General features: G+C 67.3%; 54 protein-coding genes and 5 pseudogenes (1 of these 59 only partly in view). 32 read left to right on the top strand and 27 right to left on the bottom strand.

Translation table 11 applies throughout. The features are described from left to right. Positions 1-1,299 (top strand): transposase (locus tag AB0C96_RS35485; RefSeq protein WP_362923366.1); only part of this gene is annotated, 1,299 nt, incomplete at its 5' end. Between the two features lie 76 nt (positions 1,300-1,375). Here the strand turns inward: AB0C96_RS35485 and AB0C96_RS35490 are convergent. Further along, entirely contained in the window at positions 1,376-2,041 is a 666-nt protein-coding gene (locus AB0C96_RS35490) for a nitroreductase (protein WP_362923367.1), read from the bottom strand. A 95-nt stretch (positions 2,042-2,136) separates the two neighbouring features. Here AB0C96_RS35490 and AB0C96_RS35495 point away from each other — a divergent pair, with 95 nt between their 5' ends. Continuing rightward, a complete protein-coding gene (locus AB0C96_RS35495) occupies positions 2,137-3,039 on the top strand; it encodes a sigma-70 family RNA polymerase sigma factor (RefSeq protein WP_362923369.1) in 903 nt (300 codons plus the stop codon). A 30-nt stretch (positions 3,040-3,069) separates the two neighbouring features. On the opposite strand, the gene AB0C96_RS35500 is transcribed toward AB0C96_RS35495, so the two are convergent. Beyond that, positions 3,070-3,861: a hypothetical protein gene (locus AB0C96_RS35500; RefSeq protein WP_362923371.1), complete on the bottom strand. Its 792-nt coding sequence runs from the start codon at positions 3,859-3,861 to the stop codon at positions 3,070-3,072. On the opposite strand from AB0C96_RS35500, the pseudogene AB0C96_RS35505 reads away from it, so the two are divergent. The 7 genes and pseudogenes from AB0C96_RS35505 to AB0C96_RS35535 form a co-directional block, all read left to right on the top strand. Beyond that, positions 3,827-6,736 (top strand): annotated as a pseudogene (locus tag AB0C96_RS35505) (Tn3 family transposase); the annotation flags it as partial. The gene AB0C96_RS35500 and the pseudogene AB0C96_RS35505 sit on opposite strands and share 35 nt — an antisense overlap. Positions 6,737-7,001: 265 nt before the next feature. After that, a complete protein-coding gene (locus AB0C96_RS35510; RefSeq protein WP_362923373.1) occupies positions 7,002-7,814 on the top strand; it encodes a phytanoyl-CoA dioxygenase family protein in 813 nt (270 codons plus the stop codon). 56 nt (positions 7,815-7,870) lie between these two features. Further along, entirely contained in the window at positions 7,871-8,737 is an 867-nt protein-coding gene (locus AB0C96_RS35515; RefSeq protein WP_362923375.1) for an AraC family transcriptional regulator, read from the top strand. A 202-nt stretch (positions 8,738-8,939) separates the two neighbouring features. Then, complete coding sequence (locus AB0C96_RS35520; RefSeq protein ID WP_362923377.1) at positions 8,940-9,866, top strand: recombinase family protein; 927 nt, start codon at positions 8,940-8,942, stop codon at positions 9,864-9,866. 297 nt (positions 9,867-10,163) lie between these two features. Next, positions 10,164-10,670 carry a hypothetical protein gene (locus AB0C96_RS35525; RefSeq protein ID WP_362923378.1) on the top strand — a complete coding sequence of 169 codons (507 nt, stop codon included), beginning with the start codon at positions 10,164-10,166 and terminating at the stop codon, positions 10,668-10,670. Between the two features lie 84 nt (positions 10,671-10,754). Beyond that, complete coding sequence (locus tag AB0C96_RS35530) at positions 10,755-10,877, top strand: hypothetical protein (protein ID WP_362923380.1); 123 nt, start codon at positions 10,755-10,757, stop codon at positions 10,875-10,877. Between the two features lie 309 nt (positions 10,878-11,186). After that, positions 11,187-11,324: pseudogene (locus AB0C96_RS35535) on the top strand (helix-turn-helix domain-containing protein); the annotation flags it as partial. 37 nt (positions 11,325-11,361) lie between these two features. Here the strand turns inward: AB0C96_RS35535 and AB0C96_RS35540 are convergent. The 3 genes and pseudogenes from AB0C96_RS35540 to AB0C96_RS35550 form a co-directional block, all read right to left on the bottom strand. Then, positions 11,362-11,586: a hypothetical protein gene (locus AB0C96_RS35540; RefSeq protein WP_362923465.1), complete on the bottom strand. Its 225-nt coding sequence runs from the start codon at positions 11,584-11,586 to the stop codon at positions 11,362-11,364. Positions 11,587-11,774: 188 nt separating this feature from the next. Further along, positions 11,775-11,843: pseudogene (locus AB0C96_RS35545) on the bottom strand (IS630 family transposase); the annotation flags it as partial. Then, positions 11,840-12,368 (bottom strand): annotated as a pseudogene (locus AB0C96_RS35550) (winged helix-turn-helix domain-containing protein). The pseudogenes AB0C96_RS35550 and AB0C96_RS35545, both read right to left, overlap by 4 nt. A 613-nt stretch (positions 12,369-12,981) precedes the next feature. On the opposite strand from AB0C96_RS35550, the gene AB0C96_RS35555 reads away from it, so the two are divergent. Continuing rightward, entirely contained in the window at positions 12,982-13,737 is a 756-nt protein-coding gene (locus AB0C96_RS35555) for a hypothetical protein (RefSeq protein ID WP_362923382.1), read from the top strand. Between the two features lie 116 nt (positions 13,738-13,853). Here the strand turns inward: AB0C96_RS35555 and AB0C96_RS35560 are convergent, their stop codons facing one another. The 3 genes from AB0C96_RS35560 to AB0C96_RS35570 form a co-directional block, all read right to left on the bottom strand. Beyond that, positions 13,854-14,180 (bottom strand): transcriptional regulator, encoded by a 327-nt coding sequence (locus AB0C96_RS35560; protein WP_362923384.1) that lies wholly within the window; start codon positions 14,178-14,180, stop codon positions 13,854-13,856. Next, the gene (locus AB0C96_RS35565) at positions 14,177-14,665 is read right to left on the bottom strand and encodes a hypothetical protein (RefSeq protein ID WP_362923386.1); all 489 of its coding nucleotides are present in this window, start codon (positions 14,663-14,665) and stop codon (positions 14,177-14,179) included. Before AB0C96_RS35565 ends, AB0C96_RS35560 begins: the two co-directional genes overlap by 4 nt. A gap of 291 nt (positions 14,666-14,956) precedes the next feature. Then, a complete protein-coding gene (locus AB0C96_RS35570) occupies positions 14,957-16,309 on the bottom strand; it encodes an AAA family ATPase (RefSeq protein ID WP_362923387.1) in 1,353 nt (450 codons plus the stop codon). Positions 16,310-16,533: 224 nt separating this feature from the next. Between AB0C96_RS35570 and AB0C96_RS35575 the strand changes: the two genes are divergently transcribed. Both AB0C96_RS35575 and AB0C96_RS35580 read left to right on the top strand, forming a co-directional pair. After that, positions 16,534-16,752 carry a hypothetical protein gene (locus AB0C96_RS35575; RefSeq protein ID WP_362923389.1) on the top strand — a complete coding sequence of 73 codons (219 nt, stop codon included), beginning with the start codon at positions 16,534-16,536 and terminating at the stop codon, positions 16,750-16,752. A 1,020-nt stretch (positions 16,753-17,772) separates the two neighbouring features. Then, positions 17,773-18,222, top strand: coding sequence for a hypothetical protein (locus tag AB0C96_RS35580; RefSeq protein ID WP_362923391.1), 450 nt, complete (start codon positions 17,773-17,775; stop codon positions 18,220-18,222). 656 nt (positions 18,223-18,878) lie between these two features. Here AB0C96_RS35580 and AB0C96_RS35585 read toward each other — a convergent pair. Both AB0C96_RS35585 and AB0C96_RS35590 read right to left on the bottom strand, forming a co-directional pair. Next, positions 18,879-19,430, bottom strand: coding sequence for a hypothetical protein (locus AB0C96_RS35585; protein ID WP_362923393.1), 552 nt, complete (start codon positions 19,428-19,430; stop codon positions 18,879-18,881). A gap of 50 nt (positions 19,431-19,480) precedes the next feature. Further along, positions 19,481-19,993, bottom strand: a complete 513-nt coding sequence (locus AB0C96_RS35590; protein WP_362923395.1) for a hypothetical protein — start codon at positions 19,991-19,993, stop codon at positions 19,481-19,483. 171 nt (positions 19,994-20,164) lie between these two features. Between AB0C96_RS35590 and AB0C96_RS35595 the strand changes: the two genes are divergently transcribed. From AB0C96_RS35595 to AB0C96_RS35605, 3 genes are all read left to right on the top strand, one after another. Further along, positions 20,165-20,521, top strand: a complete 357-nt coding sequence (locus tag AB0C96_RS35595; RefSeq protein WP_362923397.1) for a hypothetical protein — start codon at positions 20,165-20,167, stop codon at positions 20,519-20,521. 128 nt (positions 20,522-20,649) lie between these two features. Continuing rightward, positions 20,650-21,240 carry a hypothetical protein gene (locus AB0C96_RS35600; protein ID WP_362923399.1) on the top strand — a complete coding sequence of 197 codons (591 nt, stop codon included), beginning with the start codon at positions 20,650-20,652 and terminating at the stop codon, positions 21,238-21,240. Between the two features lie 307 nt (positions 21,241-21,547). Continuing rightward, the gene (locus AB0C96_RS35605; protein WP_362923401.1) at positions 21,548-21,847 is read left to right on the top strand and encodes a hypothetical protein; all 300 of its coding nucleotides are present in this window, start codon (positions 21,548-21,550) and stop codon (positions 21,845-21,847) included. 187 nt (positions 21,848-22,034) lie between these two features. On the opposite strand, the gene AB0C96_RS35610 is transcribed toward AB0C96_RS35605, so the two are convergent. Next, positions 22,035-22,616, bottom strand: a complete 582-nt coding sequence (locus AB0C96_RS35610) for a hypothetical protein (RefSeq protein WP_362923403.1) — start codon at positions 22,614-22,616, stop codon at positions 22,035-22,037. A 458-nt stretch (positions 22,617-23,074) separates the two neighbouring features. Continuing rightward, the gene (locus AB0C96_RS35615) at positions 23,075-23,257 is read right to left on the bottom strand and encodes a hypothetical protein (RefSeq protein WP_362923405.1); all 183 of its coding nucleotides are present in this window, start codon (positions 23,255-23,257) and stop codon (positions 23,075-23,077) included. 735 nt (positions 23,258-23,992) lie between these two features. Between AB0C96_RS35615 and AB0C96_RS35620 the strand changes: the two genes are divergently transcribed. The 3 genes from AB0C96_RS35620 (at position 23,993) to AB0C96_RS35630 (ending at position 26,348) form a co-directional block, all read left to right on the top strand. Then, positions 23,993-24,649 carry a hypothetical protein gene (locus AB0C96_RS35620; RefSeq protein WP_362923407.1) on the top strand — a complete coding sequence of 219 codons (657 nt, stop codon included), beginning with the start codon at positions 23,993-23,995 and terminating at the stop codon, positions 24,647-24,649. A gap of 98 nt (positions 24,650-24,747) precedes the next feature. Continuing rightward, a complete protein-coding gene (locus tag AB0C96_RS35625) occupies positions 24,748-25,344 on the top strand; it encodes an SdpA family antimicrobial peptide system protein (protein ID WP_362923409.1) in 597 nt (198 codons plus the stop codon). Beyond that, positions 25,341-26,348: a sporulation-delaying protein SdpB family protein gene (locus AB0C96_RS35630; protein ID WP_362923410.1), complete on the top strand. Its 1,008-nt coding sequence runs from the start codon at positions 25,341-25,343 to the stop codon at positions 26,346-26,348. Before AB0C96_RS35625 ends, AB0C96_RS35630 begins: the two co-directional genes overlap by 4 nt. Positions 26,349-26,436: 88 nt before the next feature. Here AB0C96_RS35630 and AB0C96_RS35635 read toward each other — a convergent pair whose 3' ends face one another. The 3 genes from AB0C96_RS35635 to AB0C96_RS35645 are packed head-to-tail and all read right to left on the bottom strand — an operon-like array spanning position 26,437 to position 27,741. After that, positions 26,437-26,790: a GntR family transcriptional regulator gene (locus tag AB0C96_RS35635; protein WP_362923412.1), complete on the bottom strand. Its 354-nt coding sequence runs from the start codon at positions 26,788-26,790 to the stop codon at positions 26,437-26,439. 4 nt (positions 26,791-26,794) lie between these two features. Beyond that, positions 26,795-27,241 (bottom strand): hypothetical protein, encoded by a 447-nt coding sequence (locus AB0C96_RS35640; RefSeq protein WP_362923414.1) that lies wholly within the window; start codon positions 27,239-27,241, stop codon positions 26,795-26,797. Further along, a complete protein-coding gene (locus AB0C96_RS35645) occupies positions 27,238-27,741 on the bottom strand; it encodes a hypothetical protein (RefSeq protein ID WP_362923415.1) in 504 nt (167 codons plus the stop codon). The genes AB0C96_RS35640 and AB0C96_RS35645 overlap by 4 nt, the downstream gene beginning before the upstream one ends. 279 nt (positions 27,742-28,020) lie before the next feature. Between AB0C96_RS35645 and AB0C96_RS35650 the strand changes: the two genes are divergently transcribed. The 7 genes and pseudogenes from AB0C96_RS35650 to AB0C96_RS35680 all read left to right on the top strand — a co-directional run bounded on the left by AB0C96_RS35650 (position 28,021) and on the right by AB0C96_RS35680 (position 33,443). Beyond that, a complete protein-coding gene (locus tag AB0C96_RS35650) occupies positions 28,021-28,167 on the top strand; it encodes a hypothetical protein (protein ID WP_362923417.1) in 147 nt (48 codons plus the stop codon). Between the two features lie 461 nt (positions 28,168-28,628). Then, the gene (locus AB0C96_RS35655) at positions 28,629-29,771 is read left to right on the top strand and encodes a Fic family protein (RefSeq protein ID WP_362923419.1); all 1,143 of its coding nucleotides are present in this window, start codon (positions 28,629-28,631) and stop codon (positions 29,769-29,771) included. A 70-nt stretch (positions 29,772-29,841) separates the two neighbouring features. Continuing rightward, positions 29,842-30,336: a zeta toxin family protein gene (locus AB0C96_RS35660; RefSeq protein ID WP_362923421.1), complete on the top strand. Its 495-nt coding sequence runs from the start codon at positions 29,842-29,844 to the stop codon at positions 30,334-30,336. Between the two features lie 133 nt (positions 30,337-30,469). Beyond that, the gene (locus AB0C96_RS35665) at positions 30,470-31,009 is read left to right on the top strand and encodes a winged helix-turn-helix domain-containing protein (RefSeq protein WP_362923423.1); all 540 of its coding nucleotides are present in this window, start codon (positions 30,470-30,472) and stop codon (positions 31,007-31,009) included. Then, the gene (locus AB0C96_RS35670) at positions 31,006-32,292 is read left to right on the top strand and encodes an MFS transporter (RefSeq protein ID WP_362923425.1); all 1,287 of its coding nucleotides are present in this window, start codon (positions 31,006-31,008) and stop codon (positions 32,290-32,292) included. Before AB0C96_RS35665 ends, AB0C96_RS35670 begins: the two co-directional genes overlap by 4 nt. A 70-nt stretch (positions 32,293-32,362) precedes the next feature. Next, positions 32,363-32,947 carry a winged helix-turn-helix domain-containing protein gene (locus tag AB0C96_RS35675; RefSeq protein WP_362923427.1) on the top strand — a complete coding sequence of 195 codons (585 nt, stop codon included), beginning with the start codon at positions 32,363-32,365 and terminating at the stop codon, positions 32,945-32,947. 38 nt (positions 32,948-32,985) lie between these two features. Then, positions 32,986-33,443, top strand: a pseudogene (locus AB0C96_RS35680) (transposase). A gap of 286 nt (positions 33,444-33,729) precedes the next feature. Here the strand turns inward: AB0C96_RS35680 and AB0C96_RS35685 are convergent. The 3 genes from AB0C96_RS35685 to AB0C96_RS35695 all read right to left on the bottom strand — a co-directional run bounded on the left by AB0C96_RS35685 (position 33,730) and on the right by AB0C96_RS35695 (position 39,072). Continuing rightward, positions 33,730-34,287, bottom strand: a complete 558-nt coding sequence (locus AB0C96_RS35685; protein ID WP_362923429.1) for an XRE family transcriptional regulator — start codon at positions 34,285-34,287, stop codon at positions 33,730-33,732. A gap of 9 nt (positions 34,288-34,296) precedes the next feature. Continuing rightward, positions 34,297-36,390 carry a helix-turn-helix domain-containing protein gene (locus tag AB0C96_RS35690; protein ID WP_362923431.1) on the bottom strand — a complete coding sequence of 698 codons (2,094 nt, stop codon included), beginning with the start codon at positions 36,388-36,390 and terminating at the stop codon, positions 34,297-34,299. 810 nt (positions 36,391-37,200) lie between these two features. Beyond that, positions 37,201-39,072 (bottom strand): hypothetical protein, encoded by a 1,872-nt coding sequence (locus AB0C96_RS35695; RefSeq protein ID WP_362923433.1) that lies wholly within the window; start codon positions 39,070-39,072, stop codon positions 37,201-37,203. Between the two features lie 218 nt (positions 39,073-39,290). Here AB0C96_RS35695 and AB0C96_RS35700 point away from each other — a divergent pair, with 218 nt between their 5' ends. After that, the gene (locus AB0C96_RS35700; protein WP_362923435.1) at positions 39,291-39,962 is read left to right on the top strand and encodes a hypothetical protein; all 672 of its coding nucleotides are present in this window, start codon (positions 39,291-39,293) and stop codon (positions 39,960-39,962) included. Positions 39,963-39,966: 4 nt separating this feature from the next. Here AB0C96_RS35700 and AB0C96_RS35705 read toward each other — a convergent pair whose 3' ends face one another. The 5 genes from AB0C96_RS35705 to AB0C96_RS35725 all read right to left on the bottom strand — a co-directional run bounded on the left by AB0C96_RS35705 (position 39,967) and on the right by AB0C96_RS35725 (position 47,109). Continuing rightward, a complete protein-coding gene (locus AB0C96_RS35705; RefSeq protein WP_362923437.1) occupies positions 39,967-41,247 on the bottom strand; it encodes a hypothetical protein in 1,281 nt (426 codons plus the stop codon). A 1,216-nt stretch (positions 41,248-42,463) separates the two neighbouring features. After that, positions 42,464-43,234: a hypothetical protein gene (locus AB0C96_RS35710; protein ID WP_362923439.1), complete on the bottom strand. Its 771-nt coding sequence runs from the start codon at positions 43,232-43,234 to the stop codon at positions 42,464-42,466. A gap of 154 nt (positions 43,235-43,388) precedes the next feature. Further along, entirely contained in the window at positions 43,389-44,252 is an 864-nt protein-coding gene (locus tag AB0C96_RS35715) for an SAM-dependent methyltransferase (protein WP_362923441.1), read from the bottom strand. 42 nt (positions 44,253-44,294) lie between these two features. Then, positions 44,295-45,233 carry a helix-turn-helix transcriptional regulator gene (locus AB0C96_RS35720; protein ID WP_362923443.1) on the bottom strand — a complete coding sequence of 313 codons (939 nt, stop codon included), beginning with the start codon at positions 45,231-45,233 and terminating at the stop codon, positions 44,295-44,297. Positions 45,234-45,966: 733 nt separating this feature from the next. Further along, complete coding sequence (locus tag AB0C96_RS35725) at positions 45,967-47,109, bottom strand: hypothetical protein (RefSeq protein WP_362923445.1); 1,143 nt, start codon at positions 47,107-47,109, stop codon at positions 45,967-45,969. A 595-nt stretch (positions 47,110-47,704) separates the two neighbouring features. Here AB0C96_RS35725 and AB0C96_RS35730 point away from each other — a divergent pair. The 6 genes from AB0C96_RS35730 to AB0C96_RS35755 all read left to right on the top strand — a co-directional run bounded on the left by AB0C96_RS35730 (position 47,705) and on the right by AB0C96_RS35755 (position 53,843). Continuing rightward, entirely contained in the window at positions 47,705-49,024 is a 1,320-nt protein-coding gene (locus AB0C96_RS35730; protein WP_362923447.1) for a cytochrome P450, read from the top strand. Between the two features lie 297 nt (positions 49,025-49,321). Beyond that, positions 49,322-50,662 (top strand): cytochrome P450, encoded by a 1,341-nt coding sequence (locus AB0C96_RS35735; protein ID WP_362923449.1) that lies wholly within the window; start codon positions 49,322-49,324, stop codon positions 50,660-50,662. A gap of 105 nt (positions 50,663-50,767) precedes the next feature. Further along, the gene (locus AB0C96_RS35740) at positions 50,768-51,292 is read left to right on the top strand and encodes a transposase (RefSeq protein WP_362923451.1); all 525 of its coding nucleotides are present in this window, start codon (positions 50,768-50,770) and stop codon (positions 51,290-51,292) included. A gap of 51 nt (positions 51,293-51,343) precedes the next feature. Then, on the top strand, positions 51,344-51,814 hold the full coding sequence (locus AB0C96_RS35745) for a DUF4334 domain-containing protein (RefSeq protein ID WP_362923453.1): 471 nt from the start codon (positions 51,344-51,346) through the stop codon (positions 51,812-51,814). Between the two features lie 92 nt (positions 51,815-51,906). Beyond that, complete coding sequence (locus tag AB0C96_RS35750) at positions 51,907-52,986, top strand: NAD(P)-dependent alcohol dehydrogenase (protein WP_362923454.1); 1,080 nt, start codon at positions 51,907-51,909, stop codon at positions 52,984-52,986. Positions 52,987-53,327: 341 nt separating this feature from the next. Further along, complete coding sequence (locus AB0C96_RS35755; RefSeq protein WP_362923456.1) at positions 53,328-53,843, top strand: TetR/AcrR family transcriptional regulator C-terminal domain-containing protein; 516 nt, start codon at positions 53,328-53,330, stop codon at positions 53,841-53,843. A 269-nt stretch (positions 53,844-54,112) separates the two neighbouring features. On the opposite strand, the gene AB0C96_RS35760 is transcribed toward AB0C96_RS35755, so the two are convergent. The 4 genes from AB0C96_RS35760 to AB0C96_RS35775 all read right to left on the bottom strand — a co-directional run. Beyond that, entirely contained in the window at positions 54,113-54,475 is a 363-nt protein-coding gene (locus AB0C96_RS35760) for a hypothetical protein (protein ID WP_362923457.1), read from the bottom strand. After that, on the bottom strand, positions 54,475-55,725 hold the full coding sequence (locus tag AB0C96_RS35765; protein ID WP_362923459.1) for an IS256 family transposase: 1,251 nt from the start codon (positions 55,723-55,725) through the stop codon (positions 54,475-54,477). The genes AB0C96_RS35760 and AB0C96_RS35765 overlap by 1 nt, the downstream gene beginning before the upstream one ends. Positions 55,726-56,081: 356 nt before the next feature. Beyond that, the gene (locus tag AB0C96_RS35770) at positions 56,082-56,465 is read right to left on the bottom strand and encodes a hypothetical protein (RefSeq protein WP_362923460.1); all 384 of its coding nucleotides are present in this window, start codon (positions 56,463-56,465) and stop codon (positions 56,082-56,084) included. 6 nt (positions 56,466-56,471) lie between these two features. Further along, positions 56,472-57,090: the end of an amidase domain-containing protein gene (locus AB0C96_RS35775; protein ID WP_362923462.1), read on the bottom strand. The gene runs 656 nt beyond the window's last position; only the last 619 of its 1,275 coding nucleotides appear in the window; its start codon lies beyond the right edge, outside the window; the stop codon is at positions 56,472-56,474.

A 57,090-nucleotide genomic window follows, 5' to 3' on the forward strand; every position in this document is an offset into this window, starting at 1 on the left:
CGCACGTTGATCGGGATCTGCGCGCGGACCGCGTACTGGGTGGAGTGGTGGCGCCGCTTCGGCCCGCCCTCGGGCAACGACCCCAAACTCCAGGATCCGGTCGGCCGGTACGTGCTCTGCACCTTCGTGAAGGGCACCAACATGGGCCCGTACGAGGCCGCCCGCCACATCCCCGGCGTGAGCGGGCACGAGCTGGCCTACGTGGCGGACCGGCACTTCTCCCTGGTGCTGCTGAACGAGGCCATCGCCGACCTGGTCAACGCGCATGCCCGTCTGGACATCTCGCAGGCGTGGGGCGACGGCACCGTCGTGGCCGCCGACGGCACCCACATGGACACCTACCTCGACAACCTGCTCGCCGAGACGTCCGTCCGGTACGGGAAGCCGGGCGGCATCGCGTACCACCACATCTCAGACACCTATATTGCGCTTTTCACCCATTTCATTCCGTGTGGGGTGTGGGAGGCCGTCTACATCATCGAGGGCCTGCTCAAGAACGCCTCTGAGGTCAAGCCCACCACCGTGCATGCGGACACGCAGGGCCAGTCGCTGCCTGTCTTTACCCTTGCCCACCTGCTGGGCTTCGACTTGATGCCCAGGATCCGGAACTGGAAGGGCCTGACCTTCTACCGATCGAGCAAGCAGAGCGAGTACGTGCACATCGACGCCCTGTTCGGCGAGGTGGGGAAGAGCGTCATCGACTGGGACCTGATCGAATCCCAGTTCCGGCACCTGATGCGGGTGGCCGTCTCCGTCCGCGAGGGCGTCATCTCCTCGGCGACGCTGCTCAAGCGGCTGCGGTCGGGGTCGCACAAGAACGCCACCTACGCAGCGTTCCGCGAGGTCGGCCGCGTCATCCGCACCGTGCAACTGCTGCGGTATCTGACGGACGCCCCACTTCGCCGGCGGGTGACGGCGGCGACGAACAAGGTCGAGTCCTTCAACCGGTTCTCCCAGTGGGTCGGCTTCGGCAACCAGGGCGTCATCGCCGACAACGACCCCGTCGAGCAGGAGAAGGCGATGAAATTCAATGCTTTGTTGACGAACACGGTGATCTTCCACAACGCCCTGGACATCGCCGAGACCGTCCGCCAGCTCCTGGAGGAGGGATGGGAGATCGATCCGGAGGACCTGGCCCAGGTCTCCCCGTACCTGACCGAGCACATCAAGCGGTTCGGCGAGTACTCCACCCACGAACTCGGCATCCAGCCCGAGGCCTACGACCCCAAGCTCGACGTCGACTTCACCCAGCTCCGCGAACAGGAACCGGCCACCTCCGGCTTCGGCAAGGCCGCCTGAGCACCGAAGAACCACGGCGTGCGGGGCGGGAAGAGCGGCGATCCCGCCCCGCTATCGGACTGACGGCAGGAACGCCCTAGCCGTCGACGAAAGTGACCGTCTCGGCGAGCGGGGCCCGGTCGATGCGGTCGTGACACGCGGCCGGGGCCTCGAACCCGATGGACACGCCGCAGAACAGGATCAGTCCGGGTGGGGGCAACACAGCCTCTGCGACGGTCCGGCAGTACACCGACCACGCCATCTGAGGGCAGGTGTGCAGCCCCTCGGCACGCAGCAGCAGCATGACGGTCTGCAGGTACATGCCGAGGTCAGCCCATTGGGCCAGTCCCATGTCGCGGTCGATGTAGCAGAACAAGGCCGCGGGCGCACCGAAGCAGTCCCAGTTCGCGGCAACGGCCGCCTCACGCGACCGCCGGTCCTCGCGTGAGATTCCGAGCGCGGCGTAGCGCTGCTCCGCGGCGGCGGATCGGCGCTCCCGGTAGGGAGACTTCAGTTCGGGCGGGTACATCTGGTACTCCCGCTCGTCCCCGGGGTCGCCTGCGGCCACCCGCTCGGCGGCGCGTTTCTTCAGCTCCGCCAGCGGCGCGCCAGTCAGCACGTAGACGTGCCAGGGCTGAAGGTTCGCCCCGGACGGTGATCGGGCTGCGGCGGACAACACACGTTCCAGCGTTTCCCGGGGGATCGGCTCCCCGCTGAACCGGCGCACCGCCCGTCGGCTCGCAACCGCTTCGTAGACGTCCAAGACAAGCTCCCTGCATATCGACTCCGAGCCCCGCCAGCCACCTGATGTCGGGACCCTCTACGGTGGTGACGGTCGGCGACGGGGAGAGGTGACCGGTGAGCACGCACGACGGCCTCGCAGAGGGCTTCGAGACGCACCGCAGCCGGCTGCGCGCGGTCGCTCAGCGCATGCTTGGCTCGCACAGCGAGGCGGAGGACGCCGTCCAGGAAGCCTGGCTGCGACTGGCCCGGACCGAAGCCGACGCCGTGCACAACCTGGGCGGCTGGCTCACGACGACGGTCTCCCGCATCTGCCTCGACATGCTGCGGGCCCGCGCATCACGGCGGGAGGACCCAGCAGGCCACCCGGTGCCCGATGAGGGCCCAGATCCCACTGTGGGTGGCCGCCCGGAACAGGAGGCAGTGCTGGTCGACTTGGTGGGCCGCGCCCTTCTGGTCGTGCTGGACAGGCTTGGCCCCGCCGAGCGTGTCGCGTTCGTGCTGCACGACATGTTCGTCGTGCCGTTCGACGAGATCGCCCCCGTCGTGGACCGTTCCGTCGCCGCTGCGAAGCAGCTCGCGAGCCGGGCTCGGCGCAAGGTACGGGGCGCCCCCGCCGTCCCCGGCGCGGAGCTCGCCCGGCAGCGGCTCGTGATCGAGGCGTTCCTGGCGGCGGCGCGAGCGGGCGACATCGACGCGGTCCTCGCGGTACTGGCGCCCGACGTCGTACGGCGTGCGGACCGCGCGGCCCTTCCAGAGGGCAGACCGGTCGAGGTGCGCGGTGCGCGGGCCGTGGCGGAGGAGATCGTCGTCTTCGGACGGAACGCGCACGTCGCGGAGCCGGTACTCATCGGCGGCGCCGTGGGGGTCGCGGTCGCGCCGTACGGACGACTGCAGCTCGCCCTTACCATCACGACGGCCCGCGAGAGGATCACCGGGTACGAACTCATCGCCGACCCGAACCGACTTCAGCAACTTGATCTGGCCCTCCTCGACGAAGCCATCACCCTCGGCGGCTAACCCGGCCTCGGTACTGGTGGGCTCGCGTATTCAACTGTCACCAGTTCTCCGAGGAGTCCAGCCTGGTGGTGACCGCCAGTGGTCCCCAGAGGCGTATCGGCTCCAGGTGCCTCCGGCTTCGGAGGCCAGCTTGGCCGCGGTGACCCGGTGATAGCTCAAAGCCTCCGCGACGACCGGGGCGGGCATCTCCAGCACGTGCTGCCGGATCGCGGCGGTGCGACCGGCGGTGGTGGGGATGCCGATGTCGTTGAGGAGCGCTGCCAGAACGTCGGGATGGATCGGTTGCCCGGCTCGGCGGCCCGGGAACAGCCACCGGCATGCGTGGTTGGTCGCGGTGTTCATGTTGTCCCGGCTGTCGATCCAGCGGAACAGGAGTTCCGCGAGGGGTTCGGGAACGGGGGACGGCGGCTCGCCGAGCCGGAGGAGGGTCTGCTGGGCGGTGCGGGTGACGTCGTCCAGAGTGAGGCGGACGACGCGGCTGAGCGGCTGGGCGTAAAGCAGGACGATGCTCCCAGCAACGCGGACTCGCAGAGGCAGGCTCGGGTCGGTGAGAAGGCGGCCGATCAGCTCCAGGCGCTCGGCCTGCGGCATCGGTGCCGCCTGGCTGATCTGCACTGGAGGCAGCCGGAAGGGCCGGGTGAGCTTGCTGGCCGAACACCACAGCAGGAAGTTCCGGATGGTGTTGCCGGCGTGCTGGTTGTGTTCGGCGTGCCATGCGTCGATGCCGGTTTGGCCGCAGGTGGCGAGGGTGTGGCCCCGGTCGACGAGCCAGTCGAGGAACGCGGTGCCGGTGGTCGAGCACCTGGCCGCACAGCTCGGCATCGAGGACCCGTCGGTGGTGAAGCGGTACACCGAGCGGCCGAAGACGGCCTACGAGCACGCGTGGGAGATCCGGGACGCCTACGAGTACCACGAGTACGACGATCCCGAGTGGTCCCGGCGGTTCCGTACGTTCCTGCACGGCCGGGCGTGGACGCACGCCGAGGGCCCGAAGGCGCTGTTCGACCACGCGGTGGGCTGGCTGCGCCGCAACCGGGTGCTGCTGCCGGGCGTGTCGGTGCTGGCCCGGCAGGTGTCGGAGGTGCGGAAGGTCGCGGACAAGCGGCTGCACGCCACCGTCGCGGGCGCCGCCCGCCGCGCGGACCCGGCGCTGCCCGGGGATCTGGTGGCGACGCTGAAGACGCCGGAGGGCTCGCGGTTCTCCGAGCTGGAGCGGCTGCGCCGGCCGCCGACGCGGACCACAGGCACGGCGTTCGCCCGCGCGCTGGAGCGGGTGGACGAGATCGGCGCGTACCGGCTCGGTCGGCTGAGGCTGTCGCAGATCCCGCCGAACCGGATGGCGGCGCTGGCCCGGTACGCGCTGGGGTCGAAGGCGCCGCTGCTGGAGCGGGCGGCGGAGCCGAAGCGCACGGCGATGCTCACCGCGGTGATGCGGCACTTGGAGGCGAAGGCGGTCGACGAGGCCCTGGATCTGTTCCAGGTCCTGATGGCCACCCGGCTGCTGAGCACGGCGAAGCGGAAGACGGAGAAGGAGCGGCTGTCGACGCTGCCGCAGTTGGAGAAGGCGTCATGGGTGCTGGCGCGGGCGGCGAAGGTGCTGTTCGAGGAGCTGGAGCTGGTCGAGGAGCAGGAGGCGGACCTGGACGTGGCCGCGCTCTGGGCAGCCGTGGAGGAAGTTGCCCCGCGCGCCGCCGTGATGACCGCGGCGGCCACCGTGGTGACCCTGGTGCCCGAGGACGAGAACTCGGCCGAGATCGCCATGCGGGCCGCGCTCGCGAACCGGTACGCGACGGTGCGCCCGTTTCTGTCGCTGCTGGGCGAGTCGAAGGCGCTGGATGCGGCGAGCGCCGGGAAGCGGGTCCTGGCCGGGGTACGGGATCTTCCGGCGCTGGCGCGGCGGAAGGTGGGGGTCAAGCCGCTGCTGCCGCGCGAGGTGGACGACAAGCTGGTGCCGCCCGCGTGGCGCAAGGCGGTGTACGCCAACCCTGATCTGCCGCAGGGCGCGGCGGACCGGGACGCGTACGTGGTGTGCGTGCTGGAGCAGCTGCACCGGGCCCTGAACAACCGCGACGTGTTCGCCGCACCGTCGCACCGCTGGTCCAACCCGCGGGCCCGCCTGCTGGACGGGCCCGACTGGGACGCGGTCGAGGAGGACGTGCTGGCCGGGCTGAGCCTGGACATGCCCGTCACCGAGCACCTGGCGGAGCTGGTGCGGGGCCTGGACGCCGGATGGAAGCAGCTCGCCGAACGGCTGGAGGAGGCGGGGCCGGCGGCGAAGGTCTCCATCGAGGTGCAGGACGACGGGCGGGTGAAGCTGAACGTCGACAAGCTCGGCGCCCTCGGCGAACCGAAGTCCCTGACCTGGCTGCGCAAGCGGGTTGAGAGGATGCTCCCGAAGATCGACCTGCCGGACCTTTTGTTCGAGGTGAACGCCTGGACCGGGTTCCTCGACGCCTTCGTGCACCTCGGCGACGGCACGACCCGGATGAAGGACCTGCCCACCTCGGTGGTCGCGCTGCTGGTGTCCGAGGCGTGCAACATCGGCCTGGCCCCGGTGGTCAACCCCGGCTACGAGGCCCTGACCCGGGCCCGGCTCGTGCACGTCGACCAGTACTACCTGCGCGCCGACACCATCGCCGCGGCGAACGCCGCGCTGATCGCCGCCCAGGCCGGCATCCCGATCGTGCGCTACTGGGGCTACGGGCTGCTGGCCTCGGTGGACGGGCTGCGCTTCCAGGTGCCGGTGCGCACCATCAACGCCGCCCCGTCGCCGAAGTACTTCGGGTTCAAGCGGGGCATCACCTGGCTCAACGCCGTGAACGACCAGGTCGCGGGCATTGGGCAGATGGTCGTGCCCGGTACTCCGCGCGACTCCCTGCACATCCTGGACGCCTTGCTGAACTTGGACGGCGGGGTGAAGCCCGAGATGGTGGCGACCGACAACGCCTCGTACTCGGACATGGTGTTCGGCCTGTTCAAGATCCTCGGCTATAACTTCAGCCCGCGATTCCGCGACCTGGACGATCAGCGGTTCTGGCGGGCCACCATGCCCGGCGTCGAGACCGGCACCTACGGCGCGGTGGAGGACCTGGCCCGCAACCGCGTGAACCTGAACAAGGTGATCACGCACTGGCCGGACATGCTGAAGGTCGCCGGTTCCCTGGTCACCAACCAGGTCCGCGCCTACGACCTACTGCGCATGTTCGGCCGCGACGGCCGCCCGACCCCGCTCGGGGCGGCGTTCGCCGAGTACGGGCGGATCGCCAAGACCGAGCACCTGCTGCGGGTCGTCGACCCGGTGGACGACACCTACCGCCGGCAGATGAACCGGCAGCTCACCGTGCAGGAGTCCCGCCACAAGCTCGCCCGCGACGTGTGCCACGGCAAGCGCGGCACCATCCACCAGGCATACCGCGACGGGATGGAGGACCAGCTCGGCGCGCTCGGCCTGGTCCTTAACGCCATCGTGCTCTGGAACACGAAGTACCTCGACGCCGCCGTCGCCCAACTGCGCGCCGAGGGCCACGAGATCCGGGACGAGGACATCGCCCGGCTCTCCCCGCTCAAGCACCGCAACCTGAACCTGCTCGGCCGCTACAGCTTCACCGCCTCCACCCCGGCCGCCGGCGCCCTGCGCCCGCTGCGCGACCCGGACGCCCCGGAGCTGGAAGAGGACGATGACGGCAGCGAGGACTGAGTCGACGCTTCCGGAGGTCGGCGGTTCGGCCTTCGAGTAAGGGGCCTCGGGGAACTCGGTTGTCCCGGCGAACTGGCACTTCTCCCAGGCGGACTGCCCCCAGCGGGTTCGGATGGGAGTAGTTGCGGCAGAAGAAGGTGCCGCTGAGATTGGTCATGGTCGGCTAGGCGGCGCGCGCCGCCTGACCGCGTTCCGGTGATCACCCGACAAAGACGGTGCGGAGAATGTCGGGTGACCGGGGCAGGTATCGCCGCACGATGGGGGCATGGATGACACGACCTTGGTTGCCCGTTTCCTCCGCGACGGTTTCGTGAAGTTGGAGGGCGCCGTCGCGCCGCGCGTGGCCGCAGACTGTGCACGGCTGCTGTGGCGGGAGACGGGCTGCGACCCGGACGACCCGTCGACGTGGACGCAGCCCGTGCACTGGGTGGGCGGCATGGCTCAGGGACCGTTTGCCGCCGGTCCCAACTCCCCGTCCCTGCATCGCGCGTACGACCTGCTCGTCGGCGCGGGACGCTGGGAGCCACGCTACTCGCTGGGCACGTTCCCGCTGCGCTTTCCGCACGAGGAGGAGCCGGACGACGCGGGCTGGCACATCGAGGGGAGCTATCTGCCGGAGGGCGAGAGCTGGTACTTCACCAATTTGCGCTCCCAGGGCCGGGCGCTGCTGATGCTGTTCCTGTTCAGCGAGGTCGGTGAGGAGGACGCCCCGACCCGGATCCGGGTCGGCTCGCACCTTGACGTGCCGAAGGTGTTGGAGAAGTACGGGGAGGACGGGGCGAGCGGGCTGACCCTCGCGCCCGATCTGGTGGCGGCGTCCGACCACCGGCCACTCGCCCTTGCGACCGGGTCCCCAGGCGACGTCTTCCTGTGTCATCCGTTCCTGGTGCACGCGGCGCAACCGCACCATGGGGTGCGGCCACGCTTTATGGCGCAGCCGCCGCTGATGCCGGCAGCGCCGTACGAACTGGAGCGGGCCGACGGCGCGTACTCACCCGTGGAGATTGCGATCCGCCGGGGTCTGGGACAGGACACTCCCGGTCCAGACGGAGACGGCACCGACCGCAGCGCCCGATAGACGTGCTTCAGACCATCGCTGGCAAGGTGGTCGTGAGAAGGGAAAGGAGGCCGGGCATGCTGGAGCGGCTGAACCAGGCCATGGAGCACATCGAGGGGCATCTCGACCAGGACCTTGACGTGAAGGAACTGGCACGCATTGCCGCCACCTCGGAGCACCACCTGCGCCGGATGTTCTCCGCGCTCGCAGGAATGCCCCTGCTGGAGTACGTTCGGCGCCGCCGGCTCACCCTCGCGGGCGCCGAGGTACTCGCGGGACGTGAGACGTTGCTGGAGATCGCTGTGCGCTACGGCTACGGCTCCGGCGAGGCGTTCGCGCGAGCGTTCCGTGCCATGCACGGCATCGGACCCGGCGAGGCCCGGCGTACCGGCGCCGCGCTCAACTCCCAGTCCCGGATGGCCTTCCGCCTCACCATCGAAGGGAGTAGCAGTATGCGATACCGCGTCGTGGACAAGGCAGACTTCACCGTCGTCGGGCTCAAGACCCGGGTACCGCTGGTGCATGCCGGGCCAAACCAGGCGATCAAGGACTTTGTCCGGGGGATCGATCCGCAGACGCTGGAGCGCCTGGAGAAGCTCTCGGACCAGGAGCCGCACGGCATCGTCGCAGTCTGCGACGGCATGGACCCCAGCCGGGCCGAGGGCACTGTCCTCGACTACCACCACGGCGTGATCACCTCCGCGGTCGCTCTTGAGGGCACGACTACGTTGGCGGTCCCGGCCGGCACCTGGGCGGTCTTCACCACCTCCGGGCCGGCGCCGCAGGCCATCCAGGAGCTGTGGCGGGACGTGTTCACCGAGTGGTTCCCGTCGAACCCGTACCGCACCCGCACCGGCCCTGAGATCCTGCGCACCCGCCTGTCGCCGCAGAAGACGGAGGTCGATGCCGAACTGTGGCTAGCCGTGGAGCCTGAGCACTGCTGAGTCAGCGGCACCCTGTCGAGCACTTCGACAATGTCCCCGCCTGTCGGCAAACGATCGGATGAAGACAGGTGCGACGGGCGTCCAATGAACCCAGGGTTTTCGGGGTCTGTTGGCGGCGCCGATCCAATCGGATCCGATGGCAGATGATGACAGGGTTTGCTGACAGCTAGGGTTGGATGCGACCACCACCACGGGGAGCGGCATGGCCAACCTGGTCTACAAGCGGGTGTCGACCGACCGGCAGTCGACCGACCGTCAGAACCTCGTCCTGGACGAGGCCAGAATCGAGGACCCGGTCGTCTTCGAGGAACAGACCGGCACCTCCAGCCGCCTCCACCCGCTGGAGCGGCCGAAGTTCGGCGAGCTGCTCGCGTACGCGCGGCCGGGCGACACCGTGCACATCTCCGAGATGTTCCGCCTAGTGCGCGGCACGGGGCACATCCTCGACGTGCTCGACGTCCTGCACCGCGACCGCCTCGCCCTGCGCATCCACGACGGCGCGTTCTCCGCGATGGACCTCACCGCCCGCCACCCGCGCACCGGAGAGCTGCTGTCCACCGTGAAGTTCATGGTGCAGACCCTCGCCGCCGCCGGCGAACTCCAACGCGACCTCCAGCGCGAACTGACCTACGACGGCCTGCGGGCCGCCGAGGCCAAGGGCAACAAGGGCGGGCGCCGCCCCGCCGTCCCCGCCGACAAGACCGACGCCGTGCGCACCGCGTACCTGGAGGGCCGGTCCATCGCCGCCCTCGCCCGCGACCACGGCGTCAGCCGCGGCGCCATCCGTACCGCCGTCGCCGACCTCCTGCCCGAGCACACCGCCGCCGGCCAGGACGCCCCGGCCCCGGAACTGCCGGTCGCCCTCGACATGCCGGGCAAGGTCGCCGACTCCCTCCGTACCGCCGACCTGGGGCCCGCCGAGCGCGTCGCGCTCGACCAGGGCGTGACCGTACGGCGCGGCCAGGGCTACACCCTGCGCGTCACCGCCGTCCCGGCCATCCATCGCCGACTCCTCGACCTCTGCCAGCCCCTCGATGGCGGCCAGGGCACCCCGGCGGTCCCGGCCCAGCGCAAGGCCCGCCGCGAGTACGCGAACCGCGTCAGCACCCTCGCGGGCGACACCCCGTAACGAGCCGTCCGGGTCTCAAGATCAACAACTGGCGGCTTCTGGGCTCACCTCGGCGACACCCCCATCACGGTCTGTTGATAACGCTGGTGCGCTGGTCGTCGTAGGGAATCCGGTTGGCGGTTACTCGGGGGAGTGGGTAGTCATACCGGCCTCGATAAACTCGCGCTGGTGTCCTTGCTCGGCCCGTTGAAGGCAGCAGGTCGGTGATACGGCATCAGCACGAAGCCGATCGCCTGGGTCAGGAAGTCAGGGCGCGGCTCGGGAAGCTGCGGGCTCGGTCCGCCGACGGGAGGTCTGGTGACTCGTGATGAGGCGCTCAAGGAGCTGGGCCGTATCGCGCACGAGAGAGCGTTCGGCGGATATTTCGCCTCCGACACCCTTATTCGCGTCGGTCTGGACGCATTGCTTGCCGGGGTCGAGAGCGAGTCCCTTGCGATGCTGGCCGGCCTCGGCCGCAACGAAGAGCTCGAAGCGCCGGACCTCTTCGAGCAGGTGCTGTACGAGCTGGGCCTTGACGTCGAGGTACCTGCCGATGCCCGGGCTGCGAGGTGGGCCCTGGCCTACTGGATCGCCGGTCAGATGGTGGAAGGTTCCCTCGACCCCGCGGTCGGCGCCTTCCGGATCTGGCGTGACGTCGCCTTGGACTTCGAATACCCCGACACGCTGCAGCCGCTCGTCATGTGCGCGCACACCCTCGGCGCCTGGGACGAGAACTGGGACGTACCCGTCGAAAAGCTCAAGAACGACGCGGTCGAGGCAGCTGCACACTTCCTGAGCCAGCAACCACCAGCCGAGCACGACTGACCCCGGCAACGTCCTCAGTTGACGCGCCCAGGTGTGCTGGGTAAACGCGTGGAGGTGACGTCACCTCACTGACGTGGAATTTCTATGCATTCCGCGCGCCGCTTCGCCGGGCTGGCCTGCCCGTTGCTGATGGTGTCTGTGGCCGCGTGCACTCCGGAGGCGGCCCACCAGAACCTGGGACTCCGGCGCCTCGAAGTGGACCGCTGAACGCCGCGAGCGCGACGCCAGCGACATGGACGCCGAGCGCAGCCTCATCGCGGTCAACCTCGGTTCCAACCGCTCCAAGGGCGACAAGGACCCGGCTGAGTGGATCGAGATGGCCAACTATGGCTCGTGTGACTGATTGCTTCATCTGGCGGGACTCGCCGACTGAAGCGCTCATGAAGCCCGCTTCGGGTCAAGTCGCCTGGGTCTGCTGCACGATCGGGTGGCATCTGAACTGGCTTGCCCTGTAGGGCGGGTGGGAAGGATGTCGCTGTGCCCAAGCCTTATCCGGAAGAGTTCCGCCAGGACGTCGTGCGGGTCGCGAGGAACCGCGGCCCGGGTGTCACGGTGGAGCAGGTGGCCACCGACTTCGGGGTCCACCCGATGACGTTGTGGAAGTGGATGCGTCGGGCGGATATCGACGACGGGTCCAAGCCCGGGGTGACCAGCCAGGAGAGCGCGGAACTGAGGGAAGCACGTCGGCGTATCAAGCTGCTGGAGCAGGAGAACGAGGTCCTGCGCCGGGCCGCGGCCTATCTGTCGCAGGCGCATCTGCCGGGACCTCGCTGTTCTTGCCGAACCCGCGCAGCGCCTGCCGCACCTCTTCCTGCCGCCCCAGCTCGTAGGTCTCGCTGATCGCGGCGTCGCCCGCTGCATCACCGGTGCCCCGCATCCGGTCCAGCACCTCGTCCGTCCACGTACCGGCGGGCATTCTGCCTCCTCGGAATAAGTCACGAGCGATGCCCACCTCTACCACCCCACAGGGTTCTTCAGCGGGAACCTCACCCGGATGAGGAGAGGGCGGTGGCGGGCTGCGACCTCCATCTACTTCAGGTCCAGAGGCGACGCCTGGACGGGAAGGCCGGTCCGCCGTCGCCGCTCGCACGCTGACGTATCCGGGCGAGGCCGAGCGCGCACCACCGGGGTCCGGCCGCGCTGTGACCAGGTCTTCGCCTGCGGCGGCGTCATGGAGAATCCGGCTTCGTCCTCGTAGACGAGCCAGGCTCCACGGGCCGCCGCGAGCCTTCCGCGCAGGGCCACACCTCCTTGACCCACCCGGCAACTGTCTCGTCGTCCCGCTCCATGGCGCGTCGGGCCGGGACCTGGCCGGACCAGCCGTTACGGACCAGGAGCTTGCGCTCGTGTAGGTGAGGTGAAAGCGCCGCCCGATCACCGTCTTGACCCGCGCAAGCGTCCACCGTTGGTCCTCCCAGCCGTGTGCGGCCGGCCCCTTGGCCAGCCACACCTCCAGCTGCGCGAACTGCTTCTGGCTCAGCCGCGGAGCGACGCCGGTCCTTGCGACCGCAGAGCTCGCGGACCGCCCTCGTTCCACGTACGCCGCCACCGCTGCACCGACCGGACGCTGACCCGCAGGTCCTTGGCGATCGCTGCACTCGCCTCATTCAGGGCGAACCGTTCCGCAGCCTGAAGTCGTAACCACTCGCGTAACCGTTGCCGTTCGGCGGTCAGCCCTCCCCCTTGTGGATACCGCATGCCTCGGTGATACCGCAGCGGACGACCAGCCGTCAGCCCCTACGACACCACGAGTTCAAGCTCAGTAACACGCTTTCGCGAGAGGGACTTCGCCGCGCTATTGGATGCAGCTCACCAGCAGCTTGGCGGGTCCACCGCGCTGGCGCGGGACAACTGGCCTTCCGGGCGGACTCCGAATCAGATTGATGCATATTCAACCAAATTCGAATCCCAATTGACTGAAAAATCATGGGCAATTTGGCGAGAACTGCGGTGCCATATCGGACGTGTCACCAAATGCCACCCCGTAACGATTTTGGTCGCTGAGGAATGTTTTTGATCTCGCTTGAGGTATGGCTTAATGTTGCGTCAGTTCGCCCGGCCTGACCTATCCAAGTGGCCGGGAAAAGAACCAGGGGGAGAAGGAACGGGGGTCGTTCAGTTTCCATGCCAAGCGACGCATCCGCATGCCCTTTCCCCCTTGATCGACTCGCCCTGTAAGCAGTCGATCGCAAGTAGCCATGTGGAAATAGGTAGTTGGGGGAAGAAAACTGTGCGTAGAACAAGGTGGAGTGTTCCGACGGTCACTGCAGTGGTCGCCTCAGGGTTCTCGGCGGTAGCTGCAGGGGTAGCGATGTCGATGGTGCTTTCCGTCGGGAGTGTGGCCGGTGCGAGTGCTCCGACGAGCACCGGGACGGCGCCTGCAGTCGCGGAGCAATCGACTGTTGCGGTCCAGGTGGCTTCGAATGACAAGGCGGCGCAGAACTTCAAGAACGCGTTGCAGCAGTTCCGCAAGGAACATTCAGCGGCCCCCGCGAAGGTCAAGGCCGACGTTGTGGCACGGGTGAAGAAGCAGATAGCCTCCGGTCAGTTGGTCACGCACCTGCCCGACGGCGCGCACCTGGCGATCGAGCGCGCTCGCGCAGCCGTCGGGCCGGACGGCACTACCCTGGCGATCCCCATCCAAGGTGCGGGACTGCATGCCGCGAGCGGCCTGACGGTGCAGATCGGCAAGGACGGTGCGCTGCACAGCGCCGAGTCGCAGTTCCAGCCCACGGGACCGAATTCTGGGGTGTGGACGGCCTGGAAGGATGGTGTCCTCACTCAGCACGTGAGCGCCTCGAGTGACGGCGCGTCGCCGGCCCCGGCGACCGGTCCTGTGCCGAAGGTGACCTCAGGTGGCCACATTCTGCAGGCGGGGTTCACCTCGGGTGGTCACGTCCAGCAGGCGAGTTTCTGGGACGACCTTAAGAAATGCACGGGTGACAGCGAGATTCCCGACTGGATCATAAAGGCCATCGCGATACCCTGCGCGCTCACGGGGCCTGTGTGCGCGTCGGCCCTGTCCTTGTACTACAGCAACGCCGTCCTCACCTGCCTGGGTATGTAGCTGTTCGATCAGACGCTGCCGGGCACCCTCAAGAATTCGGGGTGCCCGGCAGCATTCTGCACGTATGGGGCGCAGTCACGGCTCCCGCACGATCGCTACTTTCGAGTACGCGGTGGTCAGGCCTCCGGGTTGGTGTCCTGGTCAGGTTCATGTTGGAGTAGCCGCTGCAGTGCTGCGACGTGTCGGCTGTAGCGGGCCTGGCCCAGCGGCGTTATGCGGAACCAGGTGCGCGGGCGCCGCCCGATTCCGCCCTTGCGGACCTCGATGTAGCCCGTGTCCTCCAAGGCGCGGCTGTGCTTGGACACCATCGAATCGCTCAGCCCCGTTGCCTCCCGGACCGTCCGGAACTCTACCCACTGCGGGCCTGCGGCCAGCAACGCACAGATCGACAGCTTCGGCAGCTGATGGATCACGGGGTCCAGCCCCTCGGATGTGTCGGTCACCGCCGCTGACTCCCCGTCAGGATGTCGCCACGGATCCCCGCAGCCATCCAGGTCAGCAGGAACGCGATCACGCCCCCCGCGACCACCGCGACCACGACGGCCGCCCATGCGGCGCCGCTCGACGAATTGCTCAGCCGGCCCAGCCCGAACACCACCATCAAGCTGGCCAGGCCCACCAGGACGAACGCGGGGAATCGCCGACGCAACGACGGATACACCGCGAACGGTCCTACATCCCACCTATTCGTCCCAGACCGCACGGAGAACACCGCCATCGACACCACGAACAGCAGACTGCCGACCTGGCCGTATGGCAGGTCCGGAATACCCAAGCGCCGGTATCCGGCAGCCGGGAACGCACTGCTGACCGCAAGCGTCCAGGACACCGTGCTCAACACCGGCAACCACCAGCCCAGTCGAACCCGCGCAGCCGCGGCCCGGCGCTGACGAGCGACAACGTCCATGCCCACCCGGTACTCGTCCATCCACTCACTCCCGCACACAAAGTCACTTTCCAAGTGGAAACTACTTTCTAGACTCATATTTGGCAACCCGAGCTAGGAAGAGCCCCCAGTGGCGGCGCCGTTGCCATGGGTCGCAAACTGGACCTCACTGGTGACCTTCGACGGTGTCGGCCTCGTGCTCGACGACGCGCATGAGCTTGGGGGCGCAGGAGTAGGCGGACGTTGAGTGCCATCCGCTACGGCTGTGAACGGTCACGTAATTCGGCTCTGACGCTGATCTTGTGACGGTTCCAGTGTCAGTGGTGGCTGTGATCAGATTCGTGTGTCCTTCGCGGAGTTTCGAGGTGCTGTTCCCTCATCTAGCCGGTGTCGTGATGGAGTTGGCCTGGCGAGCCGCAGTCGGGGGGCACGATGCGTGTGCGAGCCCGGTCGGTGGGCGCGGTCTGCCCACACTGCGGTGGCGAGTCGTGCCGGGTGAACGGCTGGTACTTGCGGCGGCTGGCGGAGCCGGTTTGGCCCGTCCATACCTTCAAGGAGCTCATCCGCGCCCTCGGGCGAGGTACCTAGGTAAGACACGAACAGGCGGCTCTCCGGCTCCCGCATCGTGGACCACCGCGCCTCCAGCCCCTCGGCGATCACACGGCTGAGCGAACTAAGCCCTTGCGGCAGGCCGCCGTTGCTGAACCGGCAGTCTGTCAGCAGAGCCAGTGCTCCCAGGACGTTCGACTTCCCCGACCCGTTCGGGCCCGCCAAGACGGTGATCCCGGAGTGCAGCGACACTCCCTTCTCCAAGCGTCGGATGATCGGCAAGGGGGACAGTCCAGCGTGCTGCCCGCCGACCAGCCGTACCGATCGCAGGAACCCCTCCCGTGTGCCGTTGTGGTGGGCGAACTCGTCGGCGAAGCCGTCGAGGACCTCTCCCGCAATCTCGACCTCTTGCCCCGTCAGGCCCAGCGCGCGGTCGACGTCGGCAAGCTCGCCATCTGGAAGATCGAGGGCCGACGGAGGGCTTGCCGCGATGGTCGGTTGCGGCTCGCCGGGGCGGCCTCCTGGCAGCAGGGAACGGCTGAGATCGGCGACGTGCTGCGACCACTCCACGAGCATGCGCTGGGCACGCTCCCGCTCCATCTCGGCAACGGCCTGTTGCCACTCGCTCTCCTGCAGTCGGTGCTCCCACGCCAGCACCGACGAGCCTCCCTCTGCTAGCCGTCCCCGGGCCTGGGCCAGACGCAGATCATCCACGTGTTGCCGGATCCGCTCGCAGATCACCATCAGGGCCCGTGCCATCTGCCGGATGCGGTCCCGCTCCGCCAGCAGCACGGCCTCACGTTGCTCTGCCTGGCGCAGCTGCTCGGCGAGATCGAGTGCCCGGTGCGCCAGATCGCTATCCACCAGCTCGCGGCGAGAGACCGCCCTCTGGCGCGCCGCGTCCCAGGGGACGCGCACTTCGGCCAGACGCTGTTCCTGCAGTGCGGCGTTGTCCGTGGTGACATCCACAATGGCCTCGATGAATTCCCACGTCAGGCCGTTGCCCGCGAGGCGCGCATAGGTTGCGGTGCGTCGCGGCGGATCAGCATCGCCGAAGTGCTCCGGGGTAAACCGGTCGATCAAGGCGGGCACGGTGCAGCCGGCCAGGTCGAGCCACGACCGCAACAGCTTGGCCACTTCGTTGTGTGTGGCACTCGGTCCTGACAACGGCCCCCATTTCGTTCCCGCCCCGTTCATAGCCTTGTCTTCCTCCCCGCCTGCATCAACAGCCAGGACCATGCTGCCGTGCCGGAACCCCGTCCGGGCTCATCCGCCGGACGCCCCGGACTGCTGGCCCGGCCCCCGCCGGCCGGACAAGGCTGAGCTCCGCCATCGGTTAACTCGCAAAGGAACAACCACATATGACGTCACCCCGCCATGATTCAGCACCGGCACCTTCGAGCCGCGCGGAGAAGGCGCTACGGTGGGTCACCGCGCTGACTCTGCTGGCCACGGTCGCGGCCGTAATCGTGCTCGCCCTCACCGACAACGCCGACTATGTCGGTACGGTCCTCGGGATCGGCGTTGCGGCGGCCACCATCGGAGGGACCGTGCACATCTGCATCCACGTCCGCCGCTGACCAATCGGCTGCCCTCGGTGAGGCACATACGCCGCCCCGAGGTCGGCTGATTCAGCGATACCTCCTGAACGGTGCTGCTCTGGGCTATGCAGCACCGGCCAATACGTCTGATTCTGGACGCATCGTTCTCGCGAGGGACTTGAGCGCATGCACGAGGTTGTCAGCTTTGGCATGCATGTCCCGTGGTCCCATGATCGCGATCACGGTGACGGCTCTGTCTGCTCCTGTGACGGCGCGGAAGTATGGGCCCCAAAGTTGCAGCTGCGGGTTATCTGGCGTGACTCCTGCGTCCCGGAGCTCACCGAGGGCGTCGATAGCTTGGTGGCAGGCGTCCAGGAGCGCAGAATATGCCCTTTGTCGCTCTTGTCGCATCTAGTGCCACGGCCTCCTGATCGCGAATCTGCCTGCGTGTCGAGCGGGCCGCCACGACAGCACCGCCGAGTGACCCAAGTAGCGTGCCTGCGATTCCCAGGCCGGCGGCAATGACCGCAGCGTCCCCCTGGTCCACGCCAGCATCTTCTCGGTTCTTCGGTCGGCAGCGCTACTGCGGCAGAACAACGACGCCTGGTGATGATCAGGACAACGCGAATACGCGACACCTCAACATGCGAGCTCACCAGTCCCAAGGCCGTATGCGCCCGCCCCGGGTGATCCGGCCGAACTGCTCGCGCAGCTGCGCACGGTGGAGGGGCCATCTCGGCTGGTGCCGGTCGCCCAGGCGACGGGTCTTTGAGTGCATCCAAGCCTTCACTGGCGCCCCTCTCCCATCGACTCAGAGGCCAGTGTCGCGGACAAGGCGGGTGTCGTCTGCGCGGCTGCAGTGACGTCCCGGTGGCTGGGGCCATCTCAGAAGCACGTCAATTTCTGCCGCGTTTGACCAGGTCACCGCGTGAGGCGTCCCACTGTCACCCCAATTGCCCGCGCACGCTGGCATCTGGCAGACACCGGACTTCAACCTCGGTGATGCAAGCGGCGGCGCGGCCCATCCCGCGCCGCCCCAACTCACCAGGGAGTTGAACCATGAAGTTACGCAGCAGTATCGCAACCGTGGCCGTCGCCGTTATGGCTCTCGCAGGCGGAGCGGTCCTCGTATCCCCAGCTCAGGCTCAGGAGTCGAACGCAGTTGCGGTCGCCACCCCGGCGAACACCCAGGGGCTGCTCTGGCAGGCCAAGATTTCCGCCGCCTACCTCAACGCGCACCACAAGCAGTGGGTCTCCAGCACGTTCGTCCCGCCTGCAGGGGGAGTCACGGGCGCGTTCCGGTGCTGGAACAACAACGACCACGGCGCGGCCAGGCTGCGGATCTACAACGTCGAGACCCACCGGTGGATCGCCGACAGCGGATATCTGGACTGCAACTACGTGCAGAAGTACGTCTCGGCCGACAAATACAGGCCCGGTCAGGGGCTTCGGTTCGTCCTGGATGCACGCGGCAAGGCGCACACCACGGAGATCGCCGCCGTGAGCTGACGATCGTTGTGGTGCGAGCCCAGGAGGCATCATGGGGGCCATGCTCATCGGCCGTGGAGGCCACACCGATTGAGCAGATCCGCCTCGTGTCGTAGGGCAAGCGGGTGCAGTCCCTCAGCAAGGGCCCGCAACTCTTGGGATCTGAGAGCCCTGAGAGGGAGCCTGGCTGAGCTCTGGAGCACTGGCCCAGGGCCCGGCCGGGCTCACAGGCTTGCGCCCGTACCACCACAGGCGTAAGGCCGGATTCGCGTAGCGAGAAGCGGTCCCCGGCACATTCCGTCTTGCGACGTCAGGCCAACGGGGCCGGTACCGTGGGGGTCGGGTCGCCAGTTCGTCTGGCCTTGGCCGCATTTCGTTCTATGAGGAGCCCCGCGGGCAGCTCACAGCGTGGGACGACGCGCACACCAGCGGGGTTGATCCAGACGTCCCGGGGGCCGATCTGCTTGACGAACCCGCGGGCGGCGAACCGATCGACGGCTTGAGGGACCTCGCCGTAGGTCAGGAAAGTGATAGGCGCGAGCAAGATGATGTGCTTGAACACATCAGAACATCAGGGAACTGGATATCGTCTGGCTCCGGTGACCCGCCCGTACGAACAGCGCCCCGCCTCCGGCATTGCCGCCGGGCGGGGCACTTCGTTTGCTCGCCATGCAGGCTTAGATGCTCTTCCATCCCTCGCGGAAAGCCATGCGTTCCTCCCAGCCCAGCGGGGTGCTGGCGGCGTACAGAACGCGCCAGGCCGTCAGCTGGATATCCCGCAGCCACAACTCGCCGTTCCCCTCCGCCTGTTTTAACGGGCTGAGTTGATCCTCCAGCGCGTCCCCCACGACCGAGGCCGTCGCTGCCCACTGCTCGGGGCTCATCTCGGAGAAGCCCGTCAGCATTCGGTCCGCCAGTGCCGTCCCTACACCGTCCAGAGCGGCCAGGACCGAGTGCTTCATGTTGCCTGGCATGAAGTACGCCGATCCCGAGGCCTGCCAGAACTTGAACCAGAAGTCCTCGTACGGCTCATCCGTCGGGGTAGGGACCCCCGCCATCAGCGACACCAAGTGCTGAGTAGCCGCGTAGCCCGCGGAGTGCGCCGTGGCCAGCAGCGCCACATTGGCGATGTGTTGCACCGTGAGCGGACCTTCGAAATCCAGCGGCAGATTCAGGTGCTGGTACAGGTAGTCACCCAGAGACTCGGGCTGTCGCGGTGCGGAAACCATGGCACGCGCTGCCCTGCACAACGCCCCGCTCCCAAGCCGGTCACGGCGGGTCAGCCGACGGTCTTGCTTTGTTCGGCGAGCTGCTCCTTGACCCTCGTCAGGTCCTCGTACGTCGCGGCGTGCACCGTGGCCAAGCGGCTCAGAGCCAACTCGGTGTCGGCCCGCTTCATCGCCCCGGCCGCAAACTCCAGCAGCACCTCCACCGTCATGTGGCTCTTCCAATGCCGCAGCTCTGCCTCGTTGAACAGCTCCGGCTCACCCGCCATCGCCAGGTCGACCAGGCGCTGCCGTGCCCGCCACTCCCGCTGCTTGCGCCACCAGCCCGCATTCGTCCGGGCCAGATACCGGACCTTGCGGATCAGGCCCACCATGGCCCGGATCTGCGTCTCCTGCTCGGCTGTCCATCCCAGCCGCGGTGCCTCAGGCAGCGCCCTGACGGCCTCTGAAACAGCCTGTTGGGTCACCTCGGTGCCGTCGGTCGCGTCGTCGTCGCGCAGGAGCTCCACGGCCTTCCTGAGCGACGCTTCCGCCGCCTGTGCGTCGTCGTGTTCGGACACGCTCATCCCCTCTCTCCGGACGCGCAGCATGCCCGGCAGGCAGCGCCCCGGGCAATCAGGCGGCCGGACCGGTCGGGACGGTGTCCTATCTGCGGGCCCGTGTCTCTCGGGGCGGTTGCCGAACGCCGGGAACGCCGGCGGATGACATCCGGCAGCTGACGGGCGCAGGCGGCCGGGATGAAGAACAGCCCGACCATGCCGAGCCCCGTCACCACGGCGCTCAACAGCCCCACCGAAACCGACGTGACGGCGACGAACACCAGCGTCGCGGCGATCCACGGCTCGCGCAGCGGGGAGAGGGTCCGGACCACCAACCAGATCGAGATCTGGTTCGGGATCATCACCCGGCAGTCCATCCGCCGCGGCACGTTCGCGAGCGTCAACGTCCTGGTCAAACAGATCCGCGACTACATCGGCTCCTGGAACGAGAACGCGAAACCCTTCACCTGGACCGCCACCACCGACGAGATCCTCGTCAAGGTCCGACTCGTCCAGACCAGCATGAAGAAACTCGTCAATAACAACGTGAAGTAACGCAATCAGGATGACGAGACACTAGTCGTTTCCAATCGGTGGAGCGGCTGATTCCGGCCTAGCCACCAACGGGGGCGCTCGTGCAAGATCCTTACTTGAAATCCCACTCCAGAAAGGAAGTTATAGTCATGGCAAAGCGTGTCTTGGCGGCAGTGTTTACTGCTGCTGTCGCGGTCGGCGGAGTCGCCACTGTTGCGGTGGCAGCTCCCGCTTCCCCCGCAACTCAGCAAAACGTTCCCATATCCGGCAACAGCTATGACGCGGACGGCAAGGCTCTCTTCGCTGGCCTGCTCTTCTCGCAAGGCGAAGTCGCCAAGAAGCTCGCAAACAGTGGACTGCTTCACGCCCCCAACAGCGAGCTCGCCAAGAACAACACGCCCGAAGGTCGAAAAGCTATCACGTCCCTCACCAGCGATATCGCCCGGAAGGACCCAAGATTCTTCACGGAATTATCAACGAGCCTACGCAGCGGCGATCCGCGCAAGGTAGAACATGGGCTGGAAGCTGCCAATAAGAAACTCAACGCAGTCGCGAAAAAGGGCGATCAGGATTTAGGCGTCGGAAAAGGAGTGAACATCGCTGCTGTTGCCGCTGTGGCCCTCATGGACATGACGACAAAAACGCGGTGGGTGGACTTGGTCGCCTCCCCGCCGGCCGGCGGTCCGATGAGCAAGGATGAGATGGTGGCAAGGATGGCGAAGCAATTGCATCTGGCCTGATCGCATTGCCGCCCGATTGCTGCCTCTGACGTTGTGGTGATCTGGGCGCGATGCCGGCTTGTATGTCGACGACGTTCCCTTGTACCGGGCGTTGTGGTGGCTCGGCGGAGCTCACGCTGAAGATCTCTATGCCGAGCCACTGCCCATATAGGACTACAACGTCGTGGGCAGTCTGTGAGCTGTCCGGGTTTTTTAGCGGCCGGTTTGTGGGTTGAGGGCCGCCGGCCGGGGCCGGCTCGCGGTGCGCAAGGCGGCTCTCCGGTCGCGGGAGCGACTGTCCGTCCTGCGAGCGAGGAACGGAATCCTGGTGCTGCACACCCTGCACGGGCCCGAGGAGATCCGTGACCCCGGCGACCTGTCCAGCCCGGCGTCGACCACCGACCGGGAGCTGGAGATTGCCGAGCTGCTGATGACCGAGATGGCGGGCGTGGACATCACCGAGCTGCACGACGACTACGCGCAGGCGCTGAACCTCCTCGTCGAAACCCTCGCCGCCGGCGGGCGGGCGGCGCCACCTGTTGAGCCACAGCCACCGGTGGACCTGATGGCCGCGCTGGAGGAATCCGTGCGCGACGCACGGCGCGCTCGCAACGGAGGCCACGACTAGCAGAATTTCCCGCCAGGCGCCGCAACAAGCGCCAGGCCGCGCTGTCCGGTCTCCGTGCGGCCGGACAGCGCGCCGCGGACGGTTGCGCTAGGGAGGAACAAGAAGGTCCTCAGGACCAGCTGCCACTGAGTCGGAATGCTCTCTGTACCCGGACAAAACACCTAGAGATAGGAAGCGAAGTCAGGCGTCAGGAAGCGGCGAGAAGTTGCGTCAGTTCCGCTACAGCTTGGTCGTTTTCCAGTGGGTCAACAGCACTACTGGACTGGGGGGCCCAGATATATGCTTGCCACTTCACCACTGCGGCATAGACTGCCAGCACAAGGCAGGATCCGGTGCCTTTACCGGTGTCATCTACTGACTGCTTGCGAACGATGCTCAGTTGGTCGTGCGCCTCCCCGATCGCTTGCCTCACCAGGCGCGGGTTCCCGGAGTGAGCCTTTCGGGAGAAGTCGGTGAAGAAGTTTGGGTTATTCTTTGCGATGCGCTTGAGCAGTCTGTCGACATGCTTCGAGTCAAACTTCTGGACTTTGCCAGCGTCGGTCCCAGTCGTCGCAGTCGCAATCGTGGCGAGCTGTTCCGAGTACCTCCCCTGGTTAAGGAAGAGGCCGGTGAAAATGGCGCGGCCATCTTCAGCATGATCGACTAACGTGTTCCTCTGGCTGCTTAACGAAGAAGTTGGGGCAACTGCAAAGGCGCTTGCAGCCGACGTTCCGGCTATGCCGAGAGCAGTGCAGGTGGCGATGGCGACTGCGACACGCTTGATTTTCATTTGGCCTTCCAGTGGTCTGGCTCGTAGTGCGTTGACGAGCAGCGCGTGGCTGCCTCATCAGTGCCGAACGAGCGATGTCGAGGTGAGATGTAGAAATCCTTCCGTTGGAGACCTTCCCGTCCGCGTTGGTTGGCCAACGGCAGTTCTGGGGAGGCTGATTGACGCTACAACTCCCTACGTGGGCAATCGAAGAAGTGGGGAGTGAGATGGCTTGATCAGCCGCGGGAGTGACCGGTTCCGCAGGGGCATGTCGAGCAGACGTCTCCGGTGAAGAGCATTGAAGGAAGCAACGCATTGTTCTAGACCGATGCGCGAAGCCTTGCGTGTCTCACCCGGCCAGCTCCTGGCCACCGCAGCCCCCTGGTTCCCGCCCCGGTTACCGACAGAACTTCTGGAAACGCGCTTAGCCGCAGCGGTCACGGCGGTCCGGTCCGTGCGGCCCGGTGCGCAATGCAGCATCACGTTCTGGGGGGCATGAGTACCGGCCCGAGTGCACCGCCCATCAGTACCAGGAACACCACCGCTGCCATCGGATCGGTGCCGGCCGCGTACAGCCCGAGCATGCCCACCGCCTGCGTGGCGACGGCAACGGTCAACGCGTCCTGCGGAAAAAACGGATAGCGCCCCAACCACACGCCCACGGACCTCGGTTGCGAACAGGCCGATCGAGACCGGCCCCATTACGGCCCAGAACAGCGTCTGGGCGGGCTCCGGCGAGTTCGATGACCAGCACACCATGCGGTGCGGTCAAGCATCTGTACCGCGATGTGAGGGGAGCGAGTCCGGTCATATACACAGCTGCCCCAGTTCCTGCGCATGGGTGCGGGATGCAGCGCCTGGCCGCCGACCCGTACGGGCACGGATCCAGATCTGAGCGCCTCCCACTTCCGGGATCGATGAGCGGGGACGGCTCGTTCCGCCTCCTATGAATGAGAAATTCCCTTGCGTTTCCATTGCGTGCGGATGCCGGTACCAGGAATTCCGGTACTTTTTCCATTGACTGCTTTGTGCTTCGCGGCAGGGCGGCAGGGCGGATTCCAGTATTTCTGTCCAGGTGATTGTCAAGCAGGTAGTCTCCTTTGGCGTGTTGGCCAAGTGGCGCCGCTTCGCGCCAAGCCTTAAAAATGACTCGAACGCGGATTCGTCGGCTGCTATAACTGACAGCGACAAGAAAGCCACCGAACGGGGAAATGAATGAAGGGGAAGATATCCGCTCTCGGTGTTGTCATTCCGTCGTTATTGGCCGTGTCAGTTTCTCCCGCGAGTTCGACAGGGGTTAACACGGTGCCGCAGGCGTGACTGCGAAGGACCGTGGCGAACGATCAGACATGGCCACGAAACAGCAATGCTGTCAACACCACACAGGAGCATCTTAAGTGAATCGCAGGACTCTACATACTGTCGCGGCCTCCGCTGCCACCATTCTCGCGCTGGGCGTCGCGGCCCCCGCGCTGGCCATCGACAACGCCGCGAGCGCCAAGTCCAGCCCGACCATGACACTGGCCGCCCAGAAGGGCGCCCAGGTCGGCACCGACCAGGACGGCCGCGAAATTTTAGCGGGCTTGTTCTTCATCCAGGGCGAGGTCGGCAAGCAGTTTGCCGAAATGCCCGAGTACACGGAGGCGAAGAAGAACTACGAGGCGAACAACTCCGCCAAGGCGAAGAGGGCCACGGCTCTCGTGATGGACGCCATCGCCAAGAAGGACAAGGGCTTCTTCGCGGACTACTCGGCCAAGCTGCGCTCGGGTGACCCTCGCAAGGTGGAGGCCGGTATGGGCGACGCCGTGAAGCTGCTCAACAAGGTCGTTTCCGAGGACAAGAAGGACCTGGGCGAAGGCTCCGGAAAGTGCGTTGTCAACGTGCTCGCCGTGCAGTCGCTGGTGGTCGTGACCACCGGCGGCGGCGCCGTGGTGTCGGTCGCCGTCGTGGCGCAGGCGTGGAAGTGGGTGGTCAACGCCTCGATGGCGGCGGGCACCTCGGACTTGTCCAAGGACCAGAAGATCGCCGACATCACCAAGCTTCTGGCCGCCTGAAAGCTGAGCTGAGCACCGCCGCGTAACCGGCGGGCCGCCCCCTCCCAGTTCTGGGGGCGGCCCGCCGCGCCATGACACCTCCGTCTCCTTGGACTGCTATGCCTCTCCCTGACTTCCTCTGGCGGGCCGACACCCCGGCTCCGAGATCCCGCACACCTCGCCTCTGGATCGCCCTCGTCACCGCGGTGTGGGCGCTGGCGGCCGTCTACGTGGCCCAGGCATTCCTCCCACCGAACGTGATCAAACTGCCCGGACAGAAGGAGGTCCACAAGGTGGCCCTGGCCGTGGCCCCACAGGGCTGGGCGTTCTTCACCAAATCGCCCCGTGAGCCGGTGTATGTGCCCTTCCGGCAGCTCGCCGACGGCACCTGGTCCGATGCGCGGATATCGCCGCACGCGAAGCCGTCGAACGCCTTCGGTCTGGACCGGGCCTCCCGGTCGCAAGGCATCGAGGGGGCGCTGATGGTTCGCAAGGACGGCATCCGCTGGAACGACTGCTCCGACGCTTCCTCGGCGGAGGAGTGCCTGAAGGGCGCGAAGTTGTCCAAGCCCGTGACGAACACCTCGCCGGCGCCGTCGCTGTGCGGACGCGCCGCGCTGGTGGAGATGAAGCCGGTCCCCTTCGCCTGGCGTGACCTGATGAAGGGCAGCCACAGCGTAGAGCGGGCGGCCGTATGGGATGTGACCTGCAAGTGAGCACAGACCGCATGCTGCGGCTGCCGTGGACCAACGTCTACGGCCTCGCCCGCACCCTCGCCGCGCTCGGCACGGCGGGGACGCTGATCTTCTCCAGCGCCGAGACCCTCTTCCGTCCCGTCGCAACCCTTGGCGACTACCCGCCGTGTGACGGAGCGCTGTCCGCCTCGGCGTTCTGCGCCGCGAAGGGCTCGTACTCCGGGCTGACGTGGATCATGTACGGCTGTGTCGCGGTGCTGCTGATCGCCGCCTCCGGCTGGCGCCCACGCCTGACGGCGCTGCCACACGCCTACGTCAACTACTCGGTATTCTCCGGGATCGCCATCAACGACGGCGGCGATCAGGTGGCTCTGATCCTCTCGGTGCTGTTCGTGCTGCCCTCACTGGGCGATCCGCGGCGCTGGCATTGGAACGAGCCTCCCGCTTTCACCGGTGCCCGGGGGCAGCGGGTGTGGGCGCTGCTGGGCCTGTCGTCGCTGGTGATGCTGCGCCTCCAGATGTCGGTCATCTACTTCCAGGCGGCGGTGGCGAAGCTTCCGCACGCGGAATGGGCCGACGGAACCGCCATGTGGTACTGGGCGCAGGATCTCAACTTCGGCGCCGCGCCGTGGCTGTCGTGGCTGATCGATCCGATCGTGGCGACGCCCGTGGGCGTGGCGCTGATGACATGGGTCCCGCTGGTCATCGAACTGAGCCTGGCAGTGGCGCTGCTGCTGCCGCAGCGCTACAGGTACTGGGCGATGTGGTTGGGGTTCTTCTTCCATCTGTGCATCGCCTCGGTGATGGGTCTGTGGTCCTTCGCGCTTGCCATGGCCGCGGGGATCACGGTGCTGTGCATGCCGCTCGGTTCGCACATCCGCCGCCGTACCGAGGACGGGCGACAGACCGAGCCGGAGCCGGCCGTCGAGCCGGCCGAGGCCCCGCAGGCGGATCGGGCCGAACAGGCGCAGCAAAAGGAACAGTCGGATGCGTCGGCTCCGGACAAGACTGCAGCGCTGCCCTGACGAGCGGGCAGTCGTACCGGTAGATCGGGGTGCGGGGCAGCAGGGAGTTCCGGTACGGCTGCCCCCCGCACCCTTCCGCTGGTCCCAGTCAGTCCCAGTGGGACGCGACCAGCGCCAGCGCGTCGTCCCGGCCCGTTCCCAGGGAACGGGAGAGCTGCGCGAACTCCCGTGCCAGCGCCTCCAATCGCTCACGGCCCGGGTCGATCTCCCGGATGACGATCGCTCCGCGCCCGCGACGCAGCTCGATCAGGCCCTCGGTGGCCAGGGTCTGGTATCCACGCAGCACGGTGTGGAACGAGATCTGCAGCGAGCGGGCAAGATCCCGGGCGGAGGGCAGCCGGTCGCCAGTACGTAGTCGGCCGGAGACCAGGTTACCGCGGATCTGCGCGGCGATCTGGTCGCCGATGGTCTCCTTGGAGGCCGCGTCGATCTCCACCAGCACTCCTTTATCCCTTCTTCCGCAGCCGGTTGACCAACGAGGCGGCGGAGGCCGCGTCATCCACGGTGATGACGAATTCCCGGCCGCTGGTCAGCGTCAGCCACAGTGCGTCGCCGGGGCGCAGTGCCAAGGCGTGCCGCCCCGGCATGATGCGGTACCCGAAGCCGCCCATGTCCATCAGCCTGGCGTAACCCGCCTCTGCCTTGTCGATCTTCTCCAGCGCCACCGTGCGCACTGGCACCGGGCCGCAGGCCACGCGCACCCCGCCGGCGTCCACGCTGACCCGTACCAGCCCGCAGCCCGCGGTGCAGACGGCGAAGAAGACGGGAGCCCACATCCACCATGCCAGGCCGTTGGCGATCGTCAGCAGGACGACGGCCAGGAGGATGACTCCGGCGACGGGCAGGCACCAGGAGGGCCCGGCGGCGCGGGACCACGTTCCGCGGGTCGTCACCGGCGTACCGCCTTCCGTGCCATCAGCACACCCGCCGCACCGGCCACCACCGCGAGCACGGCGGTGACCGGTCCGTGCAGTGCCCAGTTGATGTTGTACGCCTCCAGCAACTGCGCGTGGTTTAAGCCGCTGCCACGGGCGTCGGCGTGCAGGTCCACGGCGAGGAGGTACGCCTCACCCGCACCGAACCCCCAGCACACGGCGGCGGTGAGCAGGTACTGGCCGTTCGTCTGCGCGCCCTTGATCAGTGCCGGGACGAACACCGCGCCCTGGAACAGGAAGGCAAGGGTCACGATCGCCACGAAGTTCGGCGCCGCCATGAAGCCGTCCGGACCGCCCCACCCTGTGTGCGAGACCACTTCCGCGGGCATACGGTCACGCAGCACCAGCAGCACCACCCACGGCACCACCGCCGCCACCAGCCACGGTGCGGCACCAAGTGCGATCTGTCCCGCCGGCCACCCTGCGCGGTCTCGTCTGGCATCAGTCGTCGTGGTCACGAACTCACCCCTCCTAATTCAATTGTTACCAATCAATCATATTAATGAGGCGAGGCGCACCGGCTGTTTTCAGCCTGCCGGGGGCGACGGTCTCGGATCTCACCGCGGTGCGGCTCCAGGTAGGCAATCTTGATCAAAAGGTGACAATCTGGACGAGAAGGTGGACCAGCTCGCCAAGGAGATGCGCGGCCTGAACGACAAGCTGGACCGCAAACAGGCCCAGATCATCCAGCTGCTGAGCGCCTTGGTCGGCAGGGATCCGAACAAGAGCTGATCAACGTGGCGCCGACGGCTATCGACCTCCTGGAGGGCTTCGCCAAGGTCAATGCTCGCTTCGACGCCCTTGAAACGAAGATGGACGGCCGCCAGGCGCAGATCGTCGAGTTGCTGTCTGCTCTGGTCGGCAAGAACCCGGACGAAAGCTGATCACCCTGGTGGAGGCCGACACGGCCACCATTACCGAGACGCCGAGGGGCCCGGATCCTGTGGATCCGAGCCCTCTTCTATGTGTCGATGCCTGGTGTTCTGTCCGGGGAGGTTGTGGACGGGTGAGCCAGGTCCCGGCTGCTGGATCTTGAATGGGTGAGGCTCGGCAACCTGATGCGCCTGGTCTGGACCGTCATCGCCGGCACCACCCCAACCCTGCAACCCGGCGACCACGGACAGGTCGCCCTCCATCTGACCAGCGACGCCCGAGCCGTTCGCCTGGGGCTGCACCTCAGCTTTCGTCCACACTGGACAGCGCTTCGGCGATAAGGCGGTCTGGGCTGGGCGAACGATCCAGGAGGCTTTGCGCTCCCAGCCGTGGCTGGGAGCGCAAAGTCGAGCTGCTACGTCGGGACCAGGCGATCATCGAAGGGATGATAGGGGTCAGGTATCATTCATTCATGCTGTATCAGACGCCTCGCCTCGACACCGACGACCGTCGGGTCCTGGAGGAGATCGATTCCCTGCGGGACCAGCTACGCCATGCGGTGCAGCAGGTGCCGACGAAGTGGACGCAGGATCTGCGCAAGGCCCTGACGGCCAGCGCGATCGCCGCGTCCAACACCATCGAGGGCTACCAGGTCGATGCCAAGGACGTTGCAGACCTGATGGACGGCGAACGCGACGCGGTGGATGCCAGCGAGGAGAACAAGGCTGAGACGCTGGCCTACCAGCAGGCCATGACCTACATCCAGTCCCTGCACGACGCAGCCGACTTCAGCTACAGCAAGGAACTGCTCAACGCGCTGCACTGGATGCTGCAGGGACATCACCATCCGCTGCGGCTGGCTGGCCGGTGGCGTCGCACTGCGATCCGCATCACCGCCCCCGGCGATGAGCTGGCCACCGATTACGAGGGCCCCGACGTCGACCTGCTGCCCAGCCTGATGGGCGAGCTGGTGGACTGGCTCAACGGCGGCGACCTGGACGCCCATGTCCTGGTGCGGGCGGCGATGGCGCACCTGAACCTGGTGAAGATCCACCCGTGGTCGGACGGGAACGGGCGGATGTCCCGCTCCCTGCAGACGCTGGTCATCGCCCGTGGCGGAGTGCTGGCGCCGGAGTTCTCCTCCATCGAGGAGTGGCTGGGCATGCCGGGCAACACCTGGGAGTACTACAAGGTGCTGCGCGAGGTCGGCGGCCCGGTCTACTCACCGGAGCGCGACACCGGGCCATGGATCCGGTTCAACCTGCTCGCCTACCACCAGCAGACCCAGCGGGTGCAGCGCCGCGTGGAGCGCTCCAACAACTGCTGGATGCAGCTCATGGAGGCCGCCGACACCTTCCGGGTGACGGAGCGGCAGATCACCGCGCTGCACGAGGTGGCGATGGTCGGGCGAGTGCGGCGCTCGCGCTATGAGAAGGCCGAAGCCATCAACACCCAGCAGGCCACCCGGGACCTGCAGGCCCTGACCAAGGCGGGGCTGCTGACGGCGGTGGGGCAGACCAAGGGTCGCCACTACGTCGCCGGCCCCCGCTTCCCCGAGAACGTCCTGGCCGCCGCCCGGCGCCCGCACATCATCACCAACCCCTACGCCCCCTAACCCCGGCCCGAGCCGTCCCTGTTCTCCCGCCTTTCGTGTCCCGCACCGTGATCCGCTCGTGGAGGAGTACGTGAGTTCGCCGTTCCAGCCCTCGCCACCGGTACCGCCTCCGGCCGCAGATCCGGCCGACGACTGGTCCCAGTCGCTCCTGACGGCGACGGTGCTCCCCGATGGCGTGCGCGGCGCGGTGGCACAACAGCAGCCTGTGGTGGTGTTCGTCGCGGGGCAGGCCGGCAGCGGCAAGTCACTCGCGGTCGACATGGTGCATGCGGCGTTGAGCCGGCGGGGCGGCGCGGTGCGGGTGGACCGCGACGCCTACAAGGTCGTTCACCCCCACTACCCCGACTTCCTGGTCCAGGACGTGCGCACCGCAGGAGTGCGGGTGCGGCCGGAGACATACCGATGGCAAGCCGAGGTCGAGGCCCACGTGCGGGCATGCCAGCGTCCAGTCCTCTGGCAGCCGGGGATTGGCAAGGCGCTGTTCAACGAGGAGCACAGCCACGGCGCCCAACTCACTCGCGCGACCTTGCTCCACGCCCGGATGACCCCACCTCGCACACACTGACCCCGGCCCTGGACACCAGCCCTCGGGGAAGACCCCACCGGCTCCCGTGCTCCCTCACGTGCTGGACAGCCGATTCCGGAAGCCGAACAAAACTCCCTTGCCTAATGGTCAATACATGTTGACCATTAGGGGCATGCCTACCGGTGATCTTCCCGAGACGTTCCACGTCACCACTGACGAGCAGCTACGCGCCGTTTCCAATCTCACGCGTCACCGGATCATGGCCGTGCTCCGCTTCGAGCCCGCGACGATTACGCAGATCGCCGAGCGAGTGGGCCTTGCGAAGGGGAGTTCCAGCTACCACGTACGGCTGCTCGAACGGGCCGGCCTGGTGAAGGTGGTACGAACGCGGAAGGTCCGGGGGGTCACCGAGCGGTACTACGCAATGGCCGCGCGGGCGATCGTGCTGCCGGATCCGGGCGAGGGAGGCCCTGATGTGCTGATGCGGCATGCGGTCGCGGACCTGGAGGCAGCGCCGGTGGATGGCGAGCGGCACGTGCGGATGGCGCATCTGCGGCTCACCGAGGAGCAGTTCGCGGAGCTGGGGGCGCGGCTGCAAGCACTGGCGGACGAGTACCGGGAGCTGTCCGATCCGTCGCTGCCGGACGCGTCACTCGTCTTCGCACTGTTCCACCCGGCATCGCGCGAGCAGGCCGAAGGGGACGCCAAGTGACCTCAGACGTTCGGAAGCTGCCGACCGGGTTCGGACGGCTGTGGACTGCGCAGACGGTGTCCTCGCTCGGTGACGGGGTGTCGCATGCCGCGCTGCCGCTGCTCGCGTTGACGTTGACGCGGGATCCGATGGCGCTCGCCGTCGTCACGGCCGCCGGAACGCTGCCGTGGCTGCTCTTCGGGGTGCTCGGCGGTGCGCTGGTGGACCGCTGGGACCGTCGGCGCACGATGTGGGTCACGGACGCGGCGCGGGCGGTGCTGCTCGCGATACCGGCGGCAGCGGCCGCGCTCGACGTGCTGAGCATTCCCCTGCTCGCGGCCGTCTCCTTCCTCCTCGGCCTCGGCGGACTCTTCTTCGACACGGCCGCCACGGCCTATCTACCGGATCTGCTCGGCCGCAACCCTGCGCTCCTGGAGCGCGCCAACTCCCGCCTGCGCGGCACCCAGACCGCCGCGTCCGGCTTCGCCGGGCCGCCCGCGGGCAGTGCCCTGCTCGCGCTCGGGCGGGCGGTTCCGCTGCTCGCCGACGCGGTCTCGTTCGCCCTCTCCGCACTGCTCGTACGGTCGCTGCCTGCCGCACCCCGGCCCGTACCGCAGGCCCGTGAGTCGCTGCTGCGGCAGGCGCGGGCCGGCGCCTCGTACGTATTGAGGGATCAGTTGCTTGGGCTCGCGCTGCGTCCGGCGGTCGGGAACATCGCCTTCCTCGCCGTGGAGACCGTACTCGCCCTCTTCGCGCACGACCGTCTCGGAATCGGCACCTTCGGCTTCGGTCTGCTCCTCACGGCGGAGGCCACCGGCGGTCTGCTCGGCGCGGGCATAGCCTCCTTCCTCGGCCGACGACTCGGCACCGGCGCCGCGCTGACCTGCACGGCCGCGGTCGAGGGACTCGCCATCCTGGGCCTTGCCGCCGCCCCGAACCCGTACGTCGCCGGCCTCGCGCTCGCCGTCTGCGGAGCGGGTATGGGCGCCACGATGGTGCTCGGCCCCTCCCTCCGACAGGCGATCGTCCCCGCTCACCTGATGGGCCGGGTCGCCTCCACCTCCCGCATGTTCGCCATGTGCGCCGCCCCGTTCGGCGCCTTCCTCGGCGGCTGGCTGGCCACCACCTACGACGTACGCACCCCGCTCTACGCCGCCGCCGGCCTCCTCCTCACCATGACCACCGTCACCGCGACCATGACCAGCAACCGCCGGGTTGAGGCGGCGCTGCGTGCCGCCGACCCGGCCGATGATCCAGATCACCCGGAATCCCAGGATCCCGTTCAGGAGCGTGCTATTTACTGACTTCAGCTCGTTGGGGTGAATCCTTGCGAAGTCGCTGATGGGTGTGGGTGGGTGGCTGTATTCGTGGTCTGTGAGATATGCGGATGGGGGCGGGCTGACTCCTGCGGGGCGTCAGCGCCGGGAGACGGTACGGATGCAGGCGGCTGAACTGTTCCAACAGAGGGTCAAGCCGTCGGAAGTCGCACGGCGGCTTCGGGTGAGCGTGAAGTCGGCTTATCAGTGGCATCAGTTGTGGCGGGACGGTGGTGTGCAGGCTCTGGCCTCCCGCGGTCCGAGCGGGAGCCGGTGCCGGCTGTCCCCACGGTGTCTGGAGAAGCTGGCCGTGTATCTGGAGGAGGGGCCGGCTGCTCACGGCTGGGTGGAAGACCAGGTGTGGACCGCATCGAGGGTGGCCACGTTGATCGGCAGGAAGTTTCACATCTCCTACAGCGTCTCGGGTGCCACCCGGTTGATGCACCGGCTCGGGTTCTGTCCGCAGGTGCCTGCCCGGCGGGTCGCCGAGCGCGACGAGCAGGCCGTGAGCGTGTGGCGGGAGGTGACCTGGGCGGAGGTAAAAGGACCCGGGCGGCCTGCCGGGGCTATGTCTGCTTCGAGGACGAAGCCGGCTTCACCCGACGGCCGCCCCGGGGACGGACGTGGGGCCGACGCGCAGTGACTCCGGTCGTCACCGTCAGCGGCCGGCGTTCGGGACGGCTGTCGGTGGCCGGGCTGATCGCGCGATGCGGCCGGGTTCCCGAACCCGGCTGTGTCACCGCCTTCGGACCCACCCCGCCGGCAAGAGAACACGTCGCAGCATGGGCGAGCGGGACTTCATCGCGCTGATCGACGGAGTCCACCAGCTGGTCAAGGCCCCGATCGTGCTCGTGTGGGACCGGCTGAACACCCACGTCTCCCGCAGGATGCACGACCTCGTGGCCGAGCGTGACTGGCTGACGGTATTCCTGCTGCCCGCCTACTCACCCGACCTCAACCCCGTCGAGTGGGTATGGGCCCACATCAAACACAGCCTGGCCAACCTCGCCGTCATGGCCCTGGACCGACTCGAAGCCCTCGTCCGCAACCGACTCAAACACCTCCAGTACCAGCCCGACACCCTCGACGGCTTCATAGCAGGAACCCGCCTCGCCCTCGACACCCCAACATCACCCTGACCAGCCGAAGTCAGTAGTCACCGCTTCTGCGGCAACTTTCGCAACCCGCGATGGCGACACCAGGCGCGCCGCACAGCAGCGCCAGCTGCTAGAGAGCGCCCGATCACCTCGTCGACGATGCGCAGAAACCTTCCCCGACTGACCGGACGCCTGCCGAGACCCAGCGACAGCGCTCCAGCTGGCCCGCGGGCCGGCTCTCACCTGCTTGGGACGACAAGCTGCCTCTGTGGCAGCTGTCGTGCCTTGGCTCAATGGCGACGGCTTGGAACCCCTGGGTGCCGCTTCCCTAGAAGTCGAGCTCCACGTAGTCGATGTCAGTGAACTCCACCAACAGCCCGTCGGCGCGGCGGCCGCTGTCTTTGAAGTAGATCTCCTGCAGGCCTTCGGCGGCGATGTTCTGGAGCTGTTGCTCGGTGGCGCCGGTGGCCTGGGCGTCGAAGAGCCGCGCAGCGTAGTCGGGCGGGAGGTGTTGGGTGATCAGGCGGATCCGTCCGTCATCGGTCGTGCCGGGAGCGGCGGTGAAGCCGAAACGCGCCCGCGTCTCGATGGTGATTCCGGTGCGCTGGGCCGCCCGCTGCTGGGCCTTCTGGCGCACCCTCGGCTGCCAGCGCTTGCGGACTTCGCGTTCTATGCGGGCGGCGAGTTCGCGTCGGGGGCGGCGGATCTGGTCCTTGATGTACCGCTCCACCGTGCGCTGTGAGATGCCCAGGAGTTGTGCGACGGCTTTGGTGGAGCCCTTGTGCTGCTTGACCAGGTACCGCATCTGCGCGCCCGCGCTCTTGGGGATCGGGCGGGTGGCGGTGGCTTCCGCGGCCTTCTCCAAGCTGTCGCCGATGATGCCCACCTCGGTCTCCTACTCTCCGTCGCGCACGGCGTCGGTGCCCTTGATGTGCCGTGCAGGGTTGATCTGTTCGTCTTCGATCATGGAGGCCAGCCACAGGAAGTCCTGGGTGCCTTCGTGCTTGACCATGCCGGGTGACACGCCGAGCCGGAACCCGCCGGGCAGCGGCTTGCCCTCGGGGGTGTGCGGCAGGAAATCGAGCGGGCTGCAGCCGTGAGAGAGGTAGACGGCACAGTCGGACAGAATCGCCACCGGGTAGTGGCCGGCGGCGGCGAGCTTGGTCATCTTGCGGTGCATGTTGGTGCGGGCCTTACCGATCAGTTCGGCACGGATGTGCGGGCTCCACGTCGGCCGCTCCAGCGCCGGCCAGCGCTCGCCAAACTGGTGCTTCGCGCTCTGCGGCCGCTCGCGCAGCTTGCCGATGCCGCCCTTCACGGTGGACTTGATGGCCGACAGCACCGCTGCCTGCCCCGGGTCGACGTCCTTGTGGCCCGCCATTGCGGCCAGGAAGTCCTCCTCGGCCATACCGGTGGTGACGCCGAGGTCGTTCATGGTGGCCATGTAGGCGTCGCGGAGGCGGGTGTACCAGGGGTCGAGGTAGGCGCCGTGCTCGTGACGGACGTAGGCCTCGGTCGGGCGTACCTGGGCGCCGAGTTCGACGGCGTAGGCGACGGTCGAGGTCGAGTACCAGGCGGGCCCGGTGGGGCGGGTGCCCTTCGGGGTGAAGGGCGAGGGAAGGCGGGGGTCGAGGTCGATGTGGGAGAGGTCGACCAGCCACGAGCCGGGCAGCTTCGGGTCGAAGGTCGGATGCTGGACGTGGGTGGCGGGGCCGAGGCCGACGTTGAGGCGGTTGGCGGCCGCGGCGAAGGCCATGTTGACGTCGATGCCGACCGCGTGGGTGTAGCCCTGGGTGCACTCCTCGTCGGTCAGCGGGCGGAACCAGTCGTAGGCCTCCTCATCGAGGACCTCGTCCGGGGTGCGCTCGTGGAAGCGGGGGTAGAGGGCTGCGGCGACCGGGTGCTCCATCGGTGCCTCCGGCGGCGCCGGATCCACCGTCTCAGTCAGCGAGCCCGGCACCGGGCCCGAGACCCACGCGCCGGTGGCCTCGTCCTTGACCGCGCGGGTCGGCGGTCGCAGCGCGGTCATCAGCTCCAGGCCGCACACGGCAGTCGAGCCCCGCGGCGTGATGACCCTGCTCGCGTACGAGCCCAGTACCCGCGCGAGTTCGACCGGCGGCAGCTGGTCGGTGTTCCCCCAGGAGCGGGAGTCGAGGGCGCCCCAAGGCAGAACGGCCACCTGTACGCACTGCCGCCGCCCGCCTTCGGCTGGTCGGTAGATCCGTGCCCAGGGTCCGAAGCCGCGGCGGGTCAACTTCCACTTCGCACGCGCGAGCTGCTTGACGACCTTGTGGTCCTCCGCGAGCCGCAGGCCACGCCGGTCCTCCAACTCCGCCGGCAGTCCGAACCGCTCGGCGGCCGCGGCGGTCAGCACGATCAGCGGATCGGAGTCCTTGCCGCTGCGGTGCAGACGGGGCGCGCCGAGCTGCGCCTCCGACAGCGTCCAGTCCACGAGGGCCGGGATGGTCTTTGCGGGGCAGTCCAGGACCAGGCCACCTACGCAGTACAGCGTCCCGTCCCCGTCCAGCACACCTAGCGGGCCATGAGCGAAACGCGGATCAGCCTCAGCTTCCGCTTTGGGCGCCGGGGTGGGCAGTGTCTTGCGTACGGGTTTCCGCGTGGTGGGGCGGCGGGACGTGGCGGCCGCCTTCTTCGCCGTCGGCGACGGCGGCTCCGGCTCGGCCGGAGTGACGGAGATGTCGGCGGGCGCGGTGGGAGCGGCGTCGGCGGGTGCAGTGGGTGCGGGGAAGCGCTTGGCGAGACCCTCCAGCAGCCGGGCGTAGGCGGCGCGTTTCGGCGGCCGCGGCTCGGTCTTGCCCGCCTCCCAGTTCCCCACCGCCTCACGCCGGGCACCTAGGGCATTGGCGACCTGCTCCTGACTCAAGCCGGCGGCTTCCCGCAGCCGCTTGCGCTCATTGGGCAGTGGCAGGTCATCCTGGTCGATGTGCTCCAGCAGCGTATCCACCGCACTGAACAGCTCGTTCCCCATGGACACAGAGTTCACCTCCAGGGCCACCCTATCTCAAGCCGACATCGAATCGCGCATTGAATCGCGCTCCCGGCCCATAGCGTCCCGGCCGCTAATCGCCCGGAGCCCCAGACTGTGGTCCGCTTCTACCGGCCCTGGTGATTTGCTCAGCAGACTGTGGGCAATTCTGAGCACCGCGGCGCCTGCTCGGATGGCCTTGAAGTAGCGCATGCAGGGCGCCGAGGCACCGGTTACAGAGGGGTGCTCACAGATCAGCGGTGGTCGACCTCGTCGAGCAGCAGGGCGACGGCGCCGGTGGCCGGCACTCGCACCTCGGCTTGAGCGCGACATTCCCGGGAGGGCCTTTGGCGGGGAACCCCGATTCCGGATGGTGGTGCCTCATTGGCCCTATTGGCCCTTCGGGAAGGTCCAATCCCCCTTGGGGGGCTGGGTTTGGTTGCGATAGTGCATCGCAATCCCCCGTTTTGCGATGCACTATCGCAACCCTGTCGGCCGAGATCGCTCGACATCCGGCTGGCGCTAGCTAGTCGAGCACTTTCCGTGGATCACTCACAACTTGGAGGTGGTGGATGCTGCCCGAATGTGCAGCACCTGCAACTGGAGTGGCCCTCCATTTCACTTACCGCAATGAGTCCGCGGCCGTTCGGTCGCTTCCACATGCCCGCCGCCGGGGAGGAACACGGCCGCGACATGCGAGCCGCGGAGGCCACACGGAACGGCGGTGTCGACGGGCAGAGCAGCACCGCGATGCGCAACCCCACGCGATGCCCACCTCTCGCTGGCCGTCAAGAGTTCGCGATCAGGGGCGAGTCAGTCGATGATCGTGAAGGCGCCGAGTCGAAGGCCCCATGGCCTTCCGAAGAGGGGGACACCCGTAGTGATGCGAACGGACAATTCCGTCCGCGCGCCCGCGGCATCTCCGTGGGAGGGAACGCTCAGCTTGCGCACCGCACCGTCTCCACGCGTGGCGACACCAGCGCCCGCCCTCTGAAGCACCTGACCCACACGTCGCGTGTAGGCATCCCACAGCAGAGGGTCTGCCTCGAACTCGTCCAGGAGCGCCTTCTGCTCTGGTTGAACGGCGTGCGCATAGCGCGTCAGTACTTCCCCGAAATCCGTCAGGGCGGGGATCAACCAGCGTTCATACCAGTCCACCAAAGTGACGCGGGCGTCCGGGTGAAATGCCACGTACCGCAGCCAATTGACAGTGGGGTGGCTGAGTGAGTCCGCAGGAACATGGCGGAAGAGTTCGTGAAAGGAACTGCTGCAGGTGATGACGTCCCAGGCGCCGTCCATCAGCGCCGTGGGGGCGGCCTGGTGTGTGACGTGCTCGCGTGCCCAGCGTGCGCATCGCCCCGTTACCTCCGCCGGGAGATTCACACCGAGAGGGAGCGGTTCGCGCCTGGTGACGAGGATGTCGAGGTACTGTGCTACCCACACACTCATCGTCAGGACACGGGCCAGGCCGGGAAGGTATTCGCTCCTGGGTTTCGCCTCGTCCCCTTCGTACTTGCGGAGGGTGCGATCCGTCCTCACGGGTAGGTGGGCTCCGCGCAGGACGGTGTGCCGCGGGAGACCGAGCCGCTCGCGGTAGGCGCGCAGGAGTTGGCCGGGCGTGAGAGCACGGTCGGGCCCGGGCATGACTGCCTGTTCGGGGGCGGTGATGATCGCGGGGTGATCGTCATGGGGGCCGTCGACGGCTGCCGGGCATGGTGCCCGGGAAGGGGCCGGGGTGACGTTCCCGGGATACGGGCCGAGGAGTGTCAGTTTGAAGAGCTGATAGCCGCACTCCTGGGCATGCCCGGGGCTCATGACCGTGAGCAGGATCGACATCGTCTTCCCATCGATGAGGACGGGGCGCTCGTCGACGTCTCCTTGCAGGATCGCGTCCGTACCGTGGTCCGTGAGCTCCTGGCGGGCACGGTTGACGTAGAGGTCCTCCAGGAAATCGTCTTCGGCGATGCGTCGCCTTATGTCCCGCAGGTGGGGATTCTCCGGGTGCAGGTCGTAGTGCCACGCGACTTGCGTGACGGCTGTGACGAGCCATTTCTCCCAGTCGGGGAACATCTGCGCCGCGGCGGGGTGGAACAAGAGGAAGCGCATCGGGTTGTCCAGGGGGTGGTCCCTGGGGTGCGGGGGGATCGCGTCAAAGATCTGTGCCCAGGCCGCGTTGAAATGCCTGGTGTGCCAGCCACCGTCCATCAGGACGACGGGGTCCTGATGGGTGTGGACATGGGCGTCCGCCCACCGTGCGGTGACCCGGTCGAGTGCGGGGTCCACCTCAAGGGCCTTGAGGGCCGGCGGGGCGCCGGTAACCAGCTGAAACAGTTGGTCTTTGGCTACGGGGCCCATGCGCAGCTGCTCACGCAGCGCGTACATGGTCGCCATGCTCATACGGGCGTTGTCGGTTTCCAGGTCGCTGTAGCCCCGTGGGCTGTGGCCGTGTTGGAAGGCGAAACTCTCCCGGCTGGTGTAACCGAGCCGGATGCGGTGGGAGCGCAGCATCTCCCCGGCGGTGATCGGAGGGAGCGGCCTCGGGATCCCTGGCTCACGATGGCCGAGAATATGATTCATGACGTTCTCCGAACAGCGTGGCGCGTCCGAGCGTTGGTGCAGGTCAGGGGAGCGTAGTACAGGGTTTGCTGGTGAGCTTCGCGGAAGGCGCGCCTCACCGCGATCCACTCACGACGACCACCGGCGCGGCGTTGGCGTCCCGCCAGGTCTGCCGAAATGGCTCGTGGCGCGTGTGCGACTGCGGGTCGTTGCCCACGTGCCTGTCCATGCCCCACCCGGCCCCGGCCCTCGGGCTCCCCGTTACGGTGACCGGCGACGTAACGGCAGCTGAGGAAGGCACACTTGTGGCATCGGTGGGGAAGGACGGGCGGACAAGGAAGTCCCTGATGCGGGTGCACCGGGAGTCCGCTGATCCCGAGAGGGTGGGCTCGATCCTCCACGAGTTGGGGTTTCAGGAGCTGGATCTGTTGCCCACCAAGCGCTTCACCCAACCCGACATGGCGTTTGCCCTGAGCGTCTCGCCCATCACCTACGAAAACTACGAGCGCTTGGTGAAGGGCACGGGCAAGCCGACGCGGAGGATGCCGGTCGACAAGCTGCTGCTCTTCGGCAAGCTCTGCGGTCTGAACGACGTTGAGGAACTCGACAGGCTCTGGAGCGAGGCCCGTGGCACCAACTTCCCACGGACCTCCAACCTGGTCGGCCTGGACGTCCCGGACGAACTGCGCGACCTGATCGTCGACGACACGAGTGACATCGTTGCCCGCGCGGAGACCCGACGTGCGTCGGCGCTGCGGGGCGCGGCGCTCCGCGTGATCGCTCACGGACTCCAGAATGCCTCCGGTGCGGACCCCAACCCCTACACGGCCGCGTTTCCCGAGGCGGCCGCCACCTTGGCGAGGGCCTTCGCTCAGGACCACGTGCGCGCCGACGTCGGAGGTGATGTCGTCATGCGGGCCGTGCGGGCGGTCGAGGTCTCGCTGCGACCCACCATGCGAGATTGGGTGGATTGGGAGCTGCGGCGCCTGGACACCACACCAGCACCCCGGCGTCCCTAGCGGCCTAAACACGGCCACCACCGCCGGCCGCCGCGTACAGCGTGGACGAGGTGGCCATGGACGAGGTGGCTTCCGCGTCGAGTCGGTCACGTAGCCGCTGGAAGACGGCAGCGGCCCGGGCGTGGTCGTCGAGAGAGGCCCATACCCCGTCCTGCCTCATGACCCCGGCCGCCGCTGCGGTGCGCTCGGACGGTCTGCGTGGCGACAGCGGGTCCCGCGGTGGCAGCGACGTGAGGAAGAACTGCTCTGGCTCGCGGAGCCGGTAGGTCCACCGCGGACCCGCGTCGGACGGCCGCCGTCGCGACGCGAGCTTGTTCAGTGCGGCGCGCAGCGGGCCGGCCAACTGCTGCTCATAGCGGGCGAAGGCTGCGCCGAAGCGTGCGATCCATATCGCCGGCTTGGCGGCGTGCCGCAGCCCATCGTCGTCAGCGTGCGCCTGGCGGCGCGGCTGGACGGCGTAGCTGGGCAGCATCACGAGGCCCTGCTGGGCGCGCTGGCGCAGGCCTGCACGGATGTAGGCGACCACGTCGCGCGGTCGTTGAGGGACGCGCCAGCTGGACAGCTCGCGAGCCGATTCCTGCCAGCTGTAGCCCGCCTGGATCAGCGGCCGCACCGCGTAGCCCAACCGCCGCACACAGGCGTGCTGGAGCCACCAGACCTCCAGCCGCAGCATCCTGGCATAGGCGATGCCGGCTTCGGCTTCGCGCGCGGTGACGCCGGTGGTGCCGGCCGCGCGCCGCTGCCGACGGGACGACGGCGTGCTCCGCGTGCGCGGTGTCTTGGTCTCTCCTCCTACAGGTACAGGTACGTCGGGGGGAGCCGAGTACAAGAAGGGGTCCGGGGTGGTCTCCGGTACCGACGGCCTGGCCCGTGCGATGGCCAGCTGTCGGCCCGCGGCGGTGTATCCGCGGATGCGGGATCGGTAGCCGTGGCCGTCGCGCACCTTGCCCATGGCCTCGTCCCACGCGGGCGGGGCGCAGGGGGCGTAGATGGTCGCGGTGCCGCGGTAGCCGTCGCCGATGCGGTACCGGTGGCCCAAGCGGTCGCGCAGGACGTTGCGCCGGGAGCCGTGGCTGACCCAGACCAGCAGGCCCAGCTCACGCAGGACTCGCACGTGTTCGGCGATCGTGCTGCGCCCCAGTCGGAGCCGCCGCGTCATGTCCCGCCAGGCGTAGGCGACATGACCGTCCCGGCTGCCGCCCATCCGGGAGGCGAGGTCCCGGGCGACGACCAATGTGGTGCTGGTGGCTCTCGGGTGCCGGTGCCGGGCCAGCATGAAGTTCACCGCTTCAACGAATTCGTCGGCATCGCGCAGCCGGCGAGAACACGTGGTGTGAACGTGCTGGTCAGAGACCTCGGTGATCAACTGCGCCGTGTGTTTTCGGGCAGGGTGAGTCGGGGTCGCTGTCGGGAGGACCTGGCAGCGACCACAGGTTTGCTGCATCATAGGCAGCGCACAACTCCTAGATGAGGGTGTACCAACCCCGCCGTCTCGGTGGGGTGTTGGTTCTGGCAGAACCTGTTCGACCCGGGCTCCACCCGGGCCCACGTCTTGGGCGGCAACCCGATCCGTGGGGTGTTATGGCCCGACCGCTGGTCCGTACGGTGTTGGCGCACCGTGGGGGTTGGCGGTCTGCAGCGCTGGCTGTGGGCGGGTCAGTTCACGGCCGCCTCCCCTGCACTGACAGGAGGCGGCGCCGTCTCCGCATGCGTGCCCGTGGTCGTCGTGCGGCGACTCGCGGAGTGGGTCGTGCCCGGTGGTCGGCCACGGTCGGGGTGTGCGTGAGGGCGTGACCGTTGTCCCCAATGCGCTGCAACTGGCGTGAAAAGGGCCGGATTACAGGGTCCAGATTCGCCCGGTTCACCAGACCGGGGGCGTCCGCGTGCGGTGGTGCTGGGAGCAGACGACTGGCCACGGACGGACGCGCCTCGAGCTGTTTCGTGAAGAAGTGGTTGCGGTGCCCGTGCCAGGCGTCAGCACATAGCCGCTCCAGTAAGGGAAGCTGGCGATGGCTGTGGCGGAGGGTCTCCTGGCGGCCGGTGGCCTCGTGCAGTGCGCGCAGCAGCCGGTCGCGGTAGCCGGTGGGCGTGCTGAGCGGCCTGTGGGTCGGCCACCTGGACTTCGCGAACGGCGGTACAGGGAGCGTCCGGTGTCCTCGCATCTCGGTGGAGGCGCACAGACCGGCTTGTTCCATCGCGGCGCGGTGCCGGTGGCCCTCGGGGCGTCCCGCCGTGCGTCGACACAGCCGCTGAAGCGCATGTGGACCACGACCGCCCTGCGGCACGGCCTTCAGCGTCGGGAAAGCCATGCTGACGTCGGCGGGTAAATCAGGGGCAAGGGGCGCTATCGGGCGCACATGACCTCCGGAACGCAGAGGAAATGACGGGGTGGGTGACAGGCGACGCCGTCGAGGAGTGCCGGGATTGGCGCCCTGACACTCTTGGGAGGGAGGGCGTGCCCCTGCCGCGAGGCTTGGGGCACGGAGTGCTCCTTCGGTGCGTCAGGCAGTGATGTGCATCCGTGGCTGCCCGGTCAGGTGGAGGCTCATGGCTCCCGCGGTGTCCATCACGGCCTGGATGCAGCGAGCACGAGCGGTTGCCGACGTGGTCCGCGGCGACATCACCGCGACCGACCCGGCGACCGTGGAGCCACGCATCACGGGAGCCGCGATGTAGACATGGGTCTCCACCGGTGCCGGGCCGATGGCGTGGCCGCCGGCCCGAATCTGATCGAGTCGCCGGGCCAGCTCCCTGGTTCGCGGGCGATCGTGCAGGCCCGCGCGGATCACCAGGCCGGGAGCGTCTGCCTCCAGCGGGGCGATGTCCAGGTCGTCGTGGACGACCGGGGAGTGGGGGCCCCAGGCGCGCTCCGCGCAGACGCGCTGCGGATGGCGGTCGAGATAGAAGGGATGGAAGAGCAGCGCGATCTGCCCCGTCCTGACCTGGAGCTGGGTGAGCTGCCCCTGGACCCTCTGAGACGGCTGGGGCGTAGGACCGTCGCTCGGCGCGTTCCAGACCAGTTCGTAGGTACCCCTGCTCGGCTGACGAACCGCGGGTTCCTCCGTGGCGGCCAGGGCACGCAGGTATCGGCACACGGTGCTGCTGTCCATGTCTGTCGCGGACGTGACCTCGCGCAGGTGGGCCTGTCGGCCAGCGTCATGCTGCACCTGCGCCAGGGCCCGCAGCACCTGCACGGTGCGTCCCACGATCAGCCCGGTCCGGGATGCCGCTCTGTCGGGAGCAGCGGGTACGTCGGGTACTTCTTCGAGCATATGAGCCCCCTCATGATTGCAGGAAGACGGAGAGGTCCGGTCAACCCCCCGGTTCCGCGGAGCGATTCTCATGCGCTCCTCTACGGATGACCAGGCAGAAAAATTTCCCATACGAAACGTATGAGAGCGCCTTGCTGCTGGTCGTCGTCATGCTTTACGCCGGCTTGCGTGCCACCGCCGCCCATTTCGAGTCTGAGATGTCGTCGATCCCCAAGGAGTCGACGTGGGGCCGCATGGCTGTGCCCGGGATGTGCGGCACCAGGATGTCCGGTCGCCAGGAGTGGGACATGACGAGCCCAGGTGCAAGCAGTTCCATTCCGTCAAAGAACCTCAGAATGCTCTCTCGGTCTCGTAGGTGTAGTGGTCCATCACCGCTGTTGCCGTTGTAGACGTCGGCCACCCTGCCCATGTCCCTCACGTCGCCCGTGGGGTGGTTCAAGGTCATGTAACTGCCGGGCGCCAGTACTTCCACGTAGCGGGCCACGACGTCATGGGGCCGGGAGGTATCGGGCACGAAGGGCAAAATGTTGTTGAACAGCAGGCCGACGGGGCGGCTGAGGTCCAGCATCTCGGTGACCTGCGGGGAGTTGAGAACACTCTCCGGGTCGGTCATATCGGCGGCCAGGAACCGGACATGGTCCGCGGGCGAGACGCTCAGCTCGACGTCCCAGTGATCCGCCACGATGGGGTCGTTGTCGACGAGCACCACCCGTACGTCGCTCGACTCGTGTCTCGCGATCTGATGTATGTCTGGCTCAAGTGGCAGCCCGCAACCCACATCGAGGAACTGGTCGACGCCGTGGTGTGCGGCGAGGTCGTACACCATGCGTTCTGCGCAATGTCGCGCCGACCAGGCGCTGGCTTTGGCATTGAGCCCGTGGGCCCCGTACTCGGCCTCAATCCCCTTGGCGACCGCAATATCGCTCCTGAACGGCCCCTTGGCGCCGAGCAGCGCGAAGTACACCCTCCCCGGCTGCGGTTCTTCGTTCGTGACTGAGCGGTCGCTCCCGCTTGTCATGTTCCCCCTCGCATGTACGCGTTCCTCCCAACCCTGCAAGCGTCATCCGTCCCATAGGTCGCGTTGGATCTCGCGCAGGAAGGCTGGGGTGTCGCGGAATCCGATGGCTCGCCCGTTCGTGCGGTCGAGAGCCTCAAGGTACGCACTGGCTATGCCCCCCTTCTCGACGTACTCACCTCCCTCCAAGGTGAACCGGACGACGGAATCGGGCAGGTTGTGCAGTCGGAAGCGGAACAGGAAACACGGCTCGCCCATGCCGAGTGGTGGGCCGGCACTGTGCGGCAGGACCAGGAGGCGGATACTCGCCTTGGCGGCCTTCTGCTCCCAAGCCTCCGCGATACCGATCAGGCGCTCCAGCTGTGCCCGCATCACCTGGCGACCGCCGACTGCGCGCCGCAGTGCCGTCTCGTCCAGGATCAGCCACAAGACCTGCGGCTTGTCCTCCAAGAACCTCCGACGCCCCTCCCCCGAGTGGAACCTCTGCTGGCGCAGGACGTTCAAGTCGACGCGGCGCTCGACGGTCTCCGGCGGAATGCCTTGAGCCTGCAGTGCGGCGCGGGTGTACTCCTCCGTCTGCAGGAGATCCGGAATGAACTGCGGGGCGTAGCCGCGGATGGTCTCCGCCGCTTCCTCCAGACTGAGGAGGCGCTTGAGGTAGGGCGGAACGACGTCCTTGTTGAAGACCTCCCACCACTGGGGAGAGTTCGCCGCGTTGACATCTGCCAGGAACGCGGCCACCTTCTCCTTGTCGTCGCCGAGGTACAGCTCCAGCACGCGGGCGACATTGGGGATCTTGAAGGATCCTCCCTCGGCGGCCTCCAGCCGACGGACGGTCTGCGCGTGCATGCCCAAGTAGTCCGCGACAGCCTGGAGGTCGAGGCCCGCGCGTTCGCGCAGGGCCGCGAGCCTCTTCCCGATCAACATCCGGGGCACAGTCGGAGTCGCCTTGCCCTTGGCCGAGGTCTCCTTGATGGCCACCATCCGATCTCCCTCCGTGATCGCAGTGTGCCACAGCACTACGTGTGGTTCCCATAGCGGGAATTACATTGGCTTGTAATTTACAAGACCCGCCTGAGGGCGGTGAGGTGTGGGGCTCAGCGGTTGCATCAGCCGCACAAGTGGCCTCGGTGCCACTTCCGTTGCACCGGCATCGACGGTTCTGAGCCCTTGCCGCTTCTGCTTCCGGAGCTTCACTGCCGCGTTCGATGCCGGCGCAGCCGTATCGCTTCCGCTGACCGGCATGTTTTGCCACGGGCAACACCGGCCATCAGAGCTCCAGTTCGGGGGCGCCACACAGCTTCGCCGACAAGGCGGTCTGTTCGCCGCCATCGCCCCGGCTCGTCCGGACCTACCTGGTCGTTGCACTACGCCTTGGGATCCGCTTCCCCGCCCATCCGGCTTTCACCGCTGCCCAGGTCGAGGCACGCACCGGCGGCGCGCAGATCCAGGCGACGAGCTGATGCCCCAGCTCGTGAGGGCTCGCACCAGACCCGCGCCCACTCACCTCGATAGCCTTGCGACGGCAGCGCAGCCTCCACGCCCGTATCGAGGCGACAACCTGAGCTGCCGCGGCGGCCGGGGACGATCCGCTGTGAGTCACGCTCACGCCCGGGAACAATGCTCGGGCAGCAGGCCGGGGTTCCGGCCAGCGGCCTGCACTCCGAGTCGGGGCGGGCCGGTGCACAGCCTCTCCGCCTGATGCGACGGCAGATGGTCAGGGACTGAGCTGCTCCCACCACCACGCGATGGAGGGGATTGGCGGGGCCACGTGGCTGCTGTCAAGGGGGTTGGAGGACCAGGCGAACACCGTGTCCGCGCCAGTGGGGGCGGGGGTAAGGGGTGCGGCCTGGGGCTGGTAGCGGGGGACGGTCAGGGACCAGTCCAGGTTGGCCCGGATGTAGTTGCTCAGTTGGTCGCAGTAGCGCCTCAGGCGCTTGTCACCGGTGGCTTTGATCTGTTCGCCGAGTCGGACGTAGAGAAGCATGATGCGGTCGTGGAGTTGCACCACCTTCTCCATGCCGTCCTCCACGCTGCCCCCGGGAGGGATGAGGATGGCCACGCAGTTGGTGTGGGTGGCACCGGCGTCCGCCTCCCGACGGTAGGAGACGAGGTCGTTCGCCAGCAGCACGAGCGTGTATGCGGCTGCGGTTGCGGCGCCCACTGCACTACCAGAGCGCAACTCGTCGGGAAGCCGCGTGCCCTCGGCGATCTCTATGAGTGCGTGATTGAGACACATCGCGCCGTCGCTGATTCTCGTCGCGAGGTGGTCAGATATGTCCGCTGGTTCGCCGCCGGCCTCGTTGCGCCGTGCTATGCCGGACAGGGAGCCGAGCATCCAGTCCATGTGTCCAGCCACCCAGCGCTGCCACATCATCGGAGCGAGCCTGCGGACCCGACGTGAGAGGTCGACGAACGCGTCGGAGATGAGGGTCTCGTCCCAACGTGCGGCCTCGGGTCGCTCGATGCGGTACAGGACACGCGTCGCGACCTCGAGAAACGCGTGCGGCTGGGTGCTGGTGGGCCCCATGTCGCAGTAGAGGTCGTCGAAGGCGAAGGCGACCGCCGACCAGTCCGAATAGAGCTGCAGGCCCTCGTCGGATGCCTGCGGTGCCGCGCGGCCCACTGCCTCACCCACCCGGCTCGCGACGGTCTGCTGACGTAGGGCGTCGTCGCTGTCGAAGATCCCGAAGCTGGCGAGCCACTCCACACTGCTTTCGCCGACCTTGTCGGCCTGCGGATGGATGCGCGTCGGCTCGATCGGGCAGTACACCCGGGGTACCCCCGCGGGCCAGGCCACCAACGCTGCCTCATTCGCCTGCGTGTTGATGGCCGGCCCATCGTTCTCAGTGCCGTACACGAACCCTCCCTGGTTGTCGCAGAGACACGCCGCGCCCAGCGCCACTCCACACCCGATCATTGTGCACACTTATATGGCCGAAAAACGCCCCGCCGCCGTAGAGGTTGAGACAAGGCGCGCCGTGCACTGTCCCACCTGCACGGGTACGGAGCCGTTTGTGGCGGTGAAGGAGGCCTGCGTTTGAGGCCGCAAGGCGCCAGTTGGCAACGCATCAGCGTTTATGACCGGGCATCAGAGCAAACGTGTGTGCCAGATATGCTCCGGACCTGTGATCGTTCGATCTCCTCTTCGAGGGTTAAGGGTGCCGGTGAAGCCTTCGCGCATCGCGGCGTGCCCAGACGTACACAGGGCCGACCCCGCCCCGGCGACCGCATCGGAGACCGCCAGGGCCGACACCATGGGCCGAGCCGCCGGCAGGCAACACGGTGGTCCAGACCGGTGCATCGGCGGTAGATCCCATCGCCGGGTGGCCCGAACCGTTCGAGGCTGCCAGTAGGAAGCAGCCGCCAGCTCTCGCACCGCCGTCGGCGCGTGTCCCGCCCGGGCCGCGACGCCAGCTCCTCATGCCACGTATCTCGCGCCACTTGGAGGCTTCATGCACACCCCCCCTGGCCCGCCGCCGCAGTGCCCCGCACACGGAGGGGGCCCGCTCCGCCTGTACGGGCAGGAGGCCGAGGCGGATCCCATGGCCCTCTACGAACGTGCCCGAGACACGCACGGCTCGATTGCACCTGTGCTGGTCCTGGACGACCTCCCTGCCTGGCTGGTGCTCGGCTACCGCGAGAACCTGCAGGTCGCACGGAACGCCAACCTCTTCTCCCGCGACCCCCGAAACTGGCGGGCCCTGCAGGAGGGCAAGGTCCGCGATGACCACCCGCTGAGCCCCATGACGACCTGGTGGCCGGTGGTCAACTTCAACGACGGTGAGGTGCACAAGAGGTTGAGCGACGCCGTCAAGGACGGACTGCGCCGCTTCGAACGTCTCGGCCTCCACCGCTACGTGGCCCGTTGCTCCAATCAACTCATCGACGACTTCGCGAACGGCCGGGCAGACTTGGTGGCGGACTTCGCCATGCAGTTGCCGATCCTGGTCATGGGACACCTCGTCGGTGTGCACGAGGAGCACGGTCCGAAGCTCGTCCACGCCGTGCCCGACATGCTCCAGGGCACGGACACCTCGCTGGCGAGCGATCGATACGTCACCACGGTGCTCCAGGACCTGGTCAAAGAGCGGAAGAACGCGCCGGCACACGACTTGACGTCATGGCTGCTGGAGCATCCCTCGCAGCTCACAGACGAGGAAGTGCTCGCGCACGTCCGGGTCACGCTCGTTGCCGCCTGCGAGACCACAGCGACCCTCATCGCCAACACCCTCCGGATGGTGCTCACGGATCAGCGATGGCGGGCGCACCTGTCCGGCGGTCAGATGACCCTGCCGGAAGCGGTGGAGCAGATGCTGTGGGACCAGCCCCCGCTCAACACCATCATCGGGCGATGGGCCACCGAGACCACCCAACTGGGCGGGCACACGATCCAGAAGGGCGACATGCTTCTCCTGGGTTTGGCTGCCGGCAACCAGGACCCCGCCGTCCGGCCGGCAGACGACGATCTGTCCGCACCGATCCACACCAACCGTTCCCACCTCGCCTTCAGCAGCGGCGCCCACGAATGCCCGGGGCAGGACATCGGGCGCGCCATCGCCCAGGCAGGGATCGACACCCTCCTGGCACGCGTCACCGGTCTCGCACTATCGGTTCCGGAGGAGGAGCTGCGGCGCAGCGGCACGTTGATGTCGCAACACCTGATCAGCCTTCCCGTCACCTTCCTTCCGCCGGAGGCCAAGGGCACCGACCCGACCACGGCGGGGCAGTGGGCGACACAGGCCACGGCGCACGTAGGCACGCCGAGAGCCTGACCGCAGTCACCTCTTCGTGACCGCACATTGCAGTGACTGAAGAGTCGGCCCGGTGAAATGGCACTGAGTGCAACGTCATTGCCTTCGCGACGAGGCAGGCCTTGCGCACAGCAGCGTCGTCCGCTGAAGTGATTCCGCGGTGCAGCAGTCCCACGGTGTGACACCGCCCGCCTGTCCCGACCGGTCTCGGGTAACGGGCGCGCAAGGCTGGCATCGGGCCATGCCAGCACAGACCGGGCGCCGTGTGGCCCCCCTCCGGCGCCCGGTCCGCGCTGCGTGGATGTCACCCCCTTGGATATGAGGACACCCGTGAGAGCCGCCTTGCCTTTCCCCACAGCCCCGGGCGCCATGCCCCTCCTTGGGCATCTCTCCCAGCTGGTCCGCGCCCCGTTGCCCTTCGTTCGGCAGTTGCGCCTCCACGGCCCGGTGGTCCGTCTGCGGCTCGCGCACCGTGACGTCCTCGCCGTCACCGCCCCACGGCTGGTCCGCCAGATACTGGTCGACGACCAGCGCCGGTTCGACAAGGGCGGCCCGATCGCGGACTCCATGAAGGCCACGCTGGGTACCAACTTGGTCACCTGCCCCGCCGACGACCACGCCCGACAGCGGGCCTTGGTCAACCCGGGCTTTCACCCCTCGCGGATGCCGGCCTACTCCGAGGCCATGCGTGTGGCGGCCGTGGAGGTCACCGACTCCTGGACGCCCGGCCAAACCCTCCACCTGGAGCACGAAGCGCACCGGCTGGCCGCCCTTGCCGCGTCGCGGTCCCTCGTGTCCGCGCCGACAGCGGAATCCGCTGCCGCCGTGCTCGCCGAGGCGCTTCCGGATATCAGCCGCGGCATGTACTGGCGTGGCATGTTCGGCAAGGCCTTCTCCAAGCTCCCCCTCGCGGTCAACCGACGCCATGAGCGGCAGATGGCGCGGACCCGCAAGGCCATGGACCTGGTCACCGCGCAGTACCGCAACGGCCAGGACCATGGAGATGTGCTGTCCAGGATCGCCCCCGCGTGTGAGCTCGAGGCGAATCCGCACCAGGCCATCCACGACCAGGTCCTCACGCTCCTCTTCGGAGCCGTGGAGACAACGGCGGCTGCCCTCGTGTGGATCCTCCGCCTGGTCAGCGAGCACCAGATCACCCCGCGGATCCACACGGAGCTGCACGAGGTCCTGGGAAGCCGGCCCCCATGCCATGAGGACATCCCTCAACTCGCCTACACACAACGGATCATCACCGAGGCACTCCGCCTCCATCCGCCGGCCTGGCTCGGAACGCGCAAGACGACGGCACCCGTATCCTGGCCGGAGGGCACCATCCCGCCTGGCACAGATGTCATCTTCAGCCCCTACGCTCTGCACCGCGATCCGACCGTCTTCGCGGACCCCGACGAGTTCCGCCCAGACCGGTGGACGCCTGAGAACGCGACTTCGGAGCAGCTCCGGCTGCATTTGGCCTTCGGGGCCGGCACACGCAAGTGCATCGGCGACACCTTTGCCATGAATGAGTTGACCCTCGCCCTCGCGGTCATCCTCAGCAGGTGGCAGTTGCACCATCACCCCAGCTCAGCGACCCAACCAACCCCTCGATTCATCCTGGCACCGCCACCCACCCCCGTGACTGTGCAACCGCGCGAGGACTGACACTGCCGTGGTGGGGCTCGCCCGGCTCCTGGTTGCCGCGGCCGGGCAGCCTGCGATTCGGGCTCTCCGTCGAGGCCGGCACCCGACATCCATACGGCGAATGATGTGACGCCCGGAACAGGCGGGAGGGCCCCCCGCGGACGCACCCCCACACTGCGGCACCGGCTGAACTGGAAACGTGCCTCGATGGCCGCCGCCCTCGGTTACCACGCCGCCGACCCCGGCCGTGGTCCGCGACTGTGTTTCCACCTCAAACCGGGCAGCTACGACACCACTGCCCTGATCGAGATGCTTGAGCAGGTCAAAGTGTTCTACGCAGGAGAGCCGGTGGTACTGGTCTGGGACGGGCTGTCCGCCCACTGGAGCCGAAGCATGCGAGCTTGGGTCGCCGAACAGGACTGGCTCACACTGGAACGACTGCCCGCCTACGCGCCCGAACTCAACCCGGTGGAACTGCTGTGGTCGGCACTGAAGGCGCGTGAGCTCACCAACCTCGCCGTCGACCACCTCGCGGACGTCGCCGACGCCGCCGAACGCGGCATTCACCGCATCAGCCAGAACGACCAACTCCCCTGGTCCTTCCTCATCCACACAGGACTGACCATCCACCAACCACACCCACAGAACTAACGAAAACCTCAGTAGGGTCAGGAATCCAGACCGATCATGAGAGGAACCACCATGGACGTCGAGCAAGCTCGTTTGCGCGTCGCGGACATCCGCGCGGCTGGTGACGCGGTGTCTACCGGTGACCTGGAAGCGGTGTGGTCAGCGCTGCCCGCCGTGCGGCCGGAAGACATCCTCGGCTCCTGGAAGGGATACGCCGTCGCGACAGGGCATCGCGTCGAAGCCATGCTGAAGGAGGCGAAGTGGTACGGCAAAAACTTCAAGTCTATTTCTGACGTGCACCCTCTGATCTGCCGCGATGCAGACGGGCAGCTGTACTCCAACATCGAGTTGGGCCAGGGCAAGGCGACTCTGCGGGCGGACGCATTCCGCGGCGAGACGACCGCCTGCATGGTCTACGACGGCCGGCCCATCCGCGACTACTTCAAGCAGGTCGATGAGCACTTTCTGCTGGGCGTCATGGACGGCTCGGACGTCCTTGATGAGGGGCGCCACTTCTACTTCATTCTCGAACGCGACAACTGACGACCCAGCATCGTTATCCATCGCGGCCTGCGACGGCCGCGCGCTCATGCCGAGCACCGCACGACGACCGCGAACAATGGGGAACACCCGAAATGCGTATACAGGCAGCATGTGTGGAGTCCATCGGCGGGCCCTTCATCATCCGCGACCTCGACCTTGAGGGCCCCGGGCCCGGCGAGGTCCTGGTACGAATCAGGGCGGCGGGCATCTGCCACACCGACCTCAGCGCCCGGCAGTTGTGGCCGCGACTGCCCATGGTGTTCGGCCACGAAGGCGCTGGCACCGTCGAGGCCGTCGGAGCAGGCGTGAAGAACGTCGGCCCCGGCGACAATGTATGTCTGAGCTACCGCAGTTGCGGCACCTGTGATCAATGCGCCACAGGCCAAACGGCCTACTGCTCCACCGGCATCAACGCACTCAACGCCAGTGGGACTCGGCCCGACGGCAGCACCGCACTGTCCCGCGACGGTGCACCGGTGCACGGTCACTTCTTCAGCCAAAGCAGTTTTGCCACCTACGCACTCGCCCACGAACGCAATTGCGTGAAGATCGGCGACCTCTCCCCTGTTCTGGCGGCTCCTCTGGGCTGCGGCGTACAGACCGGTGCAGGCACCGTCCTCAACGTGCTGCGTCCCGAACCAGGATCGGTACTGGCGGTCTTCGGTGCGGGCAGCGTCGGTTTGAGCGCCGCCATGGCCGCCGTCGCGGTCGGGTGCACGGTGGTCGCCGTCGACCCCGCCCCCGCACGCCGTGAAGCCGCGCAGCAGCTTGGCGCCACAGTTATCGACCCTGCAGCAGCGGACGTACCTGCAGCCATCCGTGACGCCACCGACGGCGGGCCCCACCACGCTCTCGATACCACCGGCCAGTCAGCAGTGATCTCGCAGGCCATCGCGGCGCTTCGGCAGCGTGGCACACTCGCGCTGGTGGGCATCGGGAAGACGGCCGAGTTCGATGTCATGACCGTCATGACCAAGGGCCTCAGCCTGCGCGGCGTCATCGAGGGGGACGCGGAGCCCGCCCTCTTCATCCCCCGGCTCATCGAGCTACACCAGCAGGGAAAGCTCCCCCTCGAGCGGATTATCACAGAATTCCCGTTCACCCAGATTGAGGCGGCCGCGCAAGCCTCATTGGCGGGCGAAGCCATCAAGCCGGTCCTCACCTTCGCCTGACGATGCGCCTACCGGTTGTTCGAGGCCGTGGTGCGAGCACATTGCCGACGTGGAGCACGGGAAGGAGAAGAGGACGGACGCCATGGCCGCGACCAACGGCCGCGCCGGTAAGCGGACGCACAGCGTCTGGCTGACCGAGCGCCCACCGCTCTAGCGCAAGGCGGAACAGCCGGCCGGATTCAACCTCGACAAGATCGTCGGGGCACCGTCCGGCTGCTGGACGACGAGGGGCTGGCGAGGTTCTCAATGCGCCGGCTCGCCGCCGAGCTCGGTGTCACCGCGATGTCCGTCTACTGATACGTCGACGCCAAGAACGATCTTCTGGAGCTCGCCTCGACGCGGTGGCCAGCGAACTGCCGTTGCCTGACGAGTCGGAGGCCAGCGCCAACTGGCGCGAACAGCTCCGGGTCCTCGCCACCGGCTACCGCAACATGCTGCTGCGTCACCCCTGGGCGTCCCGGCTGCTGGCCGAGTTCATCAACATCGGCTCGCACTCGACGGCGTTCTCCAACGCCACCCTGCAGGTGATAGGGCGCAGCGGCCTGAAAGACGTGTGCACGTCCGGTGCGCTGGCGTCGCTGTTCCACTTCGTCTACGGCTTCGCGACGATCCGGGCAACGCACGAAGCGCGGTGCCGGGCCGCGGGCATCAGCCTGCACGACGACTTCGAGCAGGTCGTCTCGGCCATCTCGAGCCACCCGGAGTTCGCGGAGATGAAGGAGTTGTCCAGCCGGGGCGACCAGGTCCGTACGAGCCGGTCGGCCGCGGCGATGCTGGACCGGGACTTCGCCTTCGCACTCGACCTGCAGATCGCGGGAATCGAGGCAATGCGGGGCGGGGAGCGCGGGGAGGGGTGATCGGGACGAGGGCCCTCAGGCGACACCGCCCGGCGCAGCAAGACAATGACTTCTGTGTCATGACTCACCAGAGCTGCTCACTGCCGCTGGTGTGCTCCGCTCCCTTCGAGGGCGAAGCCCACCGGAACTGCAGCCTTGTGACGTCAGAGCACCGTGTAGGTGCCTCGCGCCGAAGGGGCTACCCCGTTTCCCGGCTTCACAAGACCGTTGAGGTGATGTGAAAGAATATTCGAGAGCAATTGTCAATTCCTGTGGATCGGTGGTGCGTTTCAGCCCTCCTCGGGCTTCTGGTCCTTGGCTTCGAGGAGGCGGCGGAGACGTCGGATCTCGGCGATCAGGCGGGGAATGTCCTGGCGGGCGTTAGCGATGAAGTGGGCGTTCTCGTCCCAGCGTTCGTCCGCGACGTCGACATATCGTGGCTGCTGGACCAGGGTGGCGGCCACGATCTGACGGTGGTCGAAGTCTGGCCAGCGTTCGCCGGCTCCGGTGTCGGGGACAGTACTGATGGCAACGAGGCTCATGGCGAAGTCGTCGTCCAGTTGGCGTACGTGCCACGGGCCGGGAGTCGCAGCACCGGCAAGCTCCTCGATCTCGGCGAGTTCCTCGTTGGTCAGCGGATTGGGGGTGTCCATCAGGCTGCCCGCTCCTCGCGTTCAACCAGCTGACCACGTTTGAAACGGGCTCGGGTGCGGACAAGGGCAACGAGGTGGGGCGCGTTCACGGCTCGCCAGCGGGCTTGAGCGGACTCGATTAGTTTGAAGACCATGGCCAGTCCGGCCGCGCGGGAGCCGGCGCCTCTGGTGACCTTGGTCCGCAGGCGCACGGTGGCGAAGGTCGACTCGATCGGGTTGGTGGTCCGCAGATGGATCCACGGCTCGGCGGGAAAGTCGAAGAACGCCAGGAGTTCGTCCTCGTCGTCTGTGATCCGCTTGACGACCTTGGGGTATTTGGCCTCGTAGGTTCGTTCGAAGTCACGGACGGCCCGGGCCGCGTGCTCCTTGTCCTCAGCGCTGTAGATCTTCTGGATCGCAGGCTTGGCCGCGGGCTGGGCTGACTTCGGCAGCGCGTCCAAAACCTTGGCGGTTTTGTGAACCCAGCATCCTTGATGGCGGGTGTCGTGGAAGACCTCGCTCAGCGCGTCCCAGAACCCGAGAACGCCGTCGCCGACGGCCAGGACCGGGGCCCGCATGTCCCGACGGGCGCAGTCCCACAGCAGGCCCGCCCATGCCTCGGACGACTCGGTGGAACCGCCGGTCATCGCAATCAGCTCCTTCGTACCGTCCGCACGCACCCCCATCAGCACCAGGACCGCGGCCTGCGCCTCCTCCAGGCGGATGCGCAGGTGGACGTCGTCCGCCCAGACGTACACGTAGTCCCTGGCGGACAGCTCCCGGTCCATGAACGCCGTGTGGTCGGCTTGCCATTGGGCGGTCAGCCTCGTCACGGTGGCGGGCGAGAGGCCGGCCGAGGAGCCGAGAAACTGCTCCAGCACGGGCACGAAGTCGCCAGAGGAGAGGCCGTGCAGGTAGAGCAGCGGCAGCACCTCACTGATCTGCGGGAACTTGCGGCACCAAGGCGGCAGGATCGCCGAAGAGAACCGCTTGCGCTCACCCGTCGTGTCACCGACGCGCTTGTCGTTCACGCGCGGGGCCCGCACCTCTACCGTCCCGGCGGCCTTGGCGACCATCCTCGGCTGGTGGTAGCCGTTGCACACGACCAGGCGGCGACCGTCGCCGTCCCGTACATCGGCCAACTCGGCTATGTAGCTATTGACTTCGGCTTCCAGCGCGGCGGCCAGCATCCGCCGGGCGCCCTCGTGGACGATCTCGTCGATCAGCGAGCTGTTTGGCGTGGAACCGTCAGCATTGACTACCGTGAGCACGGCGTGCCTTCCCGACCGACGCGCCAACGTCGGCCTACTCGATGACCATCACAGGATCATTCGGGAAGTTACGCCCTTCGCGTTGCCTCCCCGACACCGATCCACAGGCCTTGAGCGTTGCTCCGAATTCGATCGATCCCGGCCTGCCCTGCCACCCAGGGCCGCGTTGATCTCATGAACACGCATCCGTACGTCGGGCTTTCTGAGTCGCAGCCGGCGCCGCATCGATAAGCGCGTGGCAGATGCGGGCACGGAGAGGGAGATTCCTAAGGCGAATGCCCCACACCGGCTGCATACCCGACCCCATTGTCGAACACGGCGTCCAGGAATCTTCCCCCCTCATGGTGTGAGTCGCGTCAGACGCAGCTGATGGGTCCTCCAGGTGCCGGCTGGTACAGGTACCAGATCACGAAGAGCTGCAGGGCGATCAAGGGGATGTCCAATGCAATGGCGACCAGCGCCAACTTGCCCTGCCAGCCGTGGCCCACCCATGCGCCGCGTCGCCGGGCGCGTCGGGCAAGCCACCAGAACAGCACGAGCGTGAGAATCCCAAAGGTCAGCGCCCCGTAGGCGCTTGAGTAGATCTGCCAGGTCAGCGGCAAGTCACCGCAGTGCGCCCATTCTGCAGCGGTGTGCGCGTCGTCAGCTTTCCCATACGCTGCGAGACCGCACAGTCCGAGTACCGCGAACAGCGGGACCAGCAGAGCGGATGGCTGAGTACTGGCGGGTTTGTTGGCCATCAGTTATCAGTACCAATCCGGGTGGGGGCGGACGATGCGCACCCGTTGCTGCCCCTCGGCCTTCTCCACTGCCGGGAGACGGCCCTGCAAACTCGCGTTCTGATACGGGTCGCTGTGCTGCGTGTACTTGATCTCGCCGTCCGGCATCACCGCGGTGACGATTGCGGCGTGGTGGGCCGCCCCCTTCTTCAGCCCATCGTTCGGTCCGGCCTGGTCGTAGTAGATGATGTCGCCGGGTCTGGCCTGGGAACGATCAACCTCTTCGCCGCCGTGCTTGAGCATGAAGCTCTGCTGGTTCTCGGCGCCGGCCCACGTCTTGGAGTGCCCGAGAGAGCGGTCTATCTGCTCAAATCCAGGGAAATGAATCCCGGTGGGATTCCCCCGCATCCAAGTGTCGTCTCCGCGAGTCCCTTCCCAGAACGAGGTCTTTTCCTGCATGCCTGCGTGGGCCAACGCGTTGGAGACGAAGTTGGTGCAGTTGTTGCCGAAATCAACTGGATCATCCTGGTCCCAATTGTCGAAGGCGTATTCCACCATCTTGACCCGGTCGAACTTTCCGTCCGTGCCGCGCATCTCGCGTTTGACGTTCTCGGGGATTCCGTCGAGGTGGGCGAGTTTCACCGGT

Origin of the sequence: Streptomyces sp. NPDC048506 (genome assembly GCF_040651315.1) — a bacterium.
Lineage (GTDB): Bacteria > Actinomycetota > Actinomycetes > Streptomycetales > Streptomycetaceae > Streptomyces.

Coding starts and splice junctions, on each gene's coding strand:
- AB0C96_RS35500 (WP_362923371.1), bottom strand. CDS start 3,861: ATGCCGAGCTGTGCGGCCAGGTGCTCGACCACCGGCACCGCGTTCCTC.
- AB0C96_RS35510 (WP_362923373.1), top strand. CDS start 7,002: ATGGATGACACGACCTTGGTTGCCCGTTTCCTCCGCGACGGTTTCGTG.
- AB0C96_RS35515 (WP_362923375.1), top strand. CDS start 7,871: ATGCTGGAGCGGCTGAACCAGGCCATGGAGCACATCGAGGGGCATCTC.
- AB0C96_RS35520 (WP_362923377.1), top strand. CDS start 8,940: ATGGCCAACCTGGTCTACAAGCGGGTGTCGACCGACCGGCAGTCGACC.
- AB0C96_RS35530 (WP_362923380.1), top strand. CDS start 10,755: ATGCATTCCGCGCGCCGCTTCGCCGGGCTGGCCTGCCCGTTGCTGATG.
- AB0C96_RS35540 (WP_362923465.1), bottom strand. CDS start 11,586: ATGCCCGCCGGTACGTGGACGGACGAGGTGCTGGACCGGATGCGGGGC.
- AB0C96_RS35555 (WP_362923382.1), top strand. CDS start 12,982: ATGTCGATGGTGCTTTCCGTCGGGAGTGTGGCCGGTGCGAGTGCTCCG.
- AB0C96_RS35565 (WP_362923386.1), bottom strand. CDS start 14,665: ATGGACGAGTACCGGGTGGGCATGGACGTTGTCGCTCGTCAGCGCCGG.
- AB0C96_RS35575 (WP_362923389.1), top strand. CDS start 16,534: ATGACGTCACCCCGCCATGATTCAGCACCGGCACCTTCGAGCCGCGCG.
- AB0C96_RS35580 (WP_362923391.1), top strand. CDS start 17,773: ATGAAGTTACGCAGCAGTATCGCAACCGTGGCCGTCGCCGTTATGGCT.
- AB0C96_RS35585 (WP_362923393.1), bottom strand. CDS start 19,430: ATGGTTTCCGCACCGCGACAGCCCGAGTCTCTGGGTGACTACCTGTAC.
- AB0C96_RS35590 (WP_362923395.1), bottom strand. CDS start 19,993: ATGAGCGTGTCCGAACACGACGACGCACAGGCGGCGGAAGCGTCGCTC.
- AB0C96_RS35595 (WP_362923397.1), top strand. CDS start 20,165: ATGAAGAACAGCCCGACCATGCCGAGCCCCGTCACCACGGCGCTCAAC.
- AB0C96_RS35600 (WP_362923399.1), top strand. CDS start 20,650: ATGGCAAAGCGTGTCTTGGCGGCAGTGTTTACTGCTGCTGTCGCGGTC.
- AB0C96_RS35610 (WP_362923403.1), bottom strand. CDS start 22,616: ATGAAAATCAAGCGTGTCGCAGTCGCCATCGCCACCTGCACTGCTCTC.
- AB0C96_RS35625 (WP_362923409.1), top strand. CDS start 24,748: ATGCCTCTCCCTGACTTCCTCTGGCGGGCCGACACCCCGGCTCCGAGA.
- AB0C96_RS35655 (WP_362923419.1), top strand. CDS start 28,629: ATGCTGTATCAGACGCCTCGCCTCGACACCGACGACCGTCGGGTCCTG.
- AB0C96_RS35665 (WP_362923423.1), top strand. CDS start 30,470: ATGCCTACCGGTGATCTTCCCGAGACGTTCCACGTCACCACTGACGAG.
- AB0C96_RS35690 (WP_362923431.1), bottom strand. CDS start 36,390: ATGGGGAACGAGCTGTTCAGTGCGGTGGATACGCTGCTGGAGCACATC.
- AB0C96_RS35700 (WP_362923435.1), top strand. CDS start 39,291: ATGCGGGTGCACCGGGAGTCCGCTGATCCCGAGAGGGTGGGCTCGATC.
- AB0C96_RS35710 (WP_362923439.1), bottom strand. CDS start 43,234: ATGCTCGAAGAAGTACCCGACGTACCCGCTGCTCCCGACAGAGCGGCA.
- AB0C96_RS35715 (WP_362923441.1), bottom strand. CDS start 44,252: ATGACAAGCGGGAGCGACCGCTCAGTCACGAACGAAGAACCGCAGCCG.
- AB0C96_RS35720 (WP_362923443.1), bottom strand. CDS start 45,233: ATGGTGGCCATCAAGGAGACCTCGGCCAAGGGCAAGGCGACTCCGACT.
- AB0C96_RS35730 (WP_362923447.1), top strand. CDS start 47,705: ATGCACACCCCCCCTGGCCCGCCGCCGCAGTGCCCCGCACACGGAGGG.
- AB0C96_RS35735 (WP_362923449.1), top strand. CDS start 49,322: ATGAGGACACCCGTGAGAGCCGCCTTGCCTTTCCCCACAGCCCCGGGC.
- AB0C96_RS35745 (WP_362923453.1), top strand. CDS start 51,344: ATGGACGTCGAGCAAGCTCGTTTGCGCGTCGCGGACATCCGCGCGGCT.
- AB0C96_RS35750 (WP_362923454.1), top strand. CDS start 51,907: ATGCGTATACAGGCAGCATGTGTGGAGTCCATCGGCGGGCCCTTCATC.
- AB0C96_RS35760 (WP_362923457.1), bottom strand. CDS start 54,475: ATGGACACCCCCAATCCGCTGACCAACGAGGAACTCGCCGAGATCGAG.
- AB0C96_RS35770 (WP_362923460.1), bottom strand. CDS start 56,465: ATGGCCAACAAACCCGCCAGTACTCAGCCATCCGCTCTGCTGGTCCCG.